The sequence below is a fragment of the Novosphingobium sp. genome (assembly GCF_036733805.1).
GTDB lineage: Bacteria > Pseudomonadota > Alphaproteobacteria > Sphingomonadales > Sphingomonadaceae > Novosphingobium.
The window spans coordinates 1-56,101 of record NZ_DAIMZT010000002.1; the positions used below are offsets into that span (position 1 = coordinate 1).

The following is a 56,101-nucleotide window of genomic DNA, read 5'->3' on the forward strand; positions in this document are numbered from 1 at the left end:
TGGCCATTCGCTTCCGCGCACCTGCGGTGACCCGGTTATCCCGAGTGCTGCGGCATATAACCCAAATGGTTCGTTATGTCAAGAATAATGTGCCGTTCAATCAATGACTCACGCCTCGCCCAGCTCTTTCCATCTCCAGCCGATTACGACCCTTGGCCTTGGCGACAAATAGCGCCATCTCGGCACGCTCGATCGTGGAATCGAGGCTCTCGCCGATGCAGGCGACGCCGGCGCTCGCGGTAATCGCAAAGCGGCTTTCGCCGACTTTCTGACGCAGCTCCGCCAGAGTAGCGATCACGCGGCTGCAAATGGCCTCGGCCTGCTGCGGCGTCGTGCGCGGCAGCAGAACGGCGAACCGTTCCGAGCCGATGCGCGAGATGATGTCGTCTGCCCGCAGCATCTCGCGCAACAGGTCGGCGAAGACCACCAACACTTCGTCGCCCGTGGTCTGGCCAAACTTCATGTTGATGGTACGGAAGAAATCGATGCTGAACATCGCCAGGCACCCGTCCATCTCTTTGTCGACCATATGTTCGAGCATGGAGATAAAGGCCGCGCGATTAGTCAGTTTCGTCAGGGGATCCGTATAAGTGGCGGCGAAAAGTTGCGCCTCCAGATCGCGCCGCTCGTCAATGCTACGCATAATGCTGAGCGCACCGTAAGCTTTGCCGCTTTCGTCCGTCAGCGCGCGCGTCCGGATTTCGAACCAGCGTTGACGGCTATCGGTTGTGATGGCCGGAAATTCCACCCAATGCTCATCGCCGAGCCCGGCGATCGCATCGGCATGCGTGCGCTCCACCTCCTCCCTCGCCTCGGGCGCGACAAGATCGAGCAGTCGCGGCCCGATCAACATATTAGGCACCCGGAAACCGAGCCGTTCCAGCGAAGGTGAAGCGTGAACGATGTTTCCCGCAAGATCGGTCTTGAGGATGACGTCCGAAGTGGTCTCCGCCAGCAACCCGTAAAGCGCGGAACTTTCCTTGATTGTAAAATCCATGTCCATTTCGGTGAACCCCGAATTCCAGAAATCGACACGAGTCAGCGTATTTCGATCCTGCACCTCGAAATAAAAATCACATTACCCCCGCAGGAAACCTGCCCACCCATAGGTGCACAATCTTTGCCGACCCCCCTTTTTCAAGCAGAACAGTAATAAGTACGTTAGTCCCGTTATATAACAGACTTAATACTATAAGCTTGTTATTCAAGTATTTACCATCAAGGAAAGGATTAGAAAAGTAGGGAAATCACTGATGGCGATTTCAGAAATGCGGAGAACATTTTTCGCAGCGCCGGCGCTCCTCGCCAGGCTAGCCGCCGAGAATATTTTGTGGGAGGCGAGGCAAAGACGTGTTCAGCGCAGAAGCGGGATACCCGAACGGAACTTTCCCGAACCGACCTCTATCGATATCGATCAGGAAACCTGAAACGGAGCCTCTATCCACTCACAACTCGATCATGATCCTGACTTTGTCAGGAGAAGCCTCGACGGCGGCGGCAATCTGCTGGCGGCACCGCGTGAGCAGTTCGGGAAGCCCGGCCACGGTGCGCCCCGGCCGCAAATCGACGGCGGAAACGCCAAGCACTTGCGCGATCGCCTCAAGCCGTTCCTCGATGGGACGAGCGCGTCCCTGTTCCCATGCCCAGACCGTCGGCTTGCTGACCCCCAAGCGGGTCGCCAGTTCGCCTTGCGTAAGACCGCGTAGCTTGCGCAGCCGGTGAAGCCGCTCGCCCAGCGTCTCACCACCGATGGCCGCCGGCCCGGCGGGGACCGGCGCCGGTCCGATGCCGGCGTCGTTCTGAACCGCGCTGCGAAGCTGGGCCGCGCTGAGCACCGCCGACGGAAGCGCAGTGTCGAACGCGCAACCATAAAGCCGGCCGCTGGCCCAGATGACGCGGGCACGGGCGTTTCCCGCCTCAGGCAGGTCGAGGTCGATAGCCTCTCCGATCTCAAGCTGGTCTTCCGTTTCCAGCAGCAGACCGGTTTCCGACACGTTGTGAACGAGAACCAGCGTCGCCTGGCCGGATTCCAGCGCGCCCCGCGCCTCAAGCAACAGCCTGCGCCGCCTGGCCCGCGGCTTTTCGTCAGTCGTTTGCACATCTTCGAAATGGGCCGAGATCGGCATAATCTATCTCCCGAGGAGACCTGAATCGTCGGCCCACGGAGTTAAGATTCGGTTAGCGAACGGGTTAGTCGTCCGATACCTGCCGCATTCGAACGCCAGGCCGGTAAAGCTGCCCTAAAGCGGCGCAAAGCCATTCTGGCTGGCAGGGCGCGGCGATCGCGGCCACATGGCCACCATGCGAGCGAATCCCCCTTCCCGCCGGCAGGCTTCCGGTCCGCAAGGACGCGGCGTAGGCACTGTCCACTTGGTGGGCGCGGGCCCCGGCGATCCGGATCTGCTGACGCTGCGCGCGGCGCGGTTGCTCATGTCCGCATCGCTGATCGTGCATGACGGGCTGGTCGATCCGAGGATTCTGTCCATGGCTCGTCCCGGTGCGCAGCTGGTCTCCGTCGCCAAGAGCCGGTCGCGGCACACCATGAAACAGGAAGCGATCAACGACCTGCTCGTGCGTGAAGCTCTATCGGGGCGTGACGTGCTGCGCCTCAAGGGCGGCGATCCCTTTATCTTCGGCCGTGGCGGCGAAGAGGTGGACGCCTGTCGCGCCGCCGGCGTGCCTGTCGAAGTGGTGCCCGGGATTTCCTCCGCGCTGGGCGCCGCCGCTGCCGCGCAGATCCCGCTGACTCACCGCGATCATGCCTCGATCGTCTCGTTCGTGGCCGGACAATGCAAGGGGCTGACGGATCAGGACTGGTCTGGTCTGGCGGGCAAGGGCCGCACGTTGGTGATCTTCATGGGCCTGGCCACCGCACCGCAGATCACGGAAAAACTGATCGAGGACGGCCTTGCACCGGATGTTCCCGTGGCCGTGGTCGAGAATGCCACGCGCGGCCAGATGCGCGTGCTGCGTGCACCGCTTGCGGGCCTTGCCGAACTGGTGGCCCGAGAGCAGGTGCAAAGCCCGGCGATTATCGTTATCGGCGACGTCGCACGCGCCGAATCCGAACGTGAATTGCGCGCCTTGGCGCTGGAAGCGCAAGCAATGGAGTTGGGGAAGTGAAGATATTGACCGGCAACGATCTCAAGACCGGAGCGGTCGTCTGGTGGGACGGCAGCGGTTGGTCGCTGCATGTCGAGGACGCCGTCGATGCCGGCGAGCACGCCGATGTCATCCTGGCGACGGAAACCGCCGCCTGCCGCGTGAACGGCGGCTACGCGATCGACGGCGAACCTGACGCTGATGGCAAAGTCCGCCCCGCTCACATCAAGGACCGCGTCCGCGCCTATGGTCCCACGGTCCGCCCGGACCTTTCTCTCAAGCCCGCTGATCCCACCGCCGGCAACTGGGTGATCTGACATGTACAAGTACGACAAGTATGACCAGGCCATGGTCGATGCCCGCGTCGAAGAGTTTCGCGACCAGACGCGCCGCCGCATCGAAGGGCACATGAATGACGACCAGTTCAAGCCGCTGCGGCTGAAGAACGGTCTTTACTTGCAATTGCACGCTTACATGCTGCGCGTCGCCATCCCTTACGGCACGCTCAACTCAGAGCAGATGCGTAAGCTGGGGCATATCGCCCGCCGCTATGATCGCGGCTATGGCCATTTCACCACGCGCCAGAACATCCAGTATAACTGGATCAAGCTGGAAGAAGCGCCGGACATCCTGGCCGAGCTGGCGACGGTGGAAATGCACGCGATCCAGACCAGCGGCGAATCCATCCGCAACATCTCAGCCGATCAGTACGCCGGTGCCGCCGCTGACGAGATCATGGACCCGCGCCCCTGGGCCGAGCTCATCCGGCAGATCACCACGTTCATGCCGGAATTCAGCTATCTGCCGCGCAAGTTCAAGATCGCGGTGATCGCCGCCGAAGAAGACCGCGCGGCGCTGCGCTGGCACGATTTCGCCATTCGCATCGTGAAGAATGACGCGGGCGAGATCGGCTTCGAATGCTATGCTGGCGGCGGCATGGGCCGCACGCCCATCATCGCTTACAAGATCCGCGATTTCCTGCCCACTGGGCAGATCCTGTCCTACCTGCAGGCCGTGCTGCGCGTCTGGAACCGAAATGCGCGCCGCGACAATATCCACAAGCAGCGGATGAAGATCCTGGTCCATGAACTGGGCGAGGCTGAGTTCCGCCGTCAGGTCGACGAGGAGTTCCAGCATTTCCTCGCGCTGGGTCAGGACGTGCCTCAAGCCGAGTATGACCGCATCGCGGCCTACTTCGCGCCGCCGCCGTTCGAAACCGGCCTTTCCGAGGAAATCGACCGTTCCGACCCGGACTTCGCGGTATGGATCGATCGGCAGACCGTGGCGCATAAGGCGCCGGGCTATGCCATCGTCAACATCAGCCTGAAGCCGATCGGCGGCATTCCCGGAGACATCTCAGCCGACCAGATGGAACTGGTGGCGGATCTGGCCGAGAAATACAGCTTTGATGAGTTGCGTGCAACGCATGGCCAGAACCTGGTCCTTCCGCACGTGCGCAAGCAGGATCTCCACGCCGTTTGGAAGGCGCTGGTCGAAACGGACCTCGCCGACGTCAATTTAGACCTTGTGACAGATATCATCGCCTGCCCCGGCCTTGATTACTGCAGCCTCGCCAATGCGCGCTCGATCCCAGTCGCGCAGAAGATCGCGGAGCGTTTCGCCGATCTCGACCGACAGCTCGACCTGGGCGAAGTGAAGATCAAGATCTCCGGGTGCATCAACGCCTGCGGCCATCATCACGCCGGCCACATCGGCATCCTGGGCGTCGACCGCAAGGGCACGGAGAATTACCAGCTCCTGCTCGGCGGATCGGGCGCGGAGGATACTTCGCAGGCCAAGATCACCGGCCCTGGCTTCGATGAGGACGGCGTGGTCGACGCTGTCGAGCGCGCGCTTGAATGCTACCGCGCGCAGCGCCAGCCGGGTGAGCGCTTTCTCGACACGTATCGCCGTGTCGGCTTCGATACTTTCAAGGAGGCCATTTATGGCTGATGCCCTGCGTTTCCGAGACGACCCCGTGCATGAGGAACCAGCGGTGACGCTGGACGCCTTCCTTGGGCAATCCAACGCCACGGCGGTGCGCATCGAGGCGGGAGAGGATGCACGCCTGCTGATCCCCTATCTCGACCGGCTACGGCTAATCGAGGTTTCCTTCCCGCGCTTTCGCGACGGCCGCGGCTTCTCAACCGCGCGCATCCTGCGCGAGGCGGGTTACACGGGCGAGCTGCGCGCCGAGGGCGACGTGCTGGTGGACCTGATCTTCTTCATGCGGCGCTGCGGCTTTGACAGCTTCGCGCCCGAGCATCCGCTCGACCCGGTTGACGTCGAGAATGCGCTGAACCGCTATGAGTTCGTCTATCAGCACGCGGCGGACGAGCGGACTCCGATCTGGGCGCTGCGGCACCCGGCCTGAAAAGGACCTCTCCTGGGATTAATCACATGAACCAAGCGACACGCATCCGCGACCGCATCGATACCGGCCCGCGCTTCGCGGAAGCCGATGCGGTGCGTCTCAACCGCCTGTTCCGCGGCACCGACACGCTCGAAATGCTCGAGACGCTGCTTGAGGAACGCATGGCAGGCGATGTCGCGATCGTGTCCAGCTTCGGGGCGGAAAGCGCGGTGCTGCTGCATCTCGTTTCGCGGGTCGATCCCACGGTTCCGGTGCTGTTCCTGGAAACGGGCAAGCACTTCCCGGAAACGCTGGCCTATCGTGACCTGCTGGTCGAACGCCTTGGCCTGAAGGATCTGCGCAACCTGACGCCTGACGCTGAGGAACTGGCGAAGAAGGACGAGAGCGGGCTGCGCTGGTCCTACGATCCGGACGGCTGCTGCGAGATCCGCAAGGTGAAGCCGCTTGCCAAGGCGCTGCTGGGTTTCGACGCCTCGATCACCGGGCGCAAGGCATTCCAGGCTTCAACCCGTTCCAGCCTGCCGCGTTTCGAGATCGACACCACGGACGCGCAGGGACGCCTGAAGATCAATCCTCTGATCGACTGGTCGCCCGAGCGCCTCGCCGCCTATATCGAGGAAAATGACCTGCCCCCGCACCCGCTGGTGGCGGAAGGCTATCCCTCGATCGGCTGCATGCCCTGCACCAGCAAGGTCGCTGAAGGGGAAGATCCGCGCTGGGGCCGCTGGCGCGGCTGGGACAAGACCGAGTGCGGCATTCACGTCCCCGGCCAGGATGACGATGCTTCCAGCGAACTGCCTCCGGGCTTCGATCCGGTATTCTGAGGGCGGGCCCGTACGTCTCGCTGCCCAAAAGTGCCGTTCCAAACCCGCGGGCATTGAGGCCAGGGGCGATTTTTGCGCATTCGGTGAAACTGTTGCGGTCAGCACAATAGTAATCCCGGCCAATTTCATGCTTGAAGCCCATTGAGCGCGGCTTCGTTGGCGAAGTTCGGCGATGGGACGAAAAATATGTCCGTTGAAAACACACGGCGTGAAACCGGCGATGTGCCGGAAAAGTTTACACGGCCTCTCAAGCTGATCGCCCTGTTCGGCGGATCAAATGAGATCAGCAAGTCTGCCGCCAGCTTCATCTCTGACCATCAGCCGGATGTGAGTCTGAGATTACTGGTGCGCAGAGAGGATGCCCGCGAAGAGCTTCAACGGCTTTTCCCGGACGCGGATGTGCAAATCGCCGACTATTTTCACAAAGATTCGCTTAAGGCCGGCCTTTCCGGAGTCGACGCGGCATTCGTTATCACGCCGGATTTCTTTGATGAAACTGCGGCGATGACCAATGTTGCCGAAGCTGCGAAAGCCGCCGATGTGCAGCATATAGTGAGGCTGACGGGCGACCCGCCCGGCATGACTCTGGACCGCGTGCCCGACTTCATCAAACGTGGCGGCAACGTTCCCTCTATCCAGCACCTCTACGCCCGTGCCGTTCTCGAGGGCAGTGGCCTGCAGGTGACGTTTCTTAACAGTGCGGCCTTTTTCATGCAGACCATGGCCACGCCGCTGTTCGCGTATCCGGTCAGGAAAGACCGCGTGCTCGTGATGCCTCATGACAGGAAAATGGCGTTTAATGACAAGGTCGATATCGGCGAATGCGCCGCAGTATTGTTGTTATCGAATGATCGCCGCCACGTGGGCGCCACGTATCATCTGAATAATGGTCACGACTTGCTGTCCTTCAGGGAGTTCGCAGAGCTTTTGAGTGACGTTCTGGGAGAGAAAGTCACGTTCCATGACGATGAGGAACGGTTTCTGGCATACAACTCCCAACCTCTTGCAGAATTTCTTAAAATTCCAGACGCCGGGGATTTAATTCTAGAGATGATAAAGTTCGAGAAGGCAAACGAACACGCCTGGAGACGCTCCGACACCGTCCAGTATCTCTTGGGCCGCCCCGCGAAGAAGCTGCGGAATTGGCTGGAGGAAAACGTGGAGAAGTTTGAGAGGATTTAGCTTTCGACGTCTCATCTCCGGTTATCGAAAGTCGCCGGGAATAGCCGGGGTCATAGCCGGCCCCATTTATCCCTCAGCCACCACCACGGCAGGTACGGCCGCTCCAACAGCTTTTCCGCCGCGTAAGGCCACCAGCCGGGTCCGAACGGCCAGTAGAGCCGTACCGGCGCGTCCATGGCGCTGGCAACGCGGCGCGTCTGCCTGCCGGGCAAACCGCGAAGCTGCTCCAACTCGCAAGGGGTGCCTGCATCGCGCAGCAGGCGTAGGGCGCGCTTGGCAAGAGCTGGATCGTGCGTGGCAATGCCCACCGGCGCCGCCCGTCCGGCCAGGCTTTGCACGAGCGCCATGTAAGCATCCTCGATATTAGCCACATGGCCATCGGGATCGGCCCATTCTCCCTTGACCAACCGGATGCGCACCGGAACGTCGCGAAATCGCAAAGCATCGCCGACACTGCGACGCCAACGAGCTGGTAGCGCCACTCCCCCGGAAGCAAATTCTCCTGCCATCCATTCGGCAAGGTCCATTGTATCGCCTGCCTGCACGTGCGTGAGCGCATCGAACACCACGGTCATGCCTGCCGCACTTGCCGGGCGCGCCACGGCTCGCAGGTTGTCCTTGCTGAAATAGAGGGGAGCCGCCTTGATCGCCAGGCAGGTGCCCGGCGGCGGCTTTACGTCGGATAACCGTTCGCAGGCTTCAATGATGCCCTGGGCAACACCGTTCCAGGCCGGAAAATAGCTCAGGGTCGCAGCGACACCCTGCTGCGCCAGGCGATCGGCGGACCGTGCAGCAGCAGCCGCGTCCGCAACCGGCGCCATGGCTTCCACCCCCCGCGAAAGCGCCGCCCGCAGCCTCGTCGAAAGACCCGCACTCATCCGGCCGTTCCGCGAAACGGCAGCCGATGCCACGCCCAGATCGCGCATTCCGCCAGAAACGTGGCCAGCCCGCGCAGATTGAACGGATATGTCTGCACGCGAAGACAGTCGATAGCATCCTGTGTCCAGGTCTCGATGATCCAGGATTCGACTTCGCCAAGCAATTCGACGCCCAGCAGGCCCCGTGCCGCGGTGTCCGCCATGGCATGAAGCATCAAAAGGTTGCCAGGCGAACATCGCGCGAAATTCTGATCGAACCCGATCTTGAACAACCAATAGCGGCGTTGAAACTCGACACCGAGTTGCATGGCGACTGCGCTGCCGCCGATCCGCATCAAGGCGATCCGGCAGTGCCCTTCCTGGCTCGCACGGAACAGGAAATCGCGGAAGAACGATGCCTTGGCCGCATCAGTGCCCAGCGCCGTACCGGCCTCCCCCTTCCATCCTCGCTGCTCCACCGCGACCGCCTGTTCGAACAAGTCGTCGAACGTCTCAGGCGGCGGTGCGTGCATTTCGAACAAAACGTCCCCCAACGCCTCGGCGCGGCGACGCGCGCGGCGAAAGTCCGAACGGCGTCCGGCGTTAAAACGCTGTTCGGGATCAGTTTCGCCCGGCGCGAAAGTGATTGTCGGACTCGGCTGAGCGGGGCGGGTAACGATCAGCCCCCTACCCTTCATCGCAGCCACAAGCGCCGCCACCAGCGGTGACTCGGCGGGAACGCGATCGAGCCGCAAGGGCCGCGAAAGTCGGGCCAGAACGCGGGCGAGCAGCGCGGCGTCCTGAGCACTTCGACACAGCGCATCTACAGGTTCGTAAACCTGCCGCGCGCCCGCGGCATGCCAGCGTCGCCACCACCCGCGACGGCGGCACAGCGGCAGGATCGCCACCACGTCCTCCATTTCGCGAGCGGTTGCGATCTCGACGATCCGACTGCCCATCATTGTGCGGGCCAGCGCCGTGTGGAAGGCAAGAGTCTGCGAAGGCAGCGTGGCGTGCTCCTCCAGCCTCCGCCATTCTCGCCCAAGCCGTTCGTCGCACGGCAATTCCGGCGCGGCCTTGCGGGCCGCTGGCCGTCCTGGCAATCCCATCCATGGTCGCTCGTGCCGCATCGCCCCGTAGCGTTTTCCCGCGACACATGCGTCGCCCGGCCGCGACGCCTACAAGAAAACTGCTTACTCGTGGTTAAGACGAGCCCTCAGGCGATCATCATCAGGCTGGCATTGCCGCCCGCTGCTGTAGTGTTGATCGAGGTGGAAACTTCTTCCAGCAGCCAGGCGCAGTTCGGCCCCGGTTCAGTGTAGACGGGGACGACGGCTCCTTCCAGCGCCGCTGCCGTTTCGCACGCGGCGCGAACGGCGCTTTCATCGCCCTCGACCAGGCAGGCGGCAAACGGTTCTAAAGGATCGGGCGCAAATCGCGCGGCAAGTGCGGCGGGAAGGCTCGGCGGCAGTAGCATCCCCTGTACGGTCGCGCGGTTGCCAGTGGCGAGCACGGCGGCCATCTGCTCCAGCAAGCCTTTTTCGCTCACGGGGCGCAGCAGGATGCGACCGCGCGGACGAAGCGCGTAGAGATTGCGCTCTCCCACCGGGCCCGGCAATTCCGCCTCAGTGCCGAGCGCTGAACCGGCTCCAAGCGAACGGGCGGTCCGAGCGACCTCATTTTCGCCGCACGCCTCCAGCCAGGCGACGAAAGCGTCGAGAAGCGGCGACGTCTTGCCAAGCGCTGTCAGCACATGCGGCGGCCGATGCACCAGCCGACTGAGGTAAAGCGGTCCGCCGGCCTTGGGTCCCGTGCCCGAAAGCCCGCGCCCGCCGAAAGGCTGCGCGCCAACGACCGCTCCAATCGTGTTGCGATTCACGTAAAGATTGCCCGCCCTCACGCGCGAGGTGACTTGCGCCACCGTGCCGTCGAGCCGCGTATGCAGCCCGAACGTGAGGCCATAGCCGGTGGCATTGATCTGCTCCATCAGTTTGCCCAGCTCCTCGCGCTGGAAACGTACGACATGCAGCACTGGCCCGAACACTTCGCGCGTCAGCTCGGCGACGGAGCCGATCTCGATAATCGTTGGCGCAACAAAGGTGCCCTGAGCCGCCGCTTCGGAAGGAACCGCAAGCTGCGTGATGCGGTGTCCCTTCGCCCGCATCGCTTCGATATGGCGAATGATGTTGACCTGCGCCGGCGCAGTGATGACCGGGCCGATGTCGGTGGTCAGACGATCGGGATTGCCCACGCGCAGTTCGGCCAGTGCGCCTTTCAACATCGCCAGCGTTCGGCCGGCCGCTTCCTCCTGCAGACACAACACACGCAGTGCCGAGCACCGCTGCCCAGCGCTGTCGAAAGCCGAAGAGAGCACGTCGGCGACGACCTGTTCGGCCAGCGCCGAAGAATCCACGATCATGGCATTCTGCCCGCCGGTCTCCGCGATCAGCGGGATCGGTTGCCCTTCCGGAGAAAGGCGTCCAGCGAGTTGACGCTGAAGCAGTCTGGCAACCTCGGTAGAGCCAGTGAACATCACCGCCGCCACTTGCGGCGCCGCAACCAGGGCCGCGCCGACGATGCCGTCACCGGGCAAGAGTTGCAGTGCGTCGCGCGGCACCCCCGCCTCGTGCAGCAGGCGCACGGCCTCGGCGGCGATCAGCGGCGTTTCCTCCGCCGGCTTGGCGAGCACCGGATTTCCCGCGGCCAGCGCGGCGGCAACCTGACCGGTGAAGATTGCCAGAGGAAAGTTCCATGGGCTGATACAGACCACCGGGCCGAGGGAAATTTTCTCTGCGGTAAGAGTTTCGCGCGCACCATGCGCATAGTACCGCAGGAAATCGATGGCTTCGCGCACTTCGGCAATGGCATTGGCGGCGGATTTGCCCGCTTCGCGCATGGCGAGGCCCATCAGCAAGGCCATGCGCTCCTGAAGGGCGTCGGCCGCGCGTTCCAGGATTGCTGCGCGCTCTACCACCGGAACATAGCGCCAGCCGCTGCCGGCGGCGCGCGCTACAGCCCCAACCGCAGTCTCCGCGGACGCATCGATAGCTTGCCCCACAAGGTCATTATGATCCGCCGGGTTACGAACGTCTCGCCTGGTGCCTTCACCCCCTTCCGGCGCCGCGGTCCATTCCACCTGGGCGGAAGCACGCAACGCCTGTGACAGATCGGCCAGCGTCAAATCGTCGGTGAGGTCCAGCCCTGCCGAATTGCGACGGCCGGGGAAAAGATCGCCGGGCAAAGCGATCCGCTCATGCCGCGCGCCGGGATGGGGCATGGCGCGAACCTGATCGACCGGATCGGCAACGAGATCCTCTACCGGCACGGCGGGATCGGCGATGCGGTTAACGAATGAGGAGTTCGCGCCATTCTCCAGCAGGCGGCGCACGAGATAGGCCAGCAGCGTCTCATGCGTGCCCACCGGAGCGTAGATGCGGCAGGGGCGGTTCAGCTTGCCCGCGCCGACGACCTGCGCATAAAGCGCCTCTCCCATGCCATGAAGACACTGGAACTCATACTGCCCCACCGCGAAGTCCGGTCCGGCAAGATGATAGATCGCCGCCAGCGTCTGAGCATTGTGCGTGGCGAACTGCGGGAACACCGCGTCTGACGCCGCCAACAGCTTACGAGCGCAGGCAATATACGCAACATCGGTGTGGACCTTGCGAGTATAGACCGGAAAATCGAGAAGGCCGTCAACTTGCGCCCGCTTGATCTCAGCGTCCCAGTACGCCCCCTTGACCAGCCGGACCATGATGCGACGCCCCGCGCGGCGGGCCAGATCGATGATCCAGTCGATCACGAAGGGGCACCGCTTGCCGTAAGCCTGCACCACAAAGCCAAGGCCGTCCCAGCCCCGAAGATCAGGATCGAGGGCAAGGCTTTCCAGCAGATCCAGTGAAAGTTCCAACCGATCGGCTTCCTCTGCATCGATATTGAAGCCCATGCCATGCCCCTTGGCCCGGAAGGCCAACGCTTTTACGCGCGGCAGCAATTCTGTCATGACGCGATCCGCCTGCGCCCGCGCATAGCGAGGATGCAGCGCTGAAAGCTTGATCGAGATGCCGGGGCCAAGGTAAACGCCTCTGCCATCGGCTGCAGCGCCGATGGCCTCGATCGCGTTCTCATAATCGTTGTTGTATCGCTCCGCGTCAGCGGCGGTCGCGGCGGCTTCGCCGAGCATGTCATAGCTGTAGCGAAAGCCTTTCGCCTCCCAGTCTCGCGCGCGCCTCAGGGCTTCGTCGATGGTTTCGCCGGCGACGAACTGTTCACCCAGCAAGCGCATGGCCAGATCCACCGCCCGACGGATCACCGGCTCACCCGCCCGCGCGATCAGGCGGGCAAGCGCGGCCGAAAGCCCCTTGTCGTCGACCGTGCCGACCAATTTTCCGGTAACGACCAGGCCCCACGTCGCGGCATTCACGAAAAGCGACTTGCCGCCGCCCAGATGCGCGCTCCAATCGCCTTCGGCAAGTTTGTCACGGATCAGCGCGTCGCGGGTAGCATCATCGGGAATGCGCAGCAGCGCCTCGGCCAGGCACATCAGGGCGACGCCCTCCTGGCTGGAAAGCGCGTATTCCTGAACCAGCGCCTCGACGCCGCCGCCCTTACGTTCGCCACGAAGGGCGGTGACAAGGCGCGTCGCGGTCTCGCGAATGGAGATACGCGCGTCGGCGGGCAGCGTCGCCGCTTCCAGCAACGGGGCCAGACATTGCGCTTCATCGCGGCGGCGCGCTTCGGCAATCGTGCGCCGTAGAGAAGAAAGATCGCTCAAAGGCGGGGCGAAAGCGGCAAAAGGAGGCGTGGTCATGGCGCCAGCCTACAGCAATCACGTCAGAAAATGTGCCTTATTATGGCTGCATTGTAAGGTGAACTGACTAAAATTCAGGCAAATTGCTCTACGATTCGGATGGAAAATTTCCCTATGAAAGTCGATCTGGACGACCTTGACCGCAAGATCATCACAGTGCTCAGAGAGGACGGCCGGATCACTGTCACTGACCTCGCCAGGCGTGTCGGCATGTCGAAAACTCCGTGCCAAATCCGGATGCGCCGGCTGATTGGCAGCGGCGTTATTCGCGGGTTCCGGGCCGTTATCGATCCGGCCGGCCTGGGGCTCGATCACGTAGCTTTCGCGGAAGTGAAGCTGTCGGACACCCGTGAACAGGCGCTGGACGAGTTCAATCGGGCCGTGAGGCGCATTGCCGAGGTTGAAGAATGCCACATGATCGCCAGCAGTTTCGATTACCTGCTCAAGGTCCGCACGGCGGATATCCGCCGCTATCGGACGGTGCTGGGTGAAAAGATTTCAAGCCTGCCGCACGTCGCCAGCACTTCCACTTTCGTGGCCATGGAGACGGTGAAGGAAGCCGGGGGCTGATCCGCGACCGCGGCCTGCCTCAATCCCGATCGACGTACTTCGATTCGAGAAAACGATTGCGCGTCGCCAACGCATCCAGATCATTGCGCGAAAGATCGAGGCTCATGGCCTCGATCTGGTCGGAGATGACGCACAAGCCGTCCACGAGTTGTTCGGAGGGCGTCACACCGCCAGCGGTAAGCTTTCCGTGCAACGAAGCCGGGATGCGGGTGTAACTGTCGATCAGTCCCGGTAAATGTTCGGACAACAGCTTGCGCACTTCCCTGGCCGCGGGCCCGTTTTCATCAAGCGCGGCCAGTTGCGGGGCGATCTGTTCAAGGCGAACGCCGATCATGTCAATCGCGTCGACAGCCGCACCCGGCAATGCGCGGCGCTTGCCTTCCAGCCACAGCTCAGTTGAGCCGGCCAGTTCGGGCAGACTGGCCTTGTCGAGATCGCCGGCATGCAGCCGCGGCGTGGCGGGATAGATTGCAAGCACCATGAACACGGCAATCCCCAGCAGGACGGCAAGCATCGAGATCATGAATGACAGGCCACCCAACGCGAGTGCGGCAACAAGCGTCACTATCCAGATTCCGGCCAAGGCCAGGAAAGCCCTGCGAATCCGCCGCAGCCGAAAAGCCCAGCGCTCCTTGCGGGCATTATAGAGTCGCGCCGCGCGCTGACGGCGCGCGGCGCGGATCAAGTCCTGCGAAACTCGAACGGGCGCCGGCGGCATGTCTTATTGGTCCACCGCCTCCAACAGCGACGGCGCAGCCTTGCCGTCAGCTGGAGCGCCTTCGGCCTGGCCTTGCGCGCGGGCGATGTAAGCCTTGGATTTGCCGATCTCCCCTTCCAGCGCGATAACCGTCTGCTTCATGGAATCTAGCGCTTTGAGCTTGAAGGTATCGATCGAATCCATGGTGTCGTAGATGTTCTGGAAAGCACGGCGCAGCGTTTCGAGCGGGATCGTCGCACCGGATGCCTGAGCGTGAATGCGCGCCGTATTGTCCTTCAGCATCTGACCGGTGCCATCGATGATATTGGCGGTGGTGGTGTTCAGGGCGGTGATCTGGTCCAGCACCAGCTTCTGGTTCGCCATCGCCTGAGCCACCGACACCGCCGTGCGAAGCGCGCCGACGGTCGTGGTCGAGGCGCGATCGACGCCCTTTATCAGTTCGACATTGTTCTTCTTGACCAGATCAAGCGCGAGGTAACCTTGCACTGAGACGGCCATTTGAGTCAGCAGGTCCTGCGTGCGCTGGCGTACATAGAACAGCGCCGTCTCGCGCACCGCCCTCGCCTTGGCGGGATCGGTATGGTCCAGATCGGCGGCCTTCTGTTCCAGCGCCTCGTCCAGTGCCTTCGACATGAAGACCATCTGTTCCAGCTTGCCCATCGCCGCCCAGAGGTTCTGTCGTTCCACGTCGATGGCGGCGTTATCCATCAGCAGTTCGTCCTTGCCGCCCTGAAGGCGGGCCAGGATGGCGCTGATGTGGCCCTGCGCGCTCTTGTAGCCATCGAAATAATTGCGCAGCCTGCTGCCGAAGGGGATCACTCCGAACAGTCTGCGCGGCGCCAAGAGATCGCCCTTGGTGGAGGGATCGAGGTCTTCGATCGTCCGGCGCAGCTCGGCCAGATCAGCGCCGACGCCCGCGTCCTTGTCCATAGCGCGGACGGGTCTGTCGAGAAAACGATTGGAATGGCCGGATGCCTCAGCAATTTCCTTGCGGCCCATATTCGTGATCTGATCGACACGGCGGCCGAACTCTGGCGAGTTCGAATCCTGCGCCACCAGGCCATCGACAAATTCGCTGACCCGGACCTGCAGCTTTGACTTCTGCTCATCATCCACCGGCACCAGGCCGGCCGCACGCTCGGGCTGGACAGGGGGCACGGGTTCGGGCGGAGTCAGCTTCAGCTCGCTTGCGGCAGTCTGATCGGTCGCATCGGCCATGACGGGAAAATCCTTGTCCTTCCAAAACCCCGGAAATGTCGCGGAATCTAGAGTCGCTGGCCGGCCACTACAAGGAAAACCGGAAATACCGATCGACCAACGCCCCTCGCCGATCGATATTCGTCGCAATCGCGCCGGGCGAACGCGGGCATAGCCCTAATCCACCAACAGCATCGAATCTCCGCGCACCACCACTGCCAGTGAAAGGCCGGCCGCCTTCGCCCGCCGCACCGCCAGGTCGGTGGGCGCCGAAATCGTCACCAACATGGGGCAGCCGGCCCGCACGGTCTTCTCGACCAGTTCGTAGGAACAGCGCGAGGTCATGAGGATGAAGCCCATGGCGGGATCTATGCCTTGCCTTGCGAGCGCGCCGATGAGCTTGTCCAGCGCATTATGCCGGCCCACGTCCTCGCGCACGAGTTGGATAACGCCACCTTCGTCGCAGAATGCCGCCGCATGCATCGCCCTTGTCAGCTTGCCGAGGGGCTGGAGACATTCCAACGCCTCAAGCGCGCGCGCGATCGCCTGCGGCTGCGCGCCGCTGCATCGGGTCAGCGTCGGCAGCGGGCGAAGCGCCGCCTCGATACCCTCTATTCCGCAAATCCCGCAGGAACTGTCTCCCACTCGTCGCCGCGCGCGCTCTAGGATCGGCCCCAACCGTTCGGGCGGCAAATTGACGCGGGCGACGTGGCCGTTCCCCCATTCACCGTTTTCCACGCGGTGCAACGCCACCTCGCCCACTTCATGCGCCTGCGCCAAACCTTCCGCCATCAGGAAGCCGCTGACAAAGTCCTCCATATCCAGCGGAGTCGCCATCATCACAGCATAGGCAATGCCGTTCGTCTCAATGGCGATCGGCGCTTCGACAGGCACGTCCAACGTTTCCGCCGTACCTATTTCGGCAGAATATGTGCTGCGCCTGACCTGAACAGTCACCGCGCCTTCGTTGGCTTCCATCCGTGCCAGATCGCCGCTCCTGCCATTGCGCTCGCATGGAACGACATAGCCGCTTTGTCGGACGATTTGAAACCGTCAGCCGTGAAATTGGTCATAGTGGGATTTTCCGAACCTGACGCGCATAGCGGGAGGTCTAAATATACTCCGCGCATGTCCGAAATCGTGTACCAAAAGTGCCACCGCACGCGGCTGAAACGCGTTTTTCGCCCATCCTGTCGTCCCAAAGGCACCTCCCGCCGACAGGCTGCAATCAAAAAAGCCCACAGGTGGGGCCAATTTGGCTTGCGGCGAAGAAGGGGTTTCCCCTAAACGGGCGCGCCTTGTTTCGGTGTCGCGCGTCATTACAGGGGCATTAAAGGCGCACCCGGAATGTTTGCGGAAGTGGTGGCCAGGGGCGGCTGCGCTCTCGTTCAATAAAGATTGGTACGCACGGTAATGAGTTGGCTCAGCAAGGTCCGCAATTCGCTTTCGAGCCTCGCCAAGCGGGACACGCCGGACAATCTCTGGATGAAATGCCCGAACTGCGGCGAGATGCTGTTCGCCAAGGATTTTGAGGCCAACCTTTCCGTCTGCCCGCGCTGCGAGCATCATGGCCGCATCGGAGCCAAAGCGCGCTTCGAGCAGATCCTTGATCCCGGTTATGCCGTTCTGCCCACCCCGCACGTACCTGAAAACCCGCTGGGTTTCCGCGATACCAAGAAGTATCCTGATCGCTTGAAGGCCGCTCGCGCCGCCAATCCGTTCCCCGATGCGCTGACCAATGCTTTCGGCAGTATCCAGGGCGCCAGGGCCGTTCTGGGGGTACAGGACTTCGCTTTCATGGGCGGCTCAATGGGCATGGCGGTGGGAGAGGCTTTCGTCGCCGGCGCGGAAAGGGCGATTGCCGAGAAATGCGGATATGTCATCTGCACCGCGGCAGGCGGGGCGCGAATGCAGGAAGGCATCCTCTCGCTGATGCAGATGCCCAAGACCACCGTGGCTACCCGGCGCCTTGCCGCTGCCGGCCTGCCTTATATCGTCGTTTTAACTGACCCCACTACCGGTGGCGTCACCGCCAGCTATGCCATGCTCGGTGACATTCACATCGCCGAGCCGGGGGCGCTGATCGGTTTCGCTGGCCAGCGCGTTATACAAGACACGATCCGAGAAAAACTGCCCGAGGGCTTCCAGCGCGCCGAGTATCTCCATGCCCATGGCATGGTGGACATGGTGGTCCATCGCAAGGACATGAAGGCCACGCTGGCCATGCTGCTCGGATATCTAGACCGAAAGGAAGTCGCGTGAATATCGATAGCGCACTGGTTCGCGAGCTGGCTGAATTGCTGGCGGAAACCGGCCTCTCCGAAATCGAGGTGGAGGATGGCGATCGCAAGATCCGCGTAAGCCGCCAATTGGTGCAGGCGATGAACGCCGCGCTAGCGCCGGCATTGCCGCTGGCCGCGACACCTCTCCCCGCCTCGGCGCCTGCTCCCGCTCCTGAAGCCGCGCCGGCCCCCGTTCCGGTCGATGCCGTAAAGTCGCCTATGGTCGGCACGGTCTATCTCGCCGCCGAACCGGGCGCGTCCAACTTCGTGAGCGTTGGCAAGACCGTGAAGGAAGGCGACGTGCTGCTGATAGTGGAAGCCATGAAAGTGATGAACCAGATTACGGCGCCCAAGGCGGGCACGATCGAAGCCATCCTCGTCGAGAACCAGCAGCCGGTCGAATACGATCAGCCGCTTGTCGTGATCGCCTGAGGGCCGCCGTTCCATGGCTATTTCCCGCCTGCTGATTGCCAACCGGGGCGAAATCGCGCTGCGCATTCATCGTGCCGCGCACGAGATGGGGATCGAGACCGTCGCGGTGCATTCCACCACCGATGCCGATGCGATGCATGTGCGTCTGGCCGACCATGCGGTGTGCATTGGCCCGCCCCCGGCGCGCGATTCCTATCTGAACGTGGCCGCGATCATTTCGGCTGCCGAAATCACGCAGGCCGATGCGATTCACCCCGGCTACGGCTTTCTCTCAGAAAACGCCAAGTTCGCAGAGATCGTCGAGGCGCATGGCATCGCCTGGGTCGGCCCCAAGCCGGAGCACATCCGCACCATGGGAGACAAGGTGGAGGCCAAACGCACCGCCGGCGCCCTTGGCCTGCCGCTGGTGCCCGGCTCCGACGGCGCCATCACGGACGTGGCGGAAGCAAAGGCGCTTGCGGCGGAGATCGGCTATCCGGTGCTTATCAAGGCTGCCTCTGGCGGGGGCGGACGCGGCATGAAGGTCGTCCAAAACGAGGGCGAACTGGAAAGCCAGATGGGTCAGGCCCGCTCCGAAGCGAAAGCGGCCTTCGGCGATGACACCGTTTACATGGAAAAGTACCTCGGTAATCCGAGGCACATCGAGTTCCAGGTGTTCGGCGACGGCCGAGGCAACGCAGTGCATCTGGGCGAACGCGATTGCTCGCTGCAGCGCCGCCACCAAAAAGTGCTGGAAGAGGCCCCCTCCCCTGTCATCATCCCCGAGGAACGTGATCGCATGGGCGGCCTCGTGGCGAAGGCCATGGCCGACATGGCCTATCGGGGCGCCGGCACGATCGAGTTCCTCTGGGAAAACGGCGAGTTCTACTTCATCGAGATGAACACGCGCCTGCAGGTGGAACATCCGGTGACCGAAGCGATCACCGGGGTCGATCTGGTGCGCGAGCAGATCCGCATCGCTGACGGCAAACCGCTTTCGTTCGAACAGGACGCGATCGAGTTCAAGGGTCACGCCATCGAATGCCGCATCAACGCGGAAGACCCCTGGACTTTTGCACCCTCGCCCGGCCTGGTCGCCAACTATCACGCGGCGGGAGGGATGAACGTGCGCGTCGATAGCGGGCTTTACGCCGGTTACCGCATTCCGCCTTATTACGATTCGATGATCGGAAAGCTGATCGTCTCCGGTCGCACCCGCAAAGGCGCCATCATGCGTTTGAAGCGCGCACTGGAAGAGATGGTGATCGAAGGCGTGAAGACCTCCATTCCGCTTCACCAGGCGCTGCTGGAAGACCCGGAGTTCAATAGCGGGGACTATACGATCAAGTGGCTGGAAGAGTGGCTTGCGAAGAGGAATAAAGCATGACTTCGTTCCTGGACTTCGAAAAGCCGATCGCCGAGTTGGAAGCGCGCATCGCGGAATTGCGCGCGACAGCCAGCGGCAGCGAGCTTGATATCGAAAGCGAGATCGCGCGACTGGAACGGAAAAGCGCCGGCATGCTGGCAGGCACTTACGCCAAGCTCACTCCCTGGCAGAAGACGCAAGTGGCCCGCCATCCGCAACGGCCGCATTTCCTTGATTATATCCGGCTGGCCTTCACGGACTTCGTGCCGCTGGGCGGCGATCGTCTTTATGGCGAGGATCAAGCGATCATCGGTGGTCTTGCGCGGTTGAACGGGCGCAAAGTGATGCTGATCGGCCATGAAAAGGGCCAGGACACGGCCACGCGCATCCGCCACAACTTCGGCATGGGCAAACCCGAGGGTTACCGCAAGGCGATCCGCCTGATGGAAATGGCCGGCAAGTTTGGCCTGCCGGTGGTTACGCTGGTCGACACGTCCGGCGCCTTTCCCGGCGTCGAGGCCGAAGAGCGCGGCCAGGCCGAGGCCATTGCCCGTTCGACCGAAGCCTGCCTTGCCCTGGAAGTGCCGATGGTCGCCGCGATCGTCGGCGAAGGCGGCTCGGGCGGCGCGGTGGCGCTGGCCAGCGCCAACAAGGTGTTGATGCTGGAACATGCGGTTTATTCAGTGATCTCGCCCGAAGGGGCGTCCTCGATCCTGTGGCGCACACCGAACAAGGCGGCTGATGCGGCCACCGCCATGAAAGTGACGGCGCAAGACCTGCTCGCGCTCGAAGTGATCGATGCCGTGGTGCCCGAACCCACCGGTGGTGCCCATCGCGATCCCGCCGCCACCGCGCAAGCGCTGGCCGAAGCGCTAAGCCGCGAACTCAAGGCGCTGGAAGGCAAGGCCGCTGCGGCACTCGTCCGCCAGCGTGAGGAACGCTTCCTGGCGATAGGCTCATTGTAACCTTCACCAGCACGCGAGACGCGGGCCCAACGCTCCGTCCATATCAACCCGATACCCGCGAGATCACCATTCAGCTCGCCGACAGCGGACGGACGGCAATGTGCGCAAGGCAACAGAATGTCTTTGCGAATACCCCATATCCTGCGGTAACCCTCTCGCGTAATTGAGTTCCATCCCCCCAAGGATAATTACCTCTATGAAGCACATGAAGTCCCTTGCCCTTGCCGCTGCCGGCGTGATCGCTCTTTCCGCCATGGCCGCGAGCGGCGTGTTGGCGGCGGTATCGCCCTCTGCCAGCGCCATTATTTCCGCACGCAAAGCTAACTTCAGGAAGATGGGTGCCGCGGCAAAGGTCTTGAAGACCGAACTCGCCGGAAATGCCGACAAGGCGAAAATGCTTGCCGCCGCCAAGACCATCGCCGCAAACGGTCGTTTGCAGGGCGCTCTGTTCCCCGCGGGCACTGGCCCGTCCGCCGGTGTGAAGACCGATGCACTGCCTGTGATCTGGACCGATCGCGCGACCTTTGATGCCGATATGAAGAAGCTGATCGCCGAATCCGACAAGCTGGTGACCGTAGCCAACAGTGGAGACGCTGCAGCGATCGGCGCACAGTTCAAAGTGGTCGGAGGCACATGCGCCGCCTGCCATCGCCAATTCCACAAGGAACACTAAGTACTACCGGATTATAAACCCGATCGTGCGCGATTGTTCTTTGTTTTCTGTATTCTCAGGTCAGCTGTTGTCAGCGGACCTGAGAATCTAACAGGGGCATAACCATGACCGAGACCACCACCGTCGGCTCAACCCGTGTCTGGGACCTTCCCGTCAGAACATTCCATTGGCTCCTTGTGGCGCTCATGGCGTTTTCGTGGTGGAGCGGTGAGAACGAGGAGATGGAGTGGCACCGTCTGTCGGGCTATTGCATCCTAGCGTTACTGGTTTTCCGGATATGGTGGGGGTTTGCCGGATCGCGAACGGCGCGTTTCTCGCAATTCGTACGTGGTCCCAACTCGGTTCTCGCTTATGCAAGAACGCTAGGCGCGCGGCCGGGTCACAGTTCCGACGGGCACAACCCTCTCGGCGGCTGGAGCGTGATCGCCATGCTAGCCGTGCTGGTCGCCCTGGTGACCACCGGCCTGTTTGCAATCGACATAGACGGCATCGAATCGGGCCCGCTGGCGGATTACATCAACTTCGACCAGGCCCGCTCCGCGGCAGAGGTTCATGAAACGGCCTTCAACATAACGCTTGCGCTGGTGGGCCTGCACATCGCGGCGATTGCGTTTTATTTTGGCTGGAAGCGTCTCAATCTTGTGCGCGCGATGATTACCGGCCGGCGCGCCGTCAGCGAAGGCGAAACCGTCGGCGATTTGCGCTGGTCGCCAGTCAAAGCGCTGATCGGCATCGTCATCGCGGGCGCCTTTGCCTGGGCAGTGTCGAAGGGCTTCCGGTTTTAGCCTTTGGAACCCTTCGCGCCCCGGCCCTTTGTTACGATATTCATGAGCGCCGCAGTCAGGGAAGCAAAACGGTATGAAAGCCCGCCGCGAAGCCGACAGCCTCGGTGAAATCGATGTCCCCGCCCAAGCCTATTGGGGTGCACAAACGCAGCGCAGCATCGAAAACTTCCCTTTCGGCGTCACAGAGCGCATGCCGATCGCTATCGTGCGTGCGCTCGCGCTGGTCAAACAGGCGGCGGCCAAAGTAAACCGCGCGCACGGCCTGGATGCCCATCTTGCCGATGCCATAGAAACTGCGGCCGGCGAAGTTGCGGCCGGCAAGCTTGACGACCAGTTCCCGCTGGTCATCTGGCAGACTGGCAGCGGCACCCAAACCAACATGAACGTCAACGAAGTGATTGCCGGCAGGGCGAATGAAATCCTGGCGGGCAAGCGCGGCGGCAAGGTGCCGGTCCATCCCAACGATCACGTAAATAAAGCGCAGTCATCGAACGACAGCTTCCCCACCGCGCTGCACGTAGCAGCGGCGTTGGCCGTACATGACAAGCTTGTTTCAGCCCTGGATCGACTGTGCGACGCTCTGGATGTCAAGGCGCGGGATTGGCAGGATGTGGTCAAGATCGGCCGCACGCACTTGCAGGACGCCACGCCGATAACGCTGGGGCAAGAGTTCTCGGGCTACGTCCAGCAACTGCAGGACGGCCGCCAGCGCATCCTCGAAGCCGAATGCTTCGTGCGGCGGCTTGCCCAGGGGGGCACGGCGGTGGGCACCGGACTGAACGCGCCTGAAGGGTTCGGAGAAGCCATGGCCTCCGAGCTGTCCCGGTTGACCGGGCGGGATTTCGCAACGGCGCCGAACAAGTTCGAGGCGCTCGCCTCCAATGACGCCCTTGTGCAGCTTTCCGCGACACTCTCGACGCTGGCGGTCTCGCTGACCAAGATCGCCAACGACATCCGCCTGCTGGGCTCTGGCCCCCGATCCGGCCTGGGCGAGCTGGAATTGCCCGCCAATGAGCCGGGCAGCTCGATCATGCCCGGCAAGGTTAACCCGACCCAATGCGAAATGCTGACGATGGTAGCCGCGCAAGTGATCGGCAATCATCAGGCTGTGACGATCGGCGGCCTTCAAGGCGCCTTTGAGCTCAACGTGTTCAAACCGATGATAGGCGCGGCGGTGATCCGCTCGATCGACCTGCTGTCAGTGGGAATGACGAGTTTCGCCGAACGCTGCGTCGAAGGCATAAAGCCCAACCGCGCGCGGATAGCTGAACTGGTTGAGCGATCCTTGATGCTGGTGACGGCGCTCGCGCCCGAGATTGGGTACGACAACGCCGCGCGGATCGCCAAGCACGCACACGCGCACGGGCGCACTTTACGCGAGGCGGCGCTGGAACTCGGGTTAGTGGATGGGGCCACTTTCGATCGCCTCGTCCGCCCGGAAACCATGGTCTGACCACGGCGGCAAGCCGTTCAGATCAACCCGTCAATAAATCGCGCCATTTTCACATCTCGCGCGCTCAACCCGCCAGCGTCATGGGTGGTGAGCCGGACATGGACCTTGTTGTACACGTTGGACCATTCCGGATGATGATCCACCTTCTCCGCATGGAGCGCAACGCGGGCCATAAAGCCGAATGCTTCATTGAAATCGTCGAACTCAAGATCGATCTCGATCGCCAGCCCATCGCCGCTGAGCGCCCAGTCCGCCAGTTCGTCAAGAACCACGGCACGCTCGGCATCAGTCAGGCGGGGAATGGTCATCTCGCTCTCCTTGGCAGCCCGGCTGCTTTCAACTATCGCACCTGCTGATGCAAGGGGCCGCCGTTTCCGTTACCGATCTTGCGTGCCGACGCGGCGACCGGGTGCTGTTTCGCGGCCTGTCCTTGCGCCTGAACGCAGGCGAAGCGCTGCATGTCACCGGCAGCAACGGGATCGGCAAATCCAGCATGTTACGCATTGTGGCAGGGCTGGCGCCCGCCTTTGCGGGAACCGTGAAGGTTGCCGGCCCGGTTGGCCTCCTTGATGAGCGGCCGGCGCTGGATCCCGCCTTGCCGCTTGGACGAGCGCTGGGCTTCTGGCAACGATTGGACAAAGCCGCCGGCAATCAACTGAAACGGCTGGGCCTTTCAGAATTGCTGGACGTGCCGGTGCGCTATCTTTCCACCGGGCAGAAAAAGCGGGCTGCCCTGGCCCGGCTGATCGGACAGGAAGCTCGGGTGTGGCTGCTGGATGAACCGCTCAACGGGCTGGACGGCCACGCCGTGGAACTGATGGAGACACTGACGGCCGAGCATTGCGCGGCCGGTGGTATTGCTATGATCGCATCGCATCAGCCCTTTCAGCTGCCAGGCATGGGCGGGCTGGCGCTGGCGGAATATCAGGTATGAGCGGGCAAGTCGGCATTCTGCTGCGGCGTGACCTTGCCCGTCTCCTGCATGGCGGGCGCGGTGGTGGCGCCATATTGCCAGTGCTGTTCTTTCTCGCCGTGGCAATGCTTTATCCCTTCGCCGTCGGGCCGGACGCCCCGTTGCTTGCCCGCACGGGAGGCGGGGTGATCTGGGTCGCCGCTCTGCTGGCCGCCATCCTGCCGCTGGATCGGCTGATTGAACCGGACATCGAGCTTGGCATGTTCGATCAATGGACGCTGCGGGGTATAACAGAGGAAATGGTGATCGCCGTGCGGGTGTTGGCTCATTGGTTGAGCTTCGGCCCGCCACTGATGCTCGCCGCCCTCCCCGCAGCCGCTTTGCTCGGCCTAAACAGCGCCACCCTCCGTACGGTCGAGATCGGGCTGCTGGCGGGTACGCCGGGACTCGCCGCGCTGGGAGTGACAGTGGCGGCATTGACAGCCGGTCTGCGCGGCGGCGCGGCGCTATCCGGACTGCTGGTGATCCCCATGGCAGTGCCGGTGCTGATCTTCGGCGCGGGCAGCCTGGGCGCCGGCGGCCAAAGCGGCCTGGCCCTGACGGGTGCGGCAAGCTTGGTCCTCCTTGCCGTCGCACCGTTCGCCGGTGGTGCGGCGGTTCGTGCGACGCGGATGTAGGGCGCATATCCGCCCGTCCTACAGCGACTTGCCGACCCTGTGGATAAGTCTGGGGGAATCCCCGGCATAAGCGGAGGAGAGAATCCCTCCTCGTATCGCAATTCAATCAAGCACGGGTGCGCCGGGATGGTGCGGAACGTGTTTCTACTGCGCAACTCGCCGGCACGGACGAATTGGCGAGCGGAATGGCGTGCTGATTGGCGGCCGCGTGACGCATCAGCAATCGCACGGTCTCGGCACGGTCGACGCCTTTCGCAAAATAAAAGCCCTGACCATACCCACAGCCCAACTGCTTGAGCACGTCCGCCTGCGCGGTCGTCTCCACCCCTTCGGCCGTGACAGCCGCCCCGATCTTACGGGCGATGGCGACCAACCCCGCGATAATCGTTTCACTGACGGCGTCGTCGGGAAGCCGGGCCGTGAAGGACCGGTCGATTTTGATGAAGTCGACCGGAAAGTCGAGCAAGTGCGTCAAGGAGGCATAGCCGGTGCCGAAATCGTCCAGCGCTATGCCGACGCCGCGCTCCTTGAGCGCTCCGATGGCCCGGATCACCGTCCTGTCGTGATCGCCGATATAGACGTTCTCGGTCACCTCCAGAACGAGGCGATTGCGCAATTCTTCTTCAACGAAGATGTCATCCAACGCGGCTGCCAATCGGCCCCCGCGCAAATCCACGGCGGTGACGTTCACGCCCATCCTGCCGAAGTCGATGCCCAGATCACGCCAGTTCCGCATGTCGTCACATACCGCCGCCAACATATGATGCGTCAGCACGGACGCGACGCGCGCATCGCTCGTGGCTTCAGCGAAAGTTGATGCCGGCACGACTTCGCCGGTCACCGTGGTCATCCGGCAGAGCGCTTCAAGCCCAACGATCCGATGATCGGCAAGGCGTACGATCGGCTGATACCAGGCGTCGATGCGCCCTTCCCTCAGTGCGACATCGACGCTTTCGATCGATGAGAGGCGCGCGACCATCCGAGTGTCGATGCCAGGCCAATAACGGACAAATCCGCCCCGATGCGTCTCTTTGGCGTGGTAAAGCGCAAGGTCTGCATTGCGGCGCACCGCATCCGGGCCGCACTCGTTTCCTGAGACGACCGCTCCCCCCATGGTCGCTTCCGGGACAAGCGAGAAATGCTCATATTCCACCGGAACCGCGAGCATTTGGGCAACGGCGGAGGCGGTGCCCGCGAGCTCCCGTAACCTCTCCGGATCCTTAATCAGCACGGCGAACTCGTCGCCGCCGACGCGGAACGCGCTGTCTGGAAGGGCAAAGCGCGCCAGCCGAGATGCCACGTCCTGCAGCAGTTTGTCGCCTACCGCGTGTCCGAACGTGTCGTTGACGACCTTCAGATTATCCAGATCGATCAGCAACAGCGCCCAGGCGCCGGGGTCATTGCACTTCAGATGCGCCAGGGCGCGGGCGAAACTGCCCTGATTGGGCAATGTGGTCAAAGCATCCGTATTCGCGCGCCGCTCGCGCTCAATCACTCTCTGGTGACGAGCGAAAGCAAGATCGCACAAGTGAAGGCATACGGTCACCGCATCCCGCTCTTCCGCGGTAGGGCCACGGGCTTCATCGAAGTAGAGCGCGAATGTGGCCAGAACGATTCCTGAGGTATCGACCAAAGGTGATGACCAACACGCCTTGAATCCCAGAGACTGAGTCGCGGCCTGAAAGGCGGGATATGGCGCCCAGCGATAATCGGTCGCAATATCGGTGACCTCTACCGGCTTCCCGGTATAAGCGGCGGTTCCGCAAGAACCGGCATTGGGCCCGATCGCCAAATTGGTCAGCGACCGTGAATAGGCGTCCGGTAGGCTCGGCGCCGCAAGCGGATGAAGGGTGCCGCTGCGGTCGACCATCAGAACCGAGCAGATGACACCACGAAAGCGGACCTCGATAAACCCGCACATGCGGTTCATCACCTCTGCCAGCGGCGCACCTTTCGCGATCAATTCAAGTATCTCTGCCTTGAAACTGAGCACTCTCCGTCCATTCTATTTTCTCTGCGGAATGGTGCATCTTATCTGACGGAAGTTAACCAACCCCTTATGTCACATGCACTTACTGCGTTTCGAGGCTCCATTTGGAGGCTGCCTGTTCGCGCGTCGCAAGCTTGCCCGCACGAATGGGGAAGTCTGCCCAAAAAGGGGCCGGGGCGGAAAGGCTGGGAAAGATTTACGATAGGACCGCCCCGGCAAGGTTACAGGAGGAAACCGGCGCCCCATGACAAGCGCCGGTCCGGGCGAGGCTTGACGAAAGCGCCAAGCCTCGTATCAATAGATATTGATAATCATTATCATATACAAGCCTTTGGAGCTATCACATGTATCGGTACGTTGACCGTCCTCTCGATACCTTGGACGAGGGATGCCGTTTCCTCATCTGGTCCATGCGCGCCTGGGTGGCGACAATCGCTGGCAAGCGCTGTCCGGCCCAGTTGCTGGCGCCCGCCTTTGCTCGGTGGCGGATGATCGGTGGGCTCCAGCCGTTTCATCGCGCGATGATGCTGTTCAATCGCGATGCGCTGGAAACACTGGCGTTCTGTCCGCTGGCATGCCCTCACGTTTCCGAGCATGAGGCGGTGATTCTTGAACTGGTCACCAGTTTGCGCGACCGCGGTGCCTCGGCCACGCGCAAGACTCTGGAACTGGTGATTATAGAGGAAAGTGTGGGCGATATGTTGGAAACGCTTTCCCGTCTAGGAGCGGCGCTGGCGATCGCGGGCATCTTTCCTGACGGACAGCACGCGACAAAAGGCGCAAGGGATTGTGGCCCCACCGGGACGGAGCGCGAATAGCAACGGTGCCATTGAAATTCCGCGCGGGTCTCGGGTTGCCACGATTGCCCCGAAACTGTCATCATGGCATGCAAGGGGGCCTTGAAACTGAAATGAAGGCCATGCTCGAAACGCCCTCCCCGTCGAACGAAGCGGAACTCTGCGAGACCTCCGAATTGAGCGTCCTGCCTGCGCGATATTTCAATCGCGAATTGAGCTGGCTGGCCTTCAACGAACGCGTGCTCGCCGAAGCCACCAATCCCAATTATCCGCTGCTGGAACGGCTGCGCTTTCTCTCGATCTCGGGCAGCAATATTGACGAGTTCCTGATGGTGCGCGTGGCCGGCCTGGCCGGACAGGTGCGCCGCCAAATCGAAGAAATCTCGATCGACGGGATAACGCCCTCGCAAGCGCTCGCCGCCACTCACGAAAAAGTGCTGGCGCTGGAGGAAATCCAGCAAAGGGTCTGGCGCGGGCTCAGGGCCGAGCTTGCCACCGCGGGAATCGCGGTCATCGGTGACGAGAAGCTGGACCATCATCGCGAACACTGGCTCAGGAACTATTTCCTAGAGCATGTCATGCCGGTCATTACGCCGCAGGCAATCGATCCGGCGCATCCCTTTCCCTTTGTCTCCAATCAGGGCATCGGCATTCTTTTCTCGCTGACGCGCCTGGCTGATGATGCGCCAGTCATGGAAATGGTGCTCATCCCCGCGCCGTTGCCCCGCTTCGTGCGCATTCCCGGCGAAAACCCGGCGTGGACCAGCATTGAGGATCTGATCTGCCGCAACGCGGGAGAACTGTTTCCCGGCTTCCGCCTGAACGGCCACGGCGTTTTCCGCATCCTGCGCGACAGCGACTTGGAGATCGAGGAAGATGCCGAAGATCTGGTACGCTATTTTCGCACCGCCATTCAGCGTCGCCGTCGTGGCTTGGTGATCGTCCTGCAACTGCAGGGCAAGTTCGACCCGGCCGCCGAGGAGTTGCTGCGCATGCAGCTGGGCCTCGACAAGGCGCTTATCATGAAGACCGACGGCATCATCGGCTTTGCCGGCCTTGCCGCCATCTGCGACGAGGATCGACCCGAACTGAAGTTCGAACCGTATTCCCCGCGCTATCCCGAACGCATTCTCGAGCACGATGGAGACATCTTCGCCGCCGTCCGCGAGAAAGACATCGTCATCCAGCACCCCTACGAAAGTTTCGAGGTAGTGATCGATTTCCTGCGCCAGGCCGCGCGGGACCCGGACGTGATCGCCATCAAGCAAACGCTTTATCGCGCAGGTAAGCAATCGGCGATCATATCCGCCCTCATCGCCGCAGCGGAACAGGGCAAGTCCGTCACCGCCGTGGTCGAGCTGAAAGCCCGCTTCGATGAAGAACAGAACCTGCTCTGGGCCAATCAACTTGAACGCGCCGGCGTGCAGGTGATCTATGGCTTCGTCGACTGGAAGACGCACGCCAAGGTCTCGATGGTGGTTAGGCGCGAGGGCGAGGGCTATCGCACGTATTGCCACTTCGGCACTGGCAATTATCACCCGTTTACCGCGCGCATCTATACCGACTTGTCGTACTTTACCGCTGACCCGGCGGCCGGCCGCGATGTCGGCCGGCTCTTCAACTTCATTACCGGATATGTCGAGCCCAAGCGCACCGAACTGCTCGCGATCTCTCCGATATCGATGCGTTCCAAGCTGAACGAGTTGATCGACGGGGAAATCGCCAATGCCAAGGCAGGTAAACCGGCGGAGATCTGGGCGAAGCTCAACTCACTGACCGATCCGGAGTTGATCGACAAGCTTTACGAGGCGAGCCGGGCAGGCGTCGACATCGATCTGGTGGTGCGCGGCATCTGCTGCCTCCGGCCCGGTATTGCCGGCCTTTCGGAAAATATCGCGGTCAAATCGGTGATCGGCCGCTTTCTCGAACATGGCCGCATATGGGCTTTCGCGAATGGCGCGCACTTACCCAACCGACGCGCCAAGGTCTACATAACCTCGGCCGATGGCATGAGCCGCAATCTTGATCGGCGCGTGGAAGTGATGGTGCCGATGCGCAACAAAACGGTGCATGACCAGGTGCTGGATCAGGTCATGCTCGCCAATCTGCTCGACACCGAACAGAGCTGGGTTCTCGGCCCTGACGGCACTTACGAACGCGTCAGAGAGATCGAAAAGCCGTTCAACCTTCACCGCTATTTCATGACCAATCCATCGCTCTCGGGGCGCGGTGCGGCCATTGCCAGTGGACGAAAAGTGCCGAAGCTCTCGCTAAGACGGGGCAATATCTGATAGTGGCCGCGGGCGCCCCGGAGTTCGGATCAAGCGATTCGTAATTGGAATGATCGGCATCAGCCACTCGACTGAGAAACGCGCCATTATCGACATCGGGTCGAACACGGTGCGTCTTGTGGTTTACAACGGTCCGCCGCGGGCGCCCGTTGTGATCCTCAATGAAAAGGTCAACGCCCGCCTGGGCAAAGATATCGGCAAGACCGGCGTGATCGCTGAAAAGTCCATGCGCGCTGCATTGGCTGCCTTGTCCCGCTTCGCGGCGCTGACACGATTGATGGGGGTGGAGAATGTGGAGTGTGTCGCCACGGCCGCCGCCCGCGATGCTCGCAATGGATCGGAATTGCTCGAAGCGGTGACAGGGTTCGGCTTGTCCCCGCGTCTCCTTTCCGGCGAGGAAGAGGCCCGCGCCAGCGCCACCGGCGTGATCGCCGCTTTCCCCGGCGCGCGGGGGATCGCCGCCGACCTGGGCGGAGGAAGCCTTGAACTTATCGAGATCGATGGCGACGTTCCCGCAGGGGGCATTACTTTGCCTTTCGGAACGCTGCGCCTGCCCGACATGCGCATCGGCGGAGCGCAAAAGTTCGCGGCGTCCGTGCGTGCCGGACTCAAGGAGAGGCGCTGGGGCAAGGGAGGCGGCCTTCCGCTCTATATAGTCGGCGGATCATGGCGGGCTCTGGCGCTGCAGGCAATGCGGGTGCTGCAGTGGCCTGTCGATGACCCGCACGGCTTTGAGCTTGATGCCGCTGACGCGCTTCGCCTTGCGCGCCAGTTTGAAAAAGGCAAGCTCGACGATCCAGATCCGCGCATCACCAGCGCCCGTCTGGCCACCCTGCCCGATGCCGCCGCGCTGCTTGTTCAGCTGATTACCTCCCTCAAGCCCTCGCACCTCGTATTCTCTTCGTGGGGGCTGCGTGAAGGATTGCTGCACATGCAGTTGCCCCACTCGATCCAGCGGGAGAGCCCGATGCTGGCGAGCGTGGCCGCGTTCGCGCACGGCGCTCGCGTTTCGGCAAAGGATGCCGCCCGTGTCGCCGCGTGGACGGGTCCGGTCTGCAAAGAGGAGCCAGGGGACGGCGATCTGCGCAAGGCCGCCACTTTGCTCGCGCTCGCCGCGATGCGCACTGAGCCGAACATGCGTACGGAAGAGGCGCTGACCTGGGCGCTGCGCAAACGCTGGATCGGTCTGGGGATGCGAGGGCGCGGTATGATGGCGATGACTGTATTTGCCAATTCCGGGCTTACAGCCGTCCCGCCGCAGTTCATCCGCCTGGCCGACCGGGCCGATCTCGACCGGGCGATCGGCTGGGGTCTGGCCGTGCGTCTGTGCCGCCGCCTGACCGGCTGCACCGAAGCAGCGCTTTCAGCGAGCAGGCTCACGATAGAAAGGGGCACGCTGGTGCTCTCACTCGATGAGCTGACCCGCCCACTCTATAATGCGGGAATCGCCAAAGACCTCAAGACGCTGGCCGAATGGCTTGGTCTGGCATGGACGGTCGATGCGAAAGGCGTCGCGCTGATCGAAGCGTAAAGGTCGCTGATCGTTGGAGGAGCTGCCGTTATTCGACGAGATTGTTGCTCTCAGCGATCGCACTGATGCCGCGTTTGCCGTCCTGGCGGTCCAGTTGAACGACGATATCGATCACCGAAGCGGCATATTCCAGCGTTTCCGCGCGGGTCAGGCCGATACCAGTCTGCATTGCCATAAGCGCAATCTGTTCCAGCGCGCCGCGCGGCGAATTGGCGTGAACAGTCGAAAACGAGCCGGGATGCCCCGTGTTGATCGCACGGAGAAAACTGACGGTCTCCGATCCACGTAATTCGCCCAGGACGATGCGGTCAGGCCGAAGACGCAGCGCCGCCTGCAGCAGATCATCGGCGGAAACCTTGGCTTCACCCAGTTCCCCCTTCACCGCAATCAGACCAACTCCATTAGCGCCAGGCAGGCGCAGTTCGGCGGTATCCTCGACCAGCACAATCCGCTCGTACGTCGGAATTTCCGAAAGCATCGCATTAAGGAACGTCGTCTTTCCAGTCGATGTCCCGCCCGAAATCAGGATGGTGCGGCGACGTCGGACCGCATCACGCAGAAACGCGATGGGTTCGGCCATAGGATCGGGCGCCGGCTCCGCGTGCGCGGGGGTGATGGGGCCGCGATCATAGGCGTCCAGCGGCAGTTCCAGCAGCCGATGGCGACGGATCGCCATCGCCCAGTTGGCGCGCGTGGCCGGTGGTCCGACAAGCTGGATACGTGCCCCACTTTGACCATTGTAAGCAGGCAGGGTCGCCGCCAGCAGGGGATGCTCGCGATTGATGCCCTGATGGCTGATTCGGGCAACCTGCTCGGCAAGTCGCTGAAGCAGGCGATTGTCCATCTCCGGCAGATCGACTCGCTGCATGCCATTGCCCGCGCCGGCACGAACAGCGTCTTCGATCCACACTTCACCGGGGCGATTAACGAGAATTTCAGTGACGGTCTCGCGTTCGAGCCAAGGACGTAAAGGGGCCAGATAAGCATCGAGATAAACGCTGCGCGGCGCGTGCGCGTCCAGCGCCTCAGCCGCTGAGGCCCGTGCTGAAGCGCCTTCCGGCTGAAGAGGAAGAACATCAGCCATGACGCATCACTGAACTTTGCCGAAATCAAGGTCCTTGGCAGTGAAGACCCGGATCGGTTCGCCCATGCGGACGCGGATCGTCGGCCCCACGCTGGAGCTGTTCTGCACCGCCGCTGCCGCTGCCGACTGACCACCAGCGCCGATGACGACGCTGGCCCCGCCCGTGCCGATGGCGGAAAGACCGCCGACCACCGAGAGCAGCATGGCCGAACCGAAGCGCTCGAAGAAATGGCTGTTGACCTTGCCGGGAAGACCCGTCTCCCCCCCGAAAGCGATGGCCGGAGAACCGAGGTTCACCGAAACGCCGTCGGGACGGATCAGCCGGGTCCAGATCACATAAGCGCGCTTCTGACCGGCGCTGAGGCCGCTCTTGTACTGTCCGATCAGGCGCGAGGAGCGCGGGATCAGCACTCTCCTGCCGTCGAAGCTGCGCACATCGGTGGATACGATCGCCCGCACATAGCCGGGCACGTCCGTATCAATGGCGGTTTCCAGTACTGCCGGGATCAGCGTTCCCTGCGTCACCGTCGTCGCCGGATCAAAGGAACTGGCTGCGGTGGCCGTTGTGCCAGAGCCGGCCAACCGCGCGGCGAAATCATCATTGGCATTGCCCGAACTCCTGGCCTCACCCGGAGCGCCCGCAACCGGAATGGGCCCGCCGGTGCCTACGTCGAACACCACAGTAGGGCTTGCGTAAGGATTGGCCTGAGGCGTCGCAGCGGCATTGACGGCCGGTGGCGCGGCCAGCACGGGAGCGGGCGTCGGCGGTACGGCCGGGACTGGCGAAGGCCGCACGGCAGGAACAGCGGCGGCGGGCGCAGGAACCTCGGACCCTGGCGCTGCCGGTTGGGCTCCAGCCTTGCTCTGCTTCGCCACCGAGCCATTGCGCACCGAATCCATGGACCACAAGGACAGCCCGCCGAGCGCCGCCACGATGAGTATCCCGGCCGCGAGGCCCAAGCCGTCACCCCGCTTGCCCTGGCTGACCTGAGGCAGCACGCTACGAGTGGCAAGGTCAATGACCTGGGCAGTTTCGCGCGGATCCGTAGCTGCATCAGCCGTAACGCGTTCACGAAGGGACGAGTTGGGCGCCATGTGTCAGTTCCCCTGTGCCATCGCTGAGTTTGCAATCGCTGAATTTGCATCTGCCGAATTGACCTTGGCGGGACCGGACGAATTGGCCGCCACGGCCGCACCCGGACGGGCCGGCGAAGGCCCGACATTTTCCAGCGCTGCGCTGGCTCTGCCGGAACGAAGGATGATCTTTTTCGGGACTTCGGAGATCACAATGGTGGCGTCGCGCACCGCATAATTCACCGGCCCTTCTTCCCCCTTCTCGTTCTGAACCAGAATGGCGGGCACTGCGGCCTTGTCCGGCCAGACCAGATAAGTCGCGCTGCCGTCGTCATATACCCGTGCCGGCAGCAGCTTTTCCGATCCAGCACGTTTCCATGCAAAGTTGAGGGCGGCCGGGTCGGCCGGCACCGCAGACGGATCACCCGAAGCCAGCGCCCGCTCGTCTGCGCTCAGGCTTGCCGTCGCCGGGACGGGCGCCTGGCGCGGTTCGTCCTTGTAAGTGAAGCGGAGCATGTAGAGGGGCCGTGCCCTGGGCGAAGCGACAAGATCGAAAAAATACGTGTGGCGGTTAGTGACTACCGTCATGTTGGTGCGCGCTGTGCCTTCCAGCGGCTTCACGAAGAGCAGGTCGGCACGCTTGTTGGGCGTGATCTGCCACGATTGGGAATCGCCCACGGCCACATTCTCGATGGACTCCCCCTGCCCGAAGGCGATCGTTGCCTGCACGCCCGCCCTACCCTCTATCCGCACCACCTCGTTCTCGTTGTAGGCGTGATGGACCAGGCGATCGTCGGCAAGAGACGGCATTGCCGACGAGAGCGCCAGCATCGCCGCGATCGCAGCCAGAGCGGGAGCCTTGCGGCGGTTCATCGTGACTTCTCCTTCATCAGCCAGCGGCCCGTATCATTCGACGCGGAACGAAACCGGCTGCCTATCCCGCGCGCGCGCGCGCCGTCGTCTTCCGCGCGCAATGGCTCGATGCCGCCTCCGGATATTTGCGTTATGACGGTCCGGCGATCGCTCCGGATCGCGTTTCCGCCTGGAACTGGCGCTTCTGGCATGGCCGAAGCGCCGGCGGCCGCAATACCTGAGGCACGCCCTTGTACCGCCATAGGCGTCGGAACAGCCACAGTGGCGACAGGCTGAACCTGCGAAGCAGCCTTCCCATCACGCCTGTCGCGTTCACCCCCTTCCCCGGCCAGGCCGAACGCGCGCCAACCGGCGACCATCGTGGCCGCCACCTTGATGACCATCATCATCAATACGGCATGCACCGCGGCGACAAGGAAGAACGCCATGGCTGCCCGACCATCCAGTTCGCCCATGTTGGCGCTCTGCACCAAGCTGGAAATGATCGGCACCAGCAGTTCCAGCGTAATCCCCCCGCCAAGCACGACGAATAATGGCGTAACGGCGGTCATGACCACACCGCGAAGCCAACCGGCCGTCAGACCCCGCGTGCCACCGAACAGGGCCATGACAACGAAGATCGGCCCCAGCGCCAGCAAGACCGCCAGCGCGATGCGCGCGGTCAGCAATATACCAACGGTGCCGAGCAAAAGCAGCAATGCCCCCATCCACATCACGCTTTCCGGCGTAAACAGACCTTGCGCGGCGCCGGCCCCGGCGGCGGAATGAGCGCCGACGGCAACCGTGGCCCCCGCTGCGGCGCCGGTCGCCCCTTCCCCGACAGGTGCGGAGCCCTGGCCACCAGCGCCTTGCGCGATGTCATTGATCGCACCGAACACGATATCGATGCGATCGCCAAAGATCTGCGTAGCTGACCCCTTGGCCCCCATCAGCACAGACGCGATCCAGTCCGGCCCGCCAATAGCAAGGTTCCACACCACGCCCTGATAAGCGATCCAGCTTGTCGCAAAGGTCAGCACCACACCCAGACGCAGCATGCGCGGCGTAAGCGCGGAGACGCCCAGCGCGCTTCGGCCGGTCAACAGCGAGAGAGCAAAGAAGGCAATGTAAAGCGTGAGCAGGATGGTAAGCACTGGGGCCATTGCGCCACCCGCGCCGAACAGCCGGCCAAAGGCACCAGCGGCCATCTCGTTTGCAACGCAGTCAACCGCTCGCAGCGCCGGAGCGACCCCGGCGGAAGCAACTTCGGTCAGCTGATCGCAGCCCCTGCTCATCACCTGTTCACTCGGCCGCCTGAATCCACAATTCGCCGTCTTCGACATCCCCCGGCCACTGCATATCGGTCAGCACCGGATACCAAGCGGAAGGTTCATCGCCGTAACGTTCACGAAGCTGGTCGAGCTTGCGCACTGTGCTTTCCCGCCCGGAAAGCACGGCGAGCACTTCAGGCATTCCCGAAAGATCAAGCCGGACGACCACAGAAGCGTCGGACTGGCGGATCAGGAAACAGCGTGAATGCGCCGGCAAGGTGCGGATCAAATCCAGTTCATGCCGGGAAAGGCCAAAGCCCTCGCAATAATCCTCGGGCCGTGCCCGCGCGTTAGGCATGAAGATCATCGTTGCCGTCTGTTCGACGAGCGCGGTGGCGATCTTGCTATCCAGCGCATCGCGGGCGGATTGCGTGGCGAAGCCGACCAGGGCGTTGCGCTTGCGCAACGTCTTGAGCCAATCGCGAATACGCGCGGCGAAAACCTCATCGTCAAGCGCTTTCCAGCCTTCATCGATGAGGATCATCGTCGGCTCGCCGTCCAGCCGCTCCTCGATGCGGTGGAACAGGTACATCAGCACTGGCGTACGCAGGCGCGGGCTTTCCAGCAACGCCGTCATGTCGAAGCCAAGGACGCGGGCGGAAAGGTCAAGCTGGTCCTGCGCATTGTCGAATAGCCAGCCATGCTCGCCCCCGTCGATCCAGGCGTCAAGCCGTGAAGCAGGGTCACCCGGTTCGGGCCGCCGCGCCCCTGCAAGCAATTCACGGAAATGTGAAAGCCGCCGCAGCGAGGGATCGTTATGATAAGCGGCATCGACCGCCCCCGCGATCGTTGCAAGCTCTTCAGGCCCATTAGCCTTGAGCAGAACCCCCAGCCAATCGCGCAGAAAGGCGCGGTTCCCCGCAGTGTCGGGCAGCGCCAGCGGATTGAAACCGGTCGGATGCCCCGCCGCGATGCGGCTGTAAGTGCCGCCGATCCCGCGCAGGAACACTTCAGCGCCGCGATCCTTGTCGAACAGGATAGTGCGCGGGGCGAACTTCTGCGCCTGAGCGGCAAGAAAGTTCATAACTACCGTCTTACCCGAACCTGACGGACCAATGACCGTGAAGTTACCCAGATCGCCCTGGTGAAAGTTGAAGAAGAAGGGCGTCGAACTGGTGGTTGCCAGCAGCGTAACGGCATCCCCCCAGTGATTGTCAGCCGCTTGGCCGAAAGCAAAACCGTGCAGCGATCCGAAGCAGGCCATGTTCGCACTGGAAATCAGCGCGCGACGCGCAATGAACTGCTCGTTGCCAGGCATCTGCCCCCAGAACGCAGGCTCGAGATTGATTTCCTCGCGCACGGCCACGGCACCGGCGTCAGCGAGTGCCGCCGCACAAGCGGCCGTGACCTCATCAAGCGCCTCAAGCGCATCGGCGCGAACCAGCACGGACAGATGATGATCGCCAAAACTGACCGCTCCCGTGCCGAGCGAATCCCGTGCTGCCGCCATTTCCCGCCGCTCCGCCACCGCCTCTTCGTCGGCGGAACGCAGGCGGCGGAGTGCAAGATCGATGCGTTCGCGGGCGATCTGACGATCGCAGGGTGCGTAAGTTTCGGTAAGCACCAGCTCGCAGGGTAGGCGCAGCAGCGCGTCGGTAAGGCCAGGCCCCGTCGCATCCGGATAATCCTTCAAGGACACCATCGACCCGAAGCCGCTGCCGTTCGCGCCGCGCAATTCCAGGGCATCCGCGCCAAAGCTGATGCGGCGGTAAGGAAGCATGTGGCCGATGTCCGCGCCTTCGGCCGGTCTTCGCACGGGTCTCATCTCACCATTGTAAAGCGCGCTCAGCAATTCGAGCACTTCCGAGCAGGCGCCGCCGGACGCCTCGTAATCGCCCAAGAGACGCGCGCCATAGGCGCCGAGCGAGGCAATCATGGCCGAAGCGGCGGCGCGCAAGGCCCGCACGTCCGCGGGATCAGCCTCGACTTGTGGACCTCCCTTGTTCTTCATCATGCGCGAGAGACGGTCGACCCATCCGGCCTTGCCGCGCGCCGGACGGCGAACCAGCGTCACGAACTGCTCATTGACGAACAACGCGCCGGAACCGGTTCGCGCCCTCCAGCGCGCATCGATATGCGCGGCGAGCGGATCCTCGAAGTGGCCACCAAGCTCGATTTCCACGCGACGCCGGATGATATGATGATAAAGCACAAAACGCGCATCGAGCGACGACCGCAACAGCACCTCGCGCGTGGCGACATGCGCGTTGAGTTCGTCAGTATCGGCGGTCTCGAAGGCTAGGCCCGGCACCATCAACGAAAGCATCACAGACCCGTCGCGCAACAGCACCACGTGCTCGTCAACCAAGGCAGCGTAAGGCAGACGGTCGCCCGCGAGCACTTCTTTCGCCCGCCAGCCTTTCAGCACCGACTTCATGCTCTTGGCCATGGTTTCCTTCCCCCGCCGCTCAAGGCGCGTAGCTGTTGCAGCCCCAGCGTTGCCAGTTGGCGACGCGGGGACACTTGCTGACCTTGGCGATCCACAAGTCGAATACCCGGGGTTCACGCAGACATGCAAGGTATCCGGCTCCGTGGATCGCCAGCGCGGCGGGCAATGCCCAGAAGCTCTTGGTGATGAGGAATATCTCTGTCGTTACCGCAGCGTTGATGATGAAGAAGCTGTACGTCACGCCGGCGAACATCTGTGGCCGTGTGAGCGCACGATGGACCGGATAACGAACCAACGCCATCAGCTGATCGCCGCCGATCGTATGCCTGACACGATGGCCCCGGCTCCGAAGAGAATGAAGACGCCGATAATCACCGTGGCGCCGAAACGCCAGTTCATCCGACCGGTGAGCATCATGAAACCGACGGCGGCGACCGCCATGACCGCAACCGCCGTGGCGACATTGCCGAGCAAAGTCCCCTGCAGCCAGCTTAGCGCAGCGACAATGGGGCCACTGCCGGCCGGATCGTTGGCGACCAGTTGCGCATGCGCCAGCGTCGGGGTCAGTACGGTGAACACCGCGGCAAAAATTTGAAAAAGACCCCAGGATTTGCGGGGCGGAAACTGAGTATGTCGAATCACCGTGCCCTCCGTATGAGGGGCAACCGCCCCAATGATGACAGGTACGTGACGAATCCAGCGCAATTCTTTGCAAATAGCTGAATTTGGCACGTCGCCGCAAAAGAAGGCGTCGGCCGAACCGACACCTTCATGATGCCCGACATCTTTATACAAGAGGTTGCGCGATCCGATAGGCTCGTAAATCAGAATCAAATGACGACTTTCGCCGAACGACACGCTTCCTAAGCCCCAAGTTCCTCGAAACCCGCATCGGCTGGTGTTGGGCCTTTTTTCTCTTTGCAGAAAGCACCGCCGGCGCTAGGGGCAAAAATGTCATCTGGGGAGTAGCCATTCCGCTTTTCACCGGCGGAACCTGTCGTCAACACACTCGGCCGAGAGGCCGTGGCGCACAGGAGGACGGGCAAACCGTTCGGGCAAGACCAATGGCGCCTGCAGTTCCGCTCTCGGCCGGGCGGGTTCTGCGCGCGCTGTTGTGTCGTCATTGCGCCCGGCCCGGAGAATTTGCTTGGAAGCCCTTCTTACCTCCACCGCGGTGGTCGCCCTTGCAGAGATTGGCGATAAAACGCAGTTGCTTGCCATTGTCCTGGCCACCCGTTTCCGCCGCCCTTGGCCGATCATCGCCGGCATTCTCATGGCGACGTTGGCTAACCATTTTCTTGCGGCACTGGTCGGCGAGCAAGTGGCCACCGTTCTGGACGGGCGCTGGTTTCGCTATGCCGTGGCCGCGAGTTTTATCCTCATGGCCGGCTGGACATTGATCCCCGACAGCTTCGACGAGGAGGAGGAGGCGAAACCAAGCCGCTTCGGCCCTTTCCTGGGCACGATGATCGCCTTCTTTCTGGTCGAGATGGGCGACAAGACTCAAATCGCGACAATAGCGCTGGGCGCGCGTTTTCACAGCGTGCTGCCGGTAATGACCGGTACGACATTGGGCATGATGATCGCCAATGTCCCGGCCGTGTTCCTGGGCCATGAGATCATCAAGCGCGTGCCGCTGGCTACGGTACGAACGATCGCAGCTCTGCTCTTCCTCGCCATCGGCGTCTGGTTGTTGGCGCAAACCGCAGGATGGGCATGATGCGATTGGCGATAGGACTGTAACCGCCGCTACACGGTATCGAACACGTACCCCAGCGAACGCACTGTGCGCAGCGGATTACCGGCTCCGGCGCTTTTAAGAGCACGCCTCAGTCGTCCGATCCAGACGTCCACGGTGCGTTCGTCCACTGGCGGTTCCTGCTTGCCGAGTGCGGCGATCAGTTGGCCCCGGCTGAACACGCGCCCTGGATGCTCGATGAAGTATCGCAGCAGGCGCAGTTCATTGGGCATAAGCAGAATAGGTTTGCCCTGCCAGCGTGCCTGGAACGCGGCGACGTCCACGGCAAGATCGCCTTGCGAGATCATCCTCCCGCCCAAGCTTTCCTGTTCACCGATAGTAACGCCTAGCACCCGGTCCAACAGGCCCGTGCGAGTTAATGGACCGACCATATAGTCATCGGCGCCCATGCGCAGGGCCCGTTTGCGATCGTCCAGATTGTCTTCTTCCAGAACCATCGTGACATGCGCATGCGCGGTGAGCGGATCAGCGCGCAGGCGCCGGCATAGTTCCAACCCGGACATCTGCGGTAGTACCCAGTCGATGAAGACCCACAGAGCGCCCTCGATGAGCGGAAGCTCGGCAAAGTTTGTCCAGCGATGCAGTACCACGTCGAACTCGTCATGCCGGAAGGCTGCTAGTCCGCCGGAAAGTTCGCTCGCCAGCAATATATCGATCCGCCGCATCGCCCCTTGCCTGCTTGCCTCGCCGGCTGTCTGCCCACCAAGTATGACGAGCAGGTGACATATCTATGACGTAAGAATGAAACATGGCCGCTGCAGTGCATGTCACGGAATTGACCCGCAATCGTCACGGCGACGCAACGCCCGCGTGCGACATCTGCGCCAAGCTAGAAAGCAGGTGAATCGAGCGATGCGGACCGACATGGACACTCTTCTCGACCAGCACACCAGGGCGGAAAACCGTATCCCCGCCTGGCTCGATCTGCCTGATCCAAAGGGATTTCGACCCAAGCGCAAGTACCGGACGATCTGGATCTCCGACATCCATCTCGGCACTCGCGGCTGCAACGCCGCATTGCTGGTCGATTTTCTCCGTTCAGTCGAATGCAAGACGCTCTACCTTGTGGGGGACATCGTCGACGGCTGGCGCCTGCGGAAGGGCTGGTACTGGCCGGACGCGCATAACGAAGTGATCCGCCGTATCCTGAAGATGGCCCATCGCGGCACGCGCGTGGTCTTCATTGCCGGCAACCATGACGAGATGCTGCGCGATTATGCGGGCCTGACATTCGGCGGCGTCGAACTGGTTCTGGAAGCCGTCCATGAAACGGTCGACGGGCGCCGCCTCCTGGTAACGCACGGCGACGCCTTCGACGGGGTTGTGCTTTATCACAAGTGGCTCGCGTTCCTGGGCGACAAGGCATATTCCATGTTGCTGCGCGCCAATATCGCCTTCAACGCTGTGCGCCGCCGTCTGCACCTGCCGTATTGGTCGCTATCCGCCTACATGAAGAAAAAGGTGAAGAACGCCGTACAATACGTATGCAGCTATGAGGAAGCTGTCGCCAACGAGGCGATCGGCAGGGGCTTTGACGGCGTGGTGTGCGGCCACATCCATTGTGCCGAGATCCGGCAGTTCGGCGGCATCACTTATTACAACGACGGCGATTGGGTGGAGAGCTGTACCGCCCTTGCCGAAGATATGAACGGCCATATCTCGATCATCGATTGGGTGGCCGAGACTGGCGGCCGTACCGGCGAACTGGCCATGCCTGAAGCGGTTGCAGAGGCCGACGCGTGAAGCTTGCACTGGCGACGGACGCCTGGCTGCCGCAAGTCAACGGTGTCGTTCGCTCCCTGTCCGCTACATTGCACGAATTAAGGCTGCGCGGTCATGAGGTGGAAACGATCACGCCTGACCGTTTTCTGACCGTGCCGATGCCGGGCTATCGCACGATCCGGCTCGCCATGGCGCCGCGTTTCGGCGTGCGCCGGTTCCTGGACAAGGCCGCGCCGGAAATCGTTCACATTGCAACCGAAGGCCCGATCGGCTGGGCGGCGCGGGGATGGTGCCTTTCACGGGGTGTGCCCTTCACCTCCGCCTTTCACACACGCTTCCCCGAATATGCCGCCGTGCGTACGGGCCTGAGCGCTGAATATTTCTGGCCGATCCTGCAGCGCTTTCATGCGCCGAGCAGCGCCGTTTTGGTTTCCACCCGCAGCCTGGCCGATGAGCTAGCGGGCCGCGGAATAAGTCATACCCGCCCTTGGAGCCGGGGCATCGATCATTCTCTGTTCCGTCCCGAAGGTCCTCGTCATCCGGCGATGATCGCATTACCTGGGCCAGTCCTGCTCAATGTCGGGCGCGTCGCTCCTGAAAAGAACCTTGACGCCTTCCTGTCAGCGCCTGTTCCCGGAAGCAAAGTGGTGGTGGGCGATGGACCCGCGCTGGAAAGCCTGAAGCGCCGTTACCCCGAAGTGCTGTTTTTGGGAGCTTTATCTGGCGAAGAGCTTGCCTCAGCCTATCGTGCCGCGAATTGCTTCGTATTCCCGAGCCTAACGGACACCTTTGGCCTTGTCGTGATCGAAGCCCTCGCTTGCGGAACGCCCGTTGCCGCGTATCCCATAACAGGGCCTGTCGACATCCTTGGTCCTGATGGCCGCGGCGTCGAAGTCCCTTTGCCCCGACCAGGCGGCGCCGTTGATCCCAGTCTTGAACGCGCCATCACGACCGCGCTGTGTATCGATCGCGCAGATGCAGCCGCCCTGGGCGCACTTTATTCCTGGGAACGCGCCACGGGCCAGTTCCTCTACGCGATCACTTCAGCGTTGAGTGGCCGGCATCGTCGGTTGAAGAACGCCGCCTGAGAAGGGGGCGGACTGACGCTCTCGCTCTGCCGCTATTTCAGCTCACGTCCATCGCATAGCCGGCCGCGCGCACGGTGCGGATCGGATCTGTATCCCCAGCGCGATTGATCGCCTTGCGCAGGCGACGAATGTGCACATCAACGGTGCGTTCGTCGATGTCGGAATCCATGCCCCAAACGCCATCGAGAATTTGCTGACGCGAAACCACGCGGTTCGGCCTTTCCATGAAATAACGCAGCAGGCGAAATTCCGTGGGACCCAGGTGAAGCGCCTCGCCATTGCGCCGGACACGGTGCGACGTAGCGTCAAGTTCGATATCGCCCCATTGCAGCACGCTGCCCGCCAGCGAAGGGCGCGCTCGCCGCAGCAGCGCCTCAATCCGTGCCAGCAGTTCGCGCGGCGAGAAGGGCTTGGTGACGTAATCGTCCGCGCCCGTCTTAAGGCCGCGGATCATGTCTTCTTCTTCACCGCGTGCAGTGAGCATGAGGATCGGGATCTGCGCGGTTTCCTTGTCCTTGCGCAGTTGGCGGCAGACCTCGATGCCGGGGACCTGCTCGATCATCCAATCCAGAATGATGGCATCCGGCAATTGTTCGCGCACCATCAACAGCGCTTCCTCGCCATCAGGCGTGGACCGCACTTCGTAACCCTCCGCACTTAGATTCCAGGTAAGCAGTTCGCAAAGGGCGCTGTCGTCCTCGACGACCAGGACGGTGGGGTTCATGCAATGCTCCCGGTATCGTCTGTGTGGCTGTCGCGTTCAGCACAATACTCGCCGGTCGCGGCATAATAGACCATCTCAGCGACGTTGGTCGCATGGTCGCCGATCCGCTCCAGGTTGCGGGCAATGAAAAGAAGCTGGGCGGCGCTGGTGATCGTCGCCGGGTTTTCCATCATGTGCGTGAGCAGCGAGCGGAACAGCGTGTTGTAGAACTGATCCAGCTTGGCATCGCGACGGATCACCTCCACCGCCAGCGTCGCATCGCGGGAGCCGTAAGCGTTAAGCACATCGCGCACCATGCTTTCCGCGATCTCAGCCATCGCGGGGACCAGCGTGACCGGCTCGATCTTGTTGCGGCCCTCAAGCGCGGTAGCGCGCTTCGCGATGTTCTTGGCATAATCGCCGATGCGTTCGATAACGCCGGAAATCTTCAGCGCGGCGATCACATCGCGCAAGTCGTCCGCCATCGGCGCCCGCAAGGCGATCGTCCGCACCGCCAGCCGATCAACCTCGGCTTCCAGGGCATCGAGGCGCGCATCGGCGGCGACCACCTGGTTGGCCAGATCCTCGTCATGCTGGACAAGCGCGGTAATGGCGTCGCGGATCGCGACTTCGGCAAGCCCGCCCATTTCCGCGACAAGGCCACGAAGCTGGCCGATCTCTGAATCGAAAGCCTTGACGGTATGGTCTACCATGGCGTGTTCCCCATGAGCCGACGGCATCAGCCGTAGCGGCCGGTAATGTAATCCTTGGTCTTTTCTTCGCGCGGATTGGTGAAGATTTCGCTTGTCTCACCATACTCCACAAGGTTGCCGAGGTGGAAAAAAGCGGTGCGCTGCGAAACACGCGCAGCCTGCTGCATCGAATGAGTGACGATCACGATTGCGTAGTTTTCCTTCAACTCGTCAATCAGTTCCTCGATCTTGGCGGTCGCAATGGGATCAAGCGCAGAACACGGCTCATCCATCAGGATCACTTCCGGGCTCACCGCAATGGCGCGCGCGATGCACAGACGCTGCTGCTGACCGCCCGAAAGCGCGGTGCCGGCGTCATTGACGCGGTCTTTCACCTCGTCCCAAAGTCCGGCCTTGATAAGGGCGTTTTCAACGATCCCGTCCATTTCGGACTTGGATTCCGCCAAGCCGTGAATGCGCGGGCCATAAGCGACGTTTTCGTAGATCGATTTGGGAAACGGGTTTGGCTTCTGGAACACCATCCCGACCCGCGCGCGCAGCGCGACAGGGTCCATCGCTTGCGCGTAAATATCCTCGCCATCAAGCATGATCTCGCCCGTCACTCGCGCGCCGGCGATGGTGTCATTCATCCGGTTCAATGAACGCAGGAAGGTGGACTTGCCGCAGCCGGAAGGGCCGATGAAGGCTGTGACGATGCCATTGTCGATATCGATGGAAACATTGTCTATGGCCTTCTTAGGGCCATACCAGACATCGACATTGCGGGCTGTAAGCTTGGTTTCGATCATGTCCCTACCAGCGGACTTCGAATTTGTTGCGAAGGTAAATCGCAAGGCCATTCATCGCCAGCAGGAAGACCAGCAGAACGATGATGGCGGCGGACGTATTCTGAACGAAAGCCTTGTCGATTTCGTCAGACCACAAGAATATCTGCATCGGCAGCACGCTTGACGGATCAGTAATGCCGCCAGGCGGGGTAACAATGAAGGCACGCATGCCGATCATCAGCAGCGGCGCGGTTTCGCCGAGCGCGCGCGCCATGCCGATGATCGTGCCCGTCAGAATGCCGGGCAATGCGAGAGGCAGAACATGATGGAACACCGCCTGCACTTTGCTGGCTCCCACCGCCAAAGCCGCATCGCGGATCGATGGCGGCACGGCCTTGATCGCGTTGCGCCCTGAGATGACGATCACGGGCATGGTCATCAGCGCCAGCGTCAACCCGCCGACCAGCGGTGAAGAGCGCGGAAGGTTCATCGTGTTGATGAAAACAGCCAGGCCAAGGAGGCCGAAAATGATCGAAGGCACCGCGGCCAGGTTGTTGATGGAAACCTCCACCCATTCGATCCAGCGTGAGCGCGGGGCGAATTCCTCCAGGTAAATCGCTGCCAGCACTCCCATTGGAAAAGAAAGCAGCAGCGTTACCAACATGGTCAGGAATGAGCCCTTCGCCGCGCTCCAAATGCCGGCGGTATGAGGATCGGTCGAATCCGAGCCCGTCAGGAAACCCCAGTTAAGACCGCCCAAGCCATTGCGCATCATGATGAACAGCAGCAGAGCCAGAAAGGCGAGGCTGAGCACTATCGCTCCCAGGCCGATCAGCTTGAAGCGTCGTTCCGCCGCGTGGCGGCGCTTCAACCGCTTGGCGAAAGCGGGCGAGTTCAAGTCGGACTTACTCATAAGCTTCGCGGAACCGTTTGACGACGCGCAAGGCGATGATGTTGAGGACGAGGGTTACAGCGAAGAGCACCAGACCCAGCGCGAAGGCGGAAAGGGTCTTGGGGCTGTTGAACTCCTGGTCGCCCGTCAGCATCTGGACGATCTGATAAGTGACGGTGGTCATCGAAGCAAAGGGATTGGCTGAAAGGCGAGCAGAAGCGCCAGCGGCCATAACCACGATCATCGTCTCGCCGATCGCGCGGCTGATCGCCAGCATTACGCCAGCGACAATACCAGGCAGTGCGGCCGGGAGCAGCACTTTCTTGATCGTCTCGGACTTGGTCGCGCCCAGCGCCAGCGAACCGTCGCTCATCGCGCGCGGAACCGCCGCCAACGCATCATCGGCCATCGAGGATACGAAGGGAATTATCATCACGCCCATGACCAGGCCGGCTGCCAGCGCGCTTTCGGTCGAGGGGTTAGGCATACCCAGATTTCCGGCGAAGTCCCGGATGAGCGGCGCCACCGTAAGCGCCGCGAAATAGCCGTAGACAACCGTGGGGATGCCCGCGAGAATCTCCAGCATCGGCTTGAGCCACCTGCGCATCGTGCCTGAAGCATATTGGGTAAGGTAGATGGCGCTCATCAAACCGAGCGGAATGGCAACGATCATGGCGATGATGGCGCCAACGTAAATCGTGCCCCAGAACAGCGGCACCGCGCCGAAGTTACCGGCTATATCGGTCCCGTGGGCATTGCCCGGCGCCCAGTGAGTGCCGGTGAGAAAAGCGATCGGCGAAACATCGCGGAAGAACATGCCCGCTTCGAACAGCAGCGAACCGACAATCCCGAAGGTCGTCAGGATCGCCATGAGCGAGGCGGCCAGTAGGAGCGCCAGCACCGCTCTCTCAACCTGAGCACGTGCGGGAAACGCGGCGCGCACCCGCGTAAAACCGTATCCGCCCCCTGCGAAGGCGACGACCAGCACCAGCAGTGCCCCGATGATCGCGAAGCGCGTCTGCGCCGCCCGCATCGGCTCAGCAAGCGCTTGCGCCTGCTGATCGAAGGCCGCTGCGGAGGGATCCGCGGCAAGTGCGCCGGCCTCGGCCAGGATCGCAGCGCGATGCATCGGCTCGGCCGGAAGCTGAGCGGCGGCGGGTTCGGTCATGACCGCCCCCTCCACGAACCCCGGCATCGCCACCGACCATACAGTCCAAGCAAGCAGTGCCGGAACCAGGATCCACAAAGCAACGTGCCAACCGTGATAACCGGGCATTGAATGCAACGTTTCCCGGCCCGTGCGCAGCAACCGCGCCCGGGCCCGCGCGGCAAACCAGCCGACAAGGCCCAGGCCGAGCACGGCCAGGAGAACCCCGGTGAGAATCATGACTGGCCGTGACTTTCCGTTACTTCAGTACGCTGGGATCAAGCGGGGTCATCTTAGCGACGATCTCAGCGCTCTTCTTGCGGACGTCATCCGTCGCGACGATCATGCCCTTCGGCTTGAGATAGCCGTCCGGCCCCCAAGCTTTGGTCCATGCATTAACATAAGCCTTGAGGTCCTTAATCGGGCTCAGGTGCTGCTTCTTGACATAGATGTAAAGCGGACGCGCGCCGGGATAGCTAAAGTTAGCGATCGCGTCGTAAGTCGGCTTGATGCCAGACAGCGGCACGCCATTCAGAGTGGCCGCATTTTCTTCAAGATACGAATAACCGAAAATGCCCAGCGCCTTGGGATTCTGCGAAAGCTTCTGAACGATCAGATTGTCGTTCTCACCGGCATCGACGTACGGACCGTCCTCACGGATATCCTGACAGACGGCGGTATGCTTCTTCTCATCACTCTTCTTGAGCGCGACCATGGCGGGGTCAGTGTCGCAGCCGCCCTGGAGGATCAGTTCCTTGAGAGCATCGCGCGTACCTGAGGTGGAGGGCGGACCGTAAACGAGGATCGGCTCATCCGGCAGGGACGGGTTCACGTCCTTCCAGGTCTTGGCGGCATTGGGCTTGCCGAAGGGATTGGCGGCAAGCGCCTTATAAATATCAGTGGGGGTCAGTTGCATGCCAGGGCCGCTCTTGGCTTCGGCAAAGGCAATTCCGTCAATGCCGACCTGAACCTCGACAATGTCAGTGACGCCGTTCTTCTTGCATTCTTCGTATTCGCTCTTCTTCATCCGGCGGGAAGCGTCTTCGATATCCGGATGCTGAGCGCCCACGCCGGCGCAGAACAGCTTCATGCCAGCGCCTGTTCCGGTCGATTCGATGACGGGCGACTTATGGCCTTCCTTCGCGAACGCCTCAGCAACGGCGGTGGCGAAGGGATAAACCGTTGACGAGCCTACGGCACGCACGAAGTCGCGGGAACCACCAGAAGTTCCGGATCCCCCGCATGCGCTGAGTGCCAGCACGGACGCGGCCGCAAAGATGATTTTCCTGTTCGAATGCATGATGGTTACCCCTTGGGCCTAACTCTGGAACGCCCCTATTGGTGTATGATGACACTTCTATGACCATCACATGACACGCAAGGCAGTTTCCGCCCTGTACCCCGACATTCACGTCATTCCAATCCTGCAGCATAAACATCGCGAGGAAATATCCGGGACAAGGCCGGGCCCTCCAACGCGTAAGTCGAGGCGCCCCTGAAATGCTACAAGGCGCGGCAGGTTATCCCTGTCGCGCCTTGCGCTCTCCCCTCCCTCGGCCCTTGGCGTTTCCCGAAGGTCGCCGTCTCTTTATTCAGGCTGACGTGCGCTGCAACCTGACAACCACCCGCCGATTTCCGGCCGAGGCGCCCGAAATCGCTCTACCTTTCATACCAGCGGACGATCCTCCCTTTCCAAAGCGATTGCACCGCCAAGTTCATTCGAAGCTGGCAGAATTTAGGCTGTGCTGGATAAGGACAAGATCGTCAGCTTGGGGAACCAGAGCGTCACGTGTGTGATCGTCATCGCCTGGCGAGGCAGATTTCACCTTGCCGTCACTGGCCCAACCCGCACCGGACATCGCCATTGCAAACAGAACTAAGCCCGCCTGCAATGCTGTCAGGAATTGCTTCATGACGCATCCTCTTCCTAGGCGGTAACGTACGTGCGTTCCGCCTTCTTCTGCTGATTGTTCTAGCATCGGCGCCGTCTAACGGAAAGCAAACAATGCTTAAGAAGCTTAGGAATCCGCCATTTTTGCATTGCAGCGTAATTGACGTACCACTTGGTACTCCCTTCCGGCACTCCCCTTTCGGGATGGTGGGCCAAGTTTTTGCTCGTCAAAGTGCGATGCTGCTGCCATGCCGCCGCGACACGGCAAGGGAGCCCGGCAATGGATGAAATGCCTGAAGGCGAGGATTACGTTTACGACGAGGAAAGCGGGGACTGGATGCCGGCCTCTGAACTCGCCGCCCGCCGCAAGGCCGCAGGCGAGGTGATCGTGCGTGACGCCGTGGGCAATGTGTTGGCAGACGGCGATCAAGTTACGCTGATTAAGGATCTCGAGGTCAAGGGCGCAGGCCAGATCCTGAAGCAGGGCACTCTGATCCGCTCCATCCGGCTGACCGGCGACGCTCAAGAGATCGATTGCAAGTATCCGGGCATCAAGGGTTTGGTCCTGCGGGCCGAGTTCGTCAAAAAGCGTTGACAGGCTTAGCCCCCGCGCCTGCTAAAGCCGGGCTATGAAAGCCTGCGCGGCCGCGGGTGCGCGAATTTTGGCGCCATTGATGAAAAAAACAAAGGTGTCTCGCCCGTCGGATGCCCAACAGCGCGCACGGTCGGCCCACTTGTCCAAGTCGCTCGGCTCGTAGCCGGTTGCCAACTCTTCCTGCGCGTCCTGCAGCCGTGCATAAGTGAAGGACGCCGTCTGTTCCGAAAAGGACGGGTATTTCGGAGAATCTGCAAGAACCACGGCAACACCTGCCCCCCGCGCCAGATCGAAGAAGGCCGGGTCGTCAAAGCTGGCGTGCCGAGGTTCTATGGCATGACGCAAGGCAATCCCGTCCTGCGTGGACGGCAGCAGTGACAGGAATGCCGCGATCTGGGCCGGATCGAACTTTCTGGTTGTCGGAAATTGCCACAGGATCGGTCCGAGCGCGTCGCCTAATTCAACAAGCCCCTGCCCAAGGAACCTGGCAATACTCTCGCCCGCTTGGGACAAGTCCTTGCGCTGGGTGCAGAAACGCGACGCCTTCAAAGCGAAGACGAAACCCTCCGGCACCACCTTGCGCCATTTTGCGAAGGTTGCAGGCGACTGAGTGCTATAGAAAGTGCCATTAACCTCTATGGAGGTCAGCCGCGAAGCTGCAAATTCCAGTTCGCGCGCCTTAGGCAGGTCAGCGGGATAGAAGGTGCCGCGCCAAGGTTCAAAGGTCCAGCCGCCAATACCCGCGTGGATAACCCCGGAACTCATTCGGCCTTGGTCCACGGTTGCCGCGCCGTCCAGCCGCATCCCTGACGCAGATCATCCCCCAACCGCAAAGTAACTACGAAAGGATAGCGCCTATCGGACATCCCGTCAGAACAATTGCCGGGCGTCACCGCCAGCGTCATGGCTCGGCTTCCAAGTTGTCCCGAAAAGGATATCCCGCCACGTCCGGCGAAGCGCCTGACCGGTATGACCGTGCCCGCTTGCTTTTCGGGGGTGGCATAAGTGAGTTGTCCGCCTTTCACTTCGCCGCTCCAGAATGGCTCGGCGCCCGTGATCCGGACCACCTCGTCCTCTTGCACGCCGTGAAAAGGAAGATGGTCATTGGCATTGCCGGACAGATCGGCGCCGTGTTCTCCATGGCAGCCCGCCAACCCTATGACGAAAGACATGGCAAACAAGGAAAGCCGCGGGATCATGTTCTTAGCGTTACCTGCCTGCATCCGGGTCGGCAAGCGACAGCGTCACCGCGCGCACGTCTTCGGAGGGGGAAGAACATTAAAGTTGCATAAAACGCAACAGGTGATCGAAGTTTGTAAATTGCCATGCTTAGCAAGATCAGCAATTGCTGCATCGCAACAAAAAGGGGTGTCAGAGGCAATCTTCCTGCACCCAGTCAAGGATTATTGCCATGTTCAAGACGATTATCGCCACCAGCGCCGCTCTCCTGGCTCTTCCCGCCGTCGCTCACGCCGGTGAAGCCCGCCAATTCTCGCATGAAGGTGTGGACTACTCTTACAGCACGACTCAGAAGGGTAACTCGACGGTCATCGATGGTCGCACTTCCCTCGGCGTTCCGTTCCATCTTTTCGTACGGGGTGAACGCGTGACGGGCACTTACGACAGCCACTATGTCAGCTTCACCAAGGCCGATGTGGCTCGCCAGTTCAATCTGCCCGCAAACTGATCGGCGCAGGTCTGCGCGACAGGCAATCCTTTCATAGCCTGTCGCGCATCACTTCACGAAAAAGGCGCCATCGCATCCGATGACGCCTTTTTCGCGTGGGCGACAGCCAAAGTCAGTGTACTTGCTGCAACGCATTCCGGTTAGTGACGAGACGCACCTGGAGCACGCCTCCAGAATCCTCCACCTCATGTTTTTCGCAGATTTCGGCCAGGCGCGTTGCAATATCTTCGTCACCGGCGCCGAGCGGCATCGGGTAGCGCGCGATGACCATGTCATCGAGCGTGTCGACGACACAGAAATGGCAGGTGCGGGCGCCTTCGGCCAGAGCATCAAGATCAAATGCTTCTGCCAGATCCCAGCGGCCGCCGTCGCGGGAGCGGATCGGCCGCTGGCAGTAACGGCAGGTGCAATGCATCACACCATCAACCTCCCGCCGCCGCCTGCCCTCGGGAACGTGGCGACGCATGTACCAGCATTGGGCAACAATCGCGGGATTGATCTTGCTGAGCATGGGCACACCTGTCGTCGCGAATTTCGGCTCTCTGCGGTCGTAAACCGCCTACATAGCAACTAACACGGCGGCGCCCCCCAAACGTTAAGGGCCCGGCCGATCGCTCACCCCAGCGTTGCGTAAATTTCCGCCACGATCACCCATTCCCCCAACACCTCGCGCCATTTCGCACTGTAATCCCCAAAAGCCAGCGCCCTGCCGGAACTGGCCTCGGTCGCTTGCCAATGACCATGCTCAAGCGCGACCGGCTCTATCCGGGAAACGGCAATGGCTGCCGGAGTACGCGTGTAGATCATCCGAGCCGGACTGGCGAACTCTCGACGCCAGACTTTGAGCTGCGCGTTGCGTCCGGCCACGACCTCGCTGTCGCTGCCCGTCACCATCATCACATCGCGCCCCAGCACGGACGAAATCGCGGCGACATCGCCTTCGACGATAGCACGGTTGAATGCCGCCCGGCGCGCGCGGATAGCCAGTTCCGTCGTGGGATTGGTCACGTCCGCGAAGAATCCCGCAAAGGCAAGTCGCGATCGAGGAGATCATCTGTGACTTCCAATAGCATCATCGGCTCATCCGCCGCTTCGCTGATCGCATCAAGGAAGGCGCCACGCGTTTCCTGATCGGCATAGACCATCTTGGAATCATAAGCCCGCTGCCACGTCTCCCGGTCGGGCCATTCGGCTACGCCGATAAAGCGCCCTCCCTCCTCGTCCCAATGAAGCCTCGATCCGAGCGAGCCGTAAGTCGCACGGATCAACTCCGTCCCCCGCCGCCAGGCCGCGCGAAATTGCGCCTCTTTTCCGGGATGAACCTTCCACCAATAAGCAGCGACGAACATGATCCCTCCTTTCGGGCGTTCTCCACGGCTGGCGAAACCAGTCCGCCATTTCTCATCCATCAGTTCGCCGGCAGCAAGGGAGTGACTCACATTTCCACCGTCTCCTTCGTCGATCTGCCGACCGTGCGCCACCAAAGCGACCGTGCTAGCCGTCCAGCGCCGACCTGGTCACTTAAGCTCTTTTCCTTCAAGGGAGGGCAAGATCACTTCACGAACCCATGCAGACCGCCGCGATCTACGCTCAAAATCCCGTTCGATGCGACGAAGCTCAATGCTCCGCGGGACGACACCGCTTTTTCCTCGTTGCACTCGCATCCATGTCGCTGGTTGTGAACCAAGCGATATGCGCTGACTGACGCCGTTCAGCATTTCCTTGGAGACGATGTGCTTGTCGAGCGTTAGATAATTGCCGCCGCGCAAGACGGTTCTTCAGCGTTTGCCAGCCTTGCGCCGCTTTGCGCTAGGCATATGGACGCACGGTTCGAACGCGGCGGAATATCGGCCTGATTCAGGCTGAGACATTATCTGAACTGTAAAGCTGGTGACCCCTACGGGACTCGAACCCGTGTTTCAGCCGTGAGAGGGCCGCGTCCTAGACCGCTAGACGAAGGGGCCATAGCCATTTGGCCTGCCTAGCACTGCATCGGATGGTGACCCCTACGGGAATCGAACCCGTGTTTCAGCCGTGAAAGGGCCGCGTCCTAGACCGCTAGACGAAGGGGCCGTTCCGAGCAGTGCCGGAGGCAGGACCGGCGCTCTAGCGGCGGGTTGCGGGGGGGTCAAGCCCCGCGCGAGATAAAATCGACTCGTGCCTTTCAGTCGGCGAAAGCGGCATCATCCACGTGAAGTTCGGCCTGTGGGCGGGTGCCCCAATCATCGATCTTCGCGCGGCCGGCCAGCCATAGACGGCGATCAGCCGCCGTATGTAGCAACGCCTGGCCCATCTCGGTTTCAACGGCGCGGAAGGCCATGGCTTTAAAACGTCCGCCGTCCGGGCCGCCCACGATCAGACGGAGGTGATCGACGCCCACAATATCTGCCTTCATGATGCGCACCGGCCCTACTGCCACGCGCGGACCGGGCCAGCCCATGCCGAAGGGACCAGCGCTTTCCAGGGTTTCGATCAACTGCGTCGTCAGGCCGCGCGGTGCAACGGCCAGGTCCAGCAGAACGGACTGGTTGGCACCGGCCCGCGAGACGTCGGCGGCCAGCTGCGAGTCCAGCCACTCCGACAGGGCCTCGAGCTTCTCCGGGGCCACCGTCAAACCCGCTGCCATGGCGTGTCCGCCGCCGGCGACAAGCAGGCCCGCCTCGCGTGCGGCAATGATTGCGGCGCCCAGATCCACGCCGGCGATCGAGCGACCAGACCCTTTGCCGCAGCCGGCTTCATCCGCCTCTAGCGCGATGACCAGCGTGGGTTTGCCGGTCTTTTCCTTGATCCGCCCGGCCACGATGCCGATGACGCCGGGGTGCCAACCGACACCGGCCAGGATGAGGACCGCGCGGTTGTGCTGGCGCTCGATCTGCGCCTCGGCGGCTTCCTGCACCACCTGCTCGATCGCGCGCCGCTCGTCATTGAGCCGCGAAAGCTGAGCGGCGATCTCACGCGCTTCCTGTGCATCGGTAGCCGTGAGTAGACGCACGCCGAGGGTGGCTTCCCCCACACGGCCGCCCGCATTGATGCGCGGCCCCAGCGCGAAGCCCAGGTCGGAACAGGTCGGAGCACGGTTCAGGCGGCTTGCGTCGATCAGCGCCGCCATGCCGATATTGTCGCGCCGGGCCATGACCTTGAGTCCTTGCGCCACCAGGGCCCGGTTAAGACCATGAAGCGCGGCCACATCCGCAACGGTGCCCAGTGCGACCAGATCGAGCAGGGCGAACAGGTCAGGCTCCGCCCTTGTCTCGAAATAACCACGCCGCCGCAAAGTGCGCAGGGTCGCCACCGCCAGCAGGAAGGCGACGCCCACGGCGGCGAGATGGCCGTGACCGGCGGCAACTTCGCCTTCGTCCAGCCGGTTCGGGTTCACCAGAGCGGCGGCGCGGGGGAGTTCGGGAGCACACTTGTGATGATCGACCACGATCACGTCGACACCGGCCTCGTGCGCCATGTCCAGGGCCTCGTGCGCCATGGCGCCGCAATCGACAGTGACGATGAGGCTCGAGCCTTCGGCCCCGATGCGCACCAGCGCTTCTCCGCTGGGGCCATATCCTTCAAGCAACCGGTCAGGAATGTAGTAGCGCGCCTCATGGCCCAGGCGCCGCATCAGCAGGATCAGCAACGCGGCGCTGGTCGCTCCATCCACATCATAGTCGCCATAGACTGTTAACGTTTCGCCGGTCATCACCGCCTGTGCGAGACGTTCGGCGGCCGCGTCCATGTCGCGAAACTGGGATGGGTCGGGCAGGAAGGCCCGTAGTGACGGAACGCGATGGCGAGCCAAGTCTTCACGGGCGACACCGCGGGACAGCAACAATTGAGTGACGATATCGTCCTCAAGACCGCCCGCCCCTTCCGACAAGTGCATGTTGCCGCCGCGCCAGCGCCAGACCTTGCCGGTGAGCGAGCGATCGATGCCGAAGACATTGGCGGAGCGTGAATCCATAGGCCGTACGGTTAAACGAGCCCCTGCCCGCCGAAAAGGGCGGCGAGCACGAAGTTGCGGACAGGCGAAAGACATACCATCGAAAACGGACTCGACGGCGGAAAGCAATTCGGGCCTATTGGGCGGTAAATCCTGCGGGCGGAGTTTGTGGAATTGTCTGGCCATTCATCAAGCGGCGACACGCCTGAAGGAATTTCGCTGTTATTCGCCGCTGGTTCGCGATTGTCCGCCGTCGATCTTGCCCGTCTGCTGGATACAGCTGAAGCCGGCGTTTCCGCCCGCATCAGCCACCGCCCCGATCCAGCGGAAGGCTGGCTCGAAATATTGATTGCGGGCTTGACCTTCGAACTGCGCGGGCTTTCACCGGCCGATCCCGCTCCCTGGGAAAGCGCCGCGCATATCTATGGTTTCGATAGCGCTCCACCTGCCGGTGGGTTGGAGGCTGTCGAACTGGTTCCTGCCCGGCACATCGCCAGCGGAGCCAGGTTGTTTCCAGTAATGCGCGCGATGCTGAAGTTCGCCGCCGATCTTGCCCTGCAGGTTCCGATGGCGGCGGTTGTGTGGCAGCCGGCCGGAACGATGATGGAGCCGCGCTATTTCTCCCGCGTGGTCCTAAACTGGCTAGCTGGAGGGGCTTTTCCCGCATTGGGCCTTACCGCGCTCATCCCTGCTGGCGATGGCAGCGTG

At 62.0% G+C, this 56,101-nt stretch carries 56 protein-coding genes, 2 tRNA genes and 1 riboswitch (1 of these 59 cut by a window edge); of the genes, 25 read left to right on the top strand and 33 right to left on the bottom strand.

Translation table 11 applies throughout. The features are described from left to right. Positions 1-100: 100 nt before the first annotated feature. Entirely contained in the window at positions 101-997 is an 897-nt protein-coding gene (locus tag V7D69_RS00650) for a GGDEF domain-containing protein (protein ID WP_324062815.1), read from the bottom strand. A gap of 448 nt (positions 998-1,445) precedes the next feature. After that, positions 1,446-2,126, bottom strand: coding sequence for a helix-turn-helix domain-containing protein (locus tag V7D69_RS00655; RefSeq protein ID WP_324062816.1), 681 nt, complete (start codon positions 2,124-2,126; stop codon positions 1,446-1,448). A 175-nt stretch (positions 2,127-2,301) separates the two neighbouring features. Between V7D69_RS00655 and cobA the strand changes: the two genes are divergently transcribed. The 6 genes from cobA (at position 2,302) to V7D69_RS00685 (ending at position 7,482) form a co-directional block, all read left to right on the top strand. Continuing rightward, positions 2,302-3,123, top strand: a complete 822-nt coding sequence (cobA, locus tag V7D69_RS00660) for a uroporphyrinogen-III C-methyltransferase (protein ID WP_333604875.1) — start codon at positions 2,302-2,304, stop codon at positions 3,121-3,123. Beyond that, complete coding sequence (locus V7D69_RS00665; RefSeq protein ID WP_324062818.1) at positions 3,120-3,419, top strand: DUF2849 domain-containing protein; 300 nt, start codon at positions 3,120-3,122, stop codon at positions 3,417-3,419. The genes cobA and V7D69_RS00665 overlap by 4 nt, the downstream gene beginning before the upstream one ends. 1 nt (position 3,420) lies before the next feature. After that, entirely contained in the window at positions 3,421-5,055 is a 1,635-nt protein-coding gene (locus tag V7D69_RS00670; RefSeq protein WP_333604821.1) for a nitrite/sulfite reductase, read from the top strand. Continuing rightward, positions 5,048-5,476 carry a DUF934 domain-containing protein gene (locus V7D69_RS00675; protein ID WP_324062822.1) on the top strand — a complete coding sequence of 143 codons (429 nt, stop codon included), beginning with the start codon at positions 5,048-5,050 and terminating at the stop codon, positions 5,474-5,476. The genes V7D69_RS00670 and V7D69_RS00675 overlap by 8 nt, the downstream gene beginning before the upstream one ends. Before the next feature lie 26 nt (positions 5,477-5,502). Continuing rightward, on the top strand, positions 5,503-6,300 hold the full coding sequence (locus tag V7D69_RS00680) for a phosphoadenylyl-sulfate reductase (RefSeq protein ID WP_333604822.1): 798 nt from the start codon (positions 5,503-5,505) through the stop codon (positions 6,298-6,300). Between the two features lie 186 nt (positions 6,301-6,486). Continuing rightward, entirely contained in the window at positions 6,487-7,482 is a 996-nt protein-coding gene (locus V7D69_RS00685; protein WP_333604823.1) for an NmrA family NAD(P)-binding protein, read from the top strand. A gap of 50 nt (positions 7,483-7,532) precedes the next feature. Here V7D69_RS00685 and V7D69_RS00690 read toward each other — a convergent pair whose 3' ends face one another. The 3 genes from V7D69_RS00690 to putA form a co-directional block, all read right to left on the bottom strand. Continuing rightward, positions 7,533-8,360, bottom strand: a complete 828-nt coding sequence (locus V7D69_RS00690) for a proline dehydrogenase (RefSeq protein ID WP_324062827.1) — start codon at positions 8,358-8,360, stop codon at positions 7,533-7,535. After that, entirely contained in the window at positions 8,357-9,448 is a 1,092-nt protein-coding gene (locus V7D69_RS00695; RefSeq protein ID WP_324062829.1) for a GNAT family N-acetyltransferase, read from the bottom strand. Before V7D69_RS00695 ends, V7D69_RS00690 begins: the two co-directional genes overlap by 4 nt. 107 nt (positions 9,449-9,555) lie before the next feature. Continuing rightward, on the bottom strand, positions 9,556-13,149 hold the full coding sequence (putA, locus tag V7D69_RS00700) for a trifunctional transcriptional regulator/proline dehydrogenase/L-glutamate gamma-semialdehyde dehydrogenase (protein ID WP_333604824.1): 3,594 nt from the start codon (positions 13,147-13,149) through the stop codon (positions 9,556-9,558). 114 nt (positions 13,150-13,263) lie between these two features. Between putA and V7D69_RS00705 the strand changes: the two genes are divergently transcribed. Continuing rightward, positions 13,264-13,719 (top strand): Lrp/AsnC family transcriptional regulator, encoded by a 456-nt coding sequence (locus tag V7D69_RS00705; RefSeq protein WP_442947028.1) that lies wholly within the window; start codon positions 13,264-13,266, stop codon positions 13,717-13,719. Between the two features lie 19 nt (positions 13,720-13,738). Here the strand turns inward: V7D69_RS00705 and V7D69_RS00710 are convergent, their stop codons facing one another. From V7D69_RS00710 to fdhD, 3 genes are all read right to left on the bottom strand, one after another. Further along, complete coding sequence (locus V7D69_RS00710; RefSeq protein WP_324062836.1) at positions 13,739-14,437, bottom strand: hypothetical protein; 699 nt, start codon at positions 14,435-14,437, stop codon at positions 13,739-13,741. Between the two features lie 3 nt (positions 14,438-14,440). Then, positions 14,441-15,655, bottom strand: a complete 1,215-nt coding sequence (locus V7D69_RS00715) for a toxic anion resistance protein (RefSeq protein ID WP_324062838.1) — start codon at positions 15,653-15,655, stop codon at positions 14,441-14,443. A gap of 156 nt (positions 15,656-15,811) precedes the next feature. Further along, complete coding sequence (gene fdhD / locus V7D69_RS00720; protein ID WP_333604826.1) at positions 15,812-16,612, bottom strand: formate dehydrogenase accessory sulfurtransferase FdhD; 801 nt, start codon at positions 16,610-16,612, stop codon at positions 15,812-15,814. Between the two features lie 435 nt (positions 16,613-17,047). Here fdhD and accD point away from each other — a divergent pair, with 435 nt between their 5' ends. From accD to fumC, 7 genes are all read left to right on the top strand, one after another. After that, positions 17,048-17,896 carry an acetyl-CoA carboxylase, carboxyltransferase subunit beta gene (accD, locus tag V7D69_RS00725; protein ID WP_324062882.1) on the top strand — a complete coding sequence of 283 codons (849 nt, stop codon included), beginning with the start codon at positions 17,048-17,050 and terminating at the stop codon, positions 17,894-17,896. Next, on the top strand, positions 17,893-18,348 hold the full coding sequence (gene accB / locus V7D69_RS00730) for an acetyl-CoA carboxylase biotin carboxyl carrier protein (protein WP_324062884.1): 456 nt from the start codon (positions 17,893-17,895) through the stop codon (positions 18,346-18,348). The genes accD and accB overlap by 4 nt, the downstream gene beginning before the upstream one ends. Before the next feature lie 13 nt (positions 18,349-18,361). Beyond that, positions 18,362-19,714, top strand: coding sequence for an acetyl-CoA carboxylase biotin carboxylase subunit (gene accC / locus V7D69_RS00735; protein ID WP_333604827.1), 1,353 nt, complete (start codon positions 18,362-18,364; stop codon positions 19,712-19,714). Further along, positions 19,711-20,658: an acetyl-CoA carboxylase carboxyltransferase subunit alpha gene (locus V7D69_RS00740; protein WP_324062888.1), complete on the top strand. Its 948-nt coding sequence runs from the start codon at positions 19,711-19,713 to the stop codon at positions 20,656-20,658. The genes accC and V7D69_RS00740 overlap by 4 nt, the downstream gene beginning before the upstream one ends. A 196-nt stretch (positions 20,659-20,854) precedes the next feature. Beyond that, on the top strand, positions 20,855-21,331 hold the full coding sequence (locus tag V7D69_RS00745; protein WP_333604828.1) for a c-type cytochrome: 477 nt from the start codon (positions 20,855-20,857) through the stop codon (positions 21,329-21,331). A gap of 104 nt (positions 21,332-21,435) precedes the next feature. Continuing rightward, on the top strand, positions 21,436-22,116 hold the full coding sequence (locus tag V7D69_RS00750) for a cytochrome b/b6 domain-containing protein (RefSeq protein WP_333604829.1): 681 nt from the start codon (positions 21,436-21,438) through the stop codon (positions 22,114-22,116). Between the two features lie 73 nt (positions 22,117-22,189). Then, positions 22,190-23,569, top strand: a complete 1,380-nt coding sequence (gene fumC, locus V7D69_RS00755; protein ID WP_333604830.1) for a class II fumarate hydratase — start codon at positions 22,190-22,192, stop codon at positions 23,567-23,569. Between the two features lie 17 nt (positions 23,570-23,586). On the opposite strand, the gene V7D69_RS00760 is transcribed toward fumC, so the two are convergent. Next, entirely contained in the window at positions 23,587-23,877 is a 291-nt protein-coding gene (locus V7D69_RS00760) for a 4a-hydroxytetrahydrobiopterin dehydratase (protein WP_333604831.1), read from the bottom strand. Positions 23,878-23,924: 47 nt separating this feature from the next. Between V7D69_RS00760 and ccmA the strand changes: the two genes are divergently transcribed. Beyond that, a complete protein-coding gene (ccmA, locus tag V7D69_RS00765; protein WP_324061839.1) occupies positions 23,925-24,503 on the top strand; it encodes a heme ABC exporter ATP-binding protein CcmA in 579 nt (192 codons plus the stop codon). Further along, the gene (locus V7D69_RS00770; protein WP_324061838.1) at positions 24,500-25,159 is read left to right on the top strand and encodes a heme exporter protein CcmB; all 660 of its coding nucleotides are present in this window, start codon (positions 24,500-24,502) and stop codon (positions 25,157-25,159) included. Before ccmA ends, V7D69_RS00770 begins: the two co-directional genes overlap by 4 nt. 106 nt (positions 25,160-25,265) lie before the next feature. Here V7D69_RS00770 and V7D69_RS00775 read toward each other — a convergent pair whose 3' ends face one another. Continuing rightward, complete coding sequence (locus tag V7D69_RS00775; RefSeq protein WP_333604832.1) at positions 25,266-27,152, bottom strand: bifunctional diguanylate cyclase/phosphodiesterase; 1,887 nt, start codon at positions 27,150-27,152, stop codon at positions 25,266-25,268. A gap of 341 nt (positions 27,153-27,493) precedes the next feature. Here V7D69_RS00775 and V7D69_RS00780 point away from each other — a divergent pair, with 341 nt between their 5' ends. The 3 genes from V7D69_RS00780 (at position 27,494) to V7D69_RS00790 (ending at position 31,768) form a co-directional block, all read left to right on the top strand. Then, complete coding sequence (locus V7D69_RS00780; protein ID WP_324061834.1) at positions 27,494-27,967, top strand: hypothetical protein; 474 nt, start codon at positions 27,494-27,496, stop codon at positions 27,965-27,967. 101 nt (positions 27,968-28,068) lie between these two features. Then, the gene (locus V7D69_RS00785) at positions 28,069-30,237 is read left to right on the top strand and encodes an RNA degradosome polyphosphate kinase (protein ID WP_414690945.1); all 2,169 of its coding nucleotides are present in this window, start codon (positions 28,069-28,071) and stop codon (positions 30,235-30,237) included. 49 nt (positions 30,238-30,286) lie between these two features. Next, positions 30,287-31,768: a Ppx/GppA family phosphatase gene (locus V7D69_RS00790; protein WP_324061829.1), complete on the top strand. Its 1,482-nt coding sequence runs from the start codon at positions 30,287-30,289 to the stop codon at positions 31,766-31,768. Positions 31,769-31,796: 28 nt separating this feature from the next. Here the strand turns inward: V7D69_RS00790 and virB11 are convergent, their stop codons facing one another. From virB11 to V7D69_RS00825, 7 genes are read right to left on the bottom strand one after another with little or no spacing between them, the layout of a single operon-like run. Further along, entirely contained in the window at positions 31,797-32,852 is a 1,056-nt protein-coding gene (virB11, locus tag V7D69_RS00795) for a P-type DNA transfer ATPase VirB11 (RefSeq protein ID WP_324061827.1), read from the bottom strand. A gap of 6 nt (positions 32,853-32,858) precedes the next feature. Continuing rightward, positions 32,859-33,947: a TrbI/VirB10 family protein gene (locus tag V7D69_RS00800; protein ID WP_333604833.1), complete on the bottom strand. Its 1,089-nt coding sequence runs from the start codon at positions 33,945-33,947 to the stop codon at positions 32,859-32,861. Positions 33,948-33,950: 3 nt separating this feature from the next. Then, positions 33,951-34,799, bottom strand: coding sequence for a TrbG/VirB9 family P-type conjugative transfer protein (locus V7D69_RS00805; protein WP_324061824.1), 849 nt, complete (start codon positions 34,797-34,799; stop codon positions 33,951-33,953). Then, positions 34,796-36,073, bottom strand: coding sequence for a type IV secretion system protein (locus tag V7D69_RS00810; RefSeq protein WP_324061822.1), 1,278 nt, complete (start codon positions 36,071-36,073; stop codon positions 34,796-34,798). Before V7D69_RS00810 ends, V7D69_RS00805 begins: the two co-directional genes overlap by 4 nt. Positions 36,074-36,080: 7 nt before the next feature. After that, positions 36,081-38,498, bottom strand: coding sequence for a VirB4 family type IV secretion/conjugal transfer ATPase (locus tag V7D69_RS00815; protein WP_333604834.1), 2,418 nt, complete (start codon positions 38,496-38,498; stop codon positions 36,081-36,083). Positions 38,499-38,517: 19 nt separating this feature from the next. Further along, the gene (locus tag V7D69_RS00820) at positions 38,518-38,799 is read right to left on the bottom strand and encodes a type IV secretion system protein VirB3 (protein WP_324061818.1); all 282 of its coding nucleotides are present in this window, start codon (positions 38,797-38,799) and stop codon (positions 38,518-38,520) included. Continuing rightward, a complete protein-coding gene (locus tag V7D69_RS00825) occupies positions 38,799-39,089 on the bottom strand; it encodes a TrbC/VirB2 family protein (RefSeq protein ID WP_324061845.1) in 291 nt (96 codons plus the stop codon). Before V7D69_RS00825 ends, V7D69_RS00820 begins: the two co-directional genes overlap by 1 nt. A 356-nt stretch (positions 39,090-39,445) precedes the next feature. Then, positions 39,446-39,623: riboswitch (yybP-ykoY riboswitch) on the top strand. A gap of 22 nt (positions 39,624-39,645) precedes the next feature. On the opposite strand from V7D69_RS00825, the gene V7D69_RS00830 reads away from it, so the two are divergent. After that, positions 39,646-40,218, top strand: a complete 573-nt coding sequence (locus tag V7D69_RS00830) for a TMEM165/GDT1 family protein (protein WP_333604835.1) — start codon at positions 39,646-39,648, stop codon at positions 40,216-40,218. A 29-nt stretch (positions 40,219-40,247) separates the two neighbouring features. On the opposite strand, the gene V7D69_RS00835 is transcribed toward V7D69_RS00830, so the two are convergent. Then, positions 40,248-40,922, bottom strand: coding sequence for a response regulator transcription factor (locus V7D69_RS00835; protein ID WP_333604836.1), 675 nt, complete (start codon positions 40,920-40,922; stop codon positions 40,248-40,250). 187 nt (positions 40,923-41,109) lie between these two features. On the opposite strand from V7D69_RS00835, the gene V7D69_RS00840 reads away from it, so the two are divergent. Continuing rightward, entirely contained in the window at positions 41,110-42,000 is an 891-nt protein-coding gene (locus tag V7D69_RS00840) for a UDP-2,3-diacylglucosamine diphosphatase (RefSeq protein WP_324064642.1), read from the top strand. After that, complete coding sequence (locus V7D69_RS00845) at positions 41,997-43,067, top strand: glycosyltransferase family 4 protein (RefSeq protein WP_333604837.1); 1,071 nt, start codon at positions 41,997-41,999, stop codon at positions 43,065-43,067. The genes V7D69_RS00840 and V7D69_RS00845 overlap by 4 nt, the downstream gene beginning before the upstream one ends. A gap of 37 nt (positions 43,068-43,104) precedes the next feature. Here V7D69_RS00845 and phoB read toward each other — a convergent pair whose 3' ends face one another. From phoB to V7D69_RS00880, 7 genes are all read right to left on the bottom strand, one after another. Beyond that, entirely contained in the window at positions 43,105-43,791 is a 687-nt protein-coding gene (gene phoB / locus V7D69_RS00850) for a phosphate regulon transcriptional regulator PhoB (protein ID WP_324064640.1), read from the bottom strand. Continuing rightward, positions 43,788-44,483, bottom strand: coding sequence for a phosphate signaling complex protein PhoU (gene phoU, locus V7D69_RS00855; RefSeq protein ID WP_324064639.1), 696 nt, complete (start codon positions 44,481-44,483; stop codon positions 43,788-43,790). The genes phoB and phoU overlap by 4 nt, the downstream gene beginning before the upstream one ends. Positions 44,484-44,509: 26 nt before the next feature. Next, positions 44,510-45,271, bottom strand: coding sequence for a phosphate ABC transporter ATP-binding protein PstB (gene pstB, locus V7D69_RS00860; RefSeq protein ID WP_333604838.1), 762 nt, complete (start codon positions 45,269-45,271; stop codon positions 44,510-44,512). 4 nt (positions 45,272-45,275) lie between these two features. Further along, positions 45,276-46,163: a phosphate ABC transporter permease PstA gene (gene pstA / locus V7D69_RS00865; RefSeq protein WP_333604839.1), complete on the bottom strand. Its 888-nt coding sequence runs from the start codon at positions 46,161-46,163 to the stop codon at positions 45,276-45,278. Continuing rightward, the gene (gene pstC, locus V7D69_RS00870; RefSeq protein ID WP_333604840.1) at positions 46,156-47,529 is read right to left on the bottom strand and encodes a phosphate ABC transporter permease subunit PstC; all 1,374 of its coding nucleotides are present in this window, start codon (positions 47,527-47,529) and stop codon (positions 46,156-46,158) included. Before pstC ends, pstA begins: the two co-directional genes overlap by 8 nt. Before the next feature lie 19 nt (positions 47,530-47,548). Continuing rightward, positions 47,549-48,589 (bottom strand): substrate-binding domain-containing protein, encoded by a 1,041-nt coding sequence (locus V7D69_RS00875; protein ID WP_324064635.1) that lies wholly within the window; start codon positions 48,587-48,589, stop codon positions 47,549-47,551. Positions 48,590-49,004: 415 nt separating this feature from the next. Continuing rightward, complete coding sequence (locus V7D69_RS00880) at positions 49,005-49,202, bottom strand: hypothetical protein (RefSeq protein ID WP_324064634.1); 198 nt, start codon at positions 49,200-49,202, stop codon at positions 49,005-49,007. Positions 49,203-49,469: 267 nt separating this feature from the next. Here V7D69_RS00880 and V7D69_RS00885 point away from each other — a divergent pair, with 267 nt between their 5' ends. After that, positions 49,470-49,775, top strand: coding sequence for an alkylphosphonate utilization protein (locus tag V7D69_RS00885; RefSeq protein WP_324064644.1), 306 nt, complete (start codon positions 49,470-49,472; stop codon positions 49,773-49,775). Positions 49,776-49,796: 21 nt separating this feature from the next. Here V7D69_RS00885 and V7D69_RS00890 read toward each other — a convergent pair whose 3' ends face one another. Both V7D69_RS00890 and V7D69_RS00895 read right to left on the bottom strand, forming a co-directional pair. Beyond that, positions 49,797-50,540, bottom strand: coding sequence for a DUF72 domain-containing protein (locus tag V7D69_RS00890; protein WP_333604841.1), 744 nt, complete (start codon positions 50,538-50,540; stop codon positions 49,797-49,799). Further along, positions 50,537-50,974, bottom strand: coding sequence for a COG3650 family protein (locus V7D69_RS00895; protein ID WP_333604842.1), 438 nt, complete (start codon positions 50,972-50,974; stop codon positions 50,537-50,539). Before V7D69_RS00895 ends, V7D69_RS00890 begins: the two co-directional genes overlap by 4 nt. Before the next feature lie 212 nt (positions 50,975-51,186). Here V7D69_RS00895 and V7D69_RS00900 point away from each other — a divergent pair, with 212 nt between their 5' ends. Then, a complete protein-coding gene (locus V7D69_RS00900) occupies positions 51,187-51,462 on the top strand; it encodes a hypothetical protein (protein ID WP_324060897.1) in 276 nt (91 codons plus the stop codon). Between the two features lie 112 nt (positions 51,463-51,574). Here the strand turns inward: V7D69_RS00900 and V7D69_RS00905 are convergent, their stop codons facing one another. The 6 genes from V7D69_RS00905 to recJ form a co-directional block, all read right to left on the bottom strand. Then, complete coding sequence (locus V7D69_RS00905; RefSeq protein WP_324060896.1) at positions 51,575-51,973, bottom strand: hypothetical protein; 399 nt, start codon at positions 51,971-51,973, stop codon at positions 51,575-51,577. A 104-nt stretch (positions 51,974-52,077) separates the two neighbouring features. After that, complete coding sequence (locus V7D69_RS00910) at positions 52,078-52,470, bottom strand: DUF4440 domain-containing protein (protein ID WP_333604843.1); 393 nt, start codon at positions 52,468-52,470, stop codon at positions 52,078-52,080. Then, a complete protein-coding gene (locus V7D69_RS00915; protein ID WP_324060900.1) occupies positions 52,467-52,811 on the bottom strand; it encodes an antibiotic biosynthesis monooxygenase family protein in 345 nt (114 codons plus the stop codon). The genes V7D69_RS00910 and V7D69_RS00915 overlap by 4 nt, the downstream gene beginning before the upstream one ends. A 539-nt stretch (positions 52,812-53,350) precedes the next feature. Further along, positions 53,351-53,426, bottom strand: a tRNA-Glu gene (locus tag V7D69_RS00920). A 33-nt stretch (positions 53,427-53,459) separates the two neighbouring features. Beyond that, positions 53,460-53,535, bottom strand: a tRNA-Glu gene (locus V7D69_RS00925). A 91-nt stretch (positions 53,536-53,626) separates the two neighbouring features. Further along, the gene (gene recJ, locus V7D69_RS00930) at positions 53,627-55,414 is read right to left on the bottom strand and encodes a single-stranded-DNA-specific exonuclease RecJ (RefSeq protein ID WP_333604844.1); all 1,788 of its coding nucleotides are present in this window, start codon (positions 55,412-55,414) and stop codon (positions 53,627-53,629) included. Between the two features lie 147 nt (positions 55,415-55,561). Here recJ and V7D69_RS00935 point away from each other — a divergent pair, with 147 nt between their 5' ends. Continuing rightward, positions 55,562-56,101 carry the 5' portion of a hypothetical protein gene (locus V7D69_RS00935; RefSeq protein ID WP_324060893.1) on the top strand. 225 nt of this gene lie beyond the right edge of the window, so the window shows 540 of its 765 coding nt (coding positions 1-540); its start codon is at positions 55,562-55,564; its stop codon lies off the right edge, out of view.

Coding starts and splice junctions, on each gene's coding strand:
- V7D69_RS00650 (WP_324062815.1), bottom strand. CDS start 997: ATGGATTTTACAATCAAGGAAAGTTCCGCGCTTTACGGGTTGCTGGCG.
- V7D69_RS00655 (WP_324062816.1), bottom strand. CDS start 2,126: ATGCCGATCTCGGCCCATTTCGAAGATGTGCAAACGACTGACGAAAAG.
- cobA (WP_333604875.1), top strand. CDS start 2,302: ATGCGAGCGAATCCCCCTTCCCGCCGGCAGGCTTCCGGTCCGCAAGGA.
- V7D69_RS00670 (WP_333604821.1), top strand. CDS start 3,421: ATGTACAAGTACGACAAGTATGACCAGGCCATGGTCGATGCCCGCGTC.
- V7D69_RS00675 (WP_324062822.1), top strand. CDS start 5,048: ATGGCTGATGCCCTGCGTTTCCGAGACGACCCCGTGCATGAGGAACCA.
- V7D69_RS00680 (WP_333604822.1), top strand. CDS start 5,503: ATGAACCAAGCGACACGCATCCGCGACCGCATCGATACCGGCCCGCGC.
- V7D69_RS00685 (WP_333604823.1), top strand. CDS start 6,487: ATGTCCGTTGAAAACACACGGCGTGAAACCGGCGATGTGCCGGAAAAG.
- V7D69_RS00690 (WP_324062827.1), bottom strand. CDS start 8,360: ATGAGTGCGGGTCTTTCGACGAGGCTGCGGGCGGCGCTTTCGCGGGGG.
- V7D69_RS00695 (WP_324062829.1), bottom strand. CDS start 9,448: ATGGGATTGCCAGGACGGCCAGCGGCCCGCAAGGCCGCGCCGGAATTG.
- putA (WP_333604824.1), bottom strand. CDS start 13,149: ATGACCACGCCTCCTTTTGCCGCTTTCGCCCCGCCTTTGAGCGATCTT.
- V7D69_RS00705 (WP_442947028.1), top strand. CDS start 13,264: ATGAAAGTCGATCTGGACGACCTTGACCGCAAGATCATCACAGTGCTC.
- V7D69_RS00710 (WP_324062836.1), bottom strand. CDS start 14,437: ATGCCGCCGGCGCCCGTTCGAGTTTCGCAGGACTTGATCCGCGCCGCG.
- V7D69_RS00715 (WP_324062838.1), bottom strand. CDS start 15,655: ATGGCCGATGCGACCGATCAGACTGCCGCAAGCGAGCTGAAGCTGACT.
- fdhD (WP_333604826.1), bottom strand. CDS start 16,612: ATGGAAGCCAACGAAGGCGCGGTGACTGTTCAGGTCAGGCGCAGCACA.
- accD (WP_324062882.1), top strand. CDS start 17,048: ATGAGTTGGCTCAGCAAGGTCCGCAATTCGCTTTCGAGCCTCGCCAAG.
- accC (WP_333604827.1), top strand. CDS start 18,362: ATGGCTATTTCCCGCCTGCTGATTGCCAACCGGGGCGAAATCGCGCTG.
- V7D69_RS00740 (WP_324062888.1), top strand. CDS start 19,711: ATGACTTCGTTCCTGGACTTCGAAAAGCCGATCGCCGAGTTGGAAGCG.
- V7D69_RS00745 (WP_333604828.1), top strand. CDS start 20,855: ATGAAGCACATGAAGTCCCTTGCCCTTGCCGCTGCCGGCGTGATCGCT.
- V7D69_RS00750 (WP_333604829.1), top strand. CDS start 21,436: ATGACCGAGACCACCACCGTCGGCTCAACCCGTGTCTGGGACCTTCCC.
- fumC (WP_333604830.1), top strand. CDS start 22,190: ATGAAAGCCCGCCGCGAAGCCGACAGCCTCGGTGAAATCGATGTCCCC.
- V7D69_RS00760 (WP_333604831.1), bottom strand. CDS start 23,877: ATGACCATTCCCCGCCTGACTGATGCCGAGCGTGCCGTGGTTCTTGAC.
- ccmA (WP_324061839.1), top strand. CDS start 23,925: ATGCAAGGGGCCGCCGTTTCCGTTACCGATCTTGCGTGCCGACGCGGC.
- V7D69_RS00770 (WP_324061838.1), top strand. CDS start 24,500: ATGAGCGGGCAAGTCGGCATTCTGCTGCGGCGTGACCTTGCCCGTCTC.
- V7D69_RS00780 (WP_324061834.1), top strand. CDS start 27,494: ATGTATCGGTACGTTGACCGTCCTCTCGATACCTTGGACGAGGGATGC.
- V7D69_RS00785 (WP_414690945.1), top strand. CDS start 28,069: ATGCTCGAAACGCCCTCCCCGTCGAACGAAGCGGAACTCTGCGAGACC.
- V7D69_RS00790 (WP_324061829.1), top strand. CDS start 30,287: ATGATCGGCATCAGCCACTCGACTGAGAAACGCGCCATTATCGACATC.
- virB11 (WP_324061827.1), bottom strand. CDS start 32,852: ATGGCTGATGTTCTTCCTCTTCAGCCGGAAGGCGCTTCAGCACGGGCC.
- V7D69_RS00800 (WP_333604833.1), bottom strand. CDS start 33,947: ATGGCGCCCAACTCGTCCCTTCGTGAACGCGTTACGGCTGATGCAGCT.
- V7D69_RS00805 (WP_324061824.1), bottom strand. CDS start 34,799: ATGAACCGCCGCAAGGCTCCCGCTCTGGCTGCGATCGCGGCGATGCTG.
- V7D69_RS00810 (WP_324061822.1), bottom strand. CDS start 36,073: ATGAGCAGGGGCTGCGATCAGCTGACCGAAGTTGCTTCCGCCGGGGTC.
- V7D69_RS00815 (WP_333604834.1), bottom strand. CDS start 38,498: ATGGCCAAGAGCATGAAGTCGGTGCTGAAAGGCTGGCGGGCGAAAGAA.
- V7D69_RS00820 (WP_324061818.1), bottom strand. CDS start 38,799: ATGGCGTTGGTTCGTTATCCGGTCCATCGTGCGCTCACACGGCCACAG.
- V7D69_RS00835 (WP_333604836.1), bottom strand. CDS start 40,922: ATGCGGCGGATCGATATATTGCTGGCGAGCGAACTTTCCGGCGGACTA.
- V7D69_RS00840 (WP_324064642.1), top strand. CDS start 41,110: ATGCGGACCGACATGGACACTCTTCTCGACCAGCACACCAGGGCGGAA.
- phoB (WP_324064640.1), bottom strand. CDS start 43,791: ATGAACCCCACCGTCCTGGTCGTCGAGGACGACAGCGCCCTTTGCGAA.
- phoU (WP_324064639.1), bottom strand. CDS start 44,483: ATGGTAGACCATACCGTCAAGGCTTTCGATTCAGAGATCGGCCAGCTT.
- pstB (WP_333604838.1), bottom strand. CDS start 45,271: ATGATCGAAACCAAGCTTACAGCCCGCAATGTCGATGTCTGGTATGGC.
- pstA (WP_333604839.1), bottom strand. CDS start 46,163: ATGAGTAAGTCCGACTTGAACTCGCCCGCTTTCGCCAAGCGGTTGAAG.
- pstC (WP_333604840.1), bottom strand. CDS start 47,529: ATGATTCTCACCGGGGTTCTCCTGGCCGTGCTCGGCCTGGGCCTTGTC.
- V7D69_RS00875 (WP_324064635.1), bottom strand. CDS start 48,589: ATGCATTCGAACAGGAAAATCATCTTTGCGGCCGCGTCCGTGCTGGCA.
- V7D69_RS00880 (WP_324064634.1), bottom strand. CDS start 49,202: ATGAAGCAATTCCTGACAGCATTGCAGGCGGGCTTAGTTCTGTTTGCA.
- V7D69_RS00885 (WP_324064644.1), top strand. CDS start 49,470: ATGCCTGAAGGCGAGGATTACGTTTACGACGAGGAAAGCGGGGACTGG.
- V7D69_RS00890 (WP_333604841.1), bottom strand. CDS start 50,540: ATGAGTTCCGGGGTTATCCACGCGGGTATTGGCGGCTGGACCTTTGAA.
- V7D69_RS00895 (WP_333604842.1), bottom strand. CDS start 50,974: ATGATCCCGCGGCTTTCCTTGTTTGCCATGTCTTTCGTCATAGGGTTG.
- V7D69_RS00900 (WP_324060897.1), top strand. CDS start 51,187: ATGTTCAAGACGATTATCGCCACCAGCGCCGCTCTCCTGGCTCTTCCC.
- V7D69_RS00905 (WP_324060896.1), bottom strand. CDS start 51,973: ATGCTCAGCAAGATCAATCCCGCGATTGTTGCCCAATGCTGGTACATG.
- V7D69_RS00915 (WP_324060900.1), bottom strand. CDS start 52,811: ATGTTCGTCGCTGCTTATTGGTGGAAGGTTCATCCCGGAAAAGAGGCG.
- recJ (WP_333604844.1), bottom strand. CDS start 55,414: ATGGATTCACGCTCCGCCAATGTCTTCGGCATCGATCGCTCGCTCACC.